This window comes from Marinibacterium profundimaris (assembly GCF_002210095.1).
In the GTDB taxonomy this organism is placed as follows: Bacteria; Pseudomonadota; Alphaproteobacteria; order Rhodobacterales; family Rhodobacteraceae; genus Marinibacterium; species Marinibacterium profundimaris.
On the sequence record NZ_AQQR01000005.1, the window covers coordinates 285,790 to 342,155 of the forward strand.

General features: G+C 67.5%; 53 protein-coding genes (2 of these 53 only partly in view). 37 read left to right on the forward strand and 16 right to left on the reverse strand.

Annotated elements, in window-relative coordinates; all coding sequences use genetic code 11:
• Together ATO3_RS14955 and ATO3_RS14960 are read left to right on the forward strand one after the other, a co-directional pair.
• A protein-coding gene (locus ATO3_RS14955) for an HlyD family secretion protein (protein ID WP_088650673.1) crosses the window boundary here: on the forward strand, positions 1-1,116 show its 3' portion. Its footprint begins 129 nt before the window's first position; 1,116 of the gene's 1,245 nt are visible here — the last part of the coding sequence; the start codon falls outside the window, past its left edge; the stop codon is at positions 1,114-1,116.
• Between the two features lie 104 nt (positions 1,117-1,220).
• On the forward strand, positions 1,221-1,625 hold the full coding sequence (locus ATO3_RS14960; protein ID WP_088650735.1) for a GFA family protein: 405 nt from the start codon (positions 1,221-1,223) through the stop codon (positions 1,623-1,625).
• A 34-nt stretch (positions 1,626-1,659) separates the two neighbouring features.
• Here ATO3_RS14960 and ATO3_RS14965 read toward each other — a convergent pair whose 3' ends face one another.
• A complete protein-coding gene (locus tag ATO3_RS14965; RefSeq protein WP_088650674.1) occupies positions 1,660-2,592 on the reverse strand; it encodes an NAD(P)-dependent oxidoreductase in 933 nt (310 codons plus the stop codon).
• Positions 2,593-2,817: 225 nt separating this feature from the next.
• On the opposite strand from ATO3_RS14965, the gene ATO3_RS14970 reads away from it, so the two are divergent.
• From ATO3_RS14970 to trpS, 3 genes are all read left to right on the forward strand, one after another.
• Complete coding sequence (locus tag ATO3_RS14970) at positions 2,818-4,053, forward strand: acyl-CoA dehydrogenase family protein (protein WP_088650675.1); 1,236 nt, start codon at positions 2,818-2,820, stop codon at positions 4,051-4,053.
• A 285-nt stretch (positions 4,054-4,338) separates the two neighbouring features.
• Positions 4,339-5,181 (forward strand): c-type cytochrome, encoded by an 843-nt coding sequence (locus ATO3_RS14975; protein ID WP_143747285.1) that lies wholly within the window; start codon positions 4,339-4,341, stop codon positions 5,179-5,181.
• A 301-nt stretch (positions 5,182-5,482) separates the two neighbouring features.
• On the forward strand, positions 5,483-6,535 hold the full coding sequence (trpS, locus tag ATO3_RS14980) for a tryptophan--tRNA ligase (protein ID WP_088650676.1): 1,053 nt from the start codon (positions 5,483-5,485) through the stop codon (positions 6,533-6,535).
• An 88-nt stretch (positions 6,536-6,623) separates the two neighbouring features.
• Here the strand turns inward: trpS and truA are convergent, their stop codons facing one another.
• Entirely contained in the window at positions 6,624-7,409 is a 786-nt protein-coding gene (gene truA, locus ATO3_RS14985; protein ID WP_088650737.1) for a tRNA pseudouridine(38-40) synthase TruA, read from the reverse strand.
• A gap of 139 nt (positions 7,410-7,548) precedes the next feature.
• Between truA and ATO3_RS14990 the strand changes: the two genes are divergently transcribed.
• The 7 genes from ATO3_RS14990 to ileS all read left to right on the forward strand — a co-directional run bounded on the left by ATO3_RS14990 (position 7,549) and on the right by ileS (position 15,481).
• The gene (locus tag ATO3_RS14990; protein ID WP_088650677.1) at positions 7,549-8,964 is read left to right on the forward strand and encodes a YcjX family GTP-binding protein; all 1,416 of its coding nucleotides are present in this window, start codon (positions 7,549-7,551) and stop codon (positions 8,962-8,964) included.
• Positions 8,961-9,467 (forward strand): GNAT family N-acetyltransferase, encoded by a 507-nt coding sequence (locus ATO3_RS14995; protein ID WP_198963285.1) that lies wholly within the window; start codon positions 8,961-8,963, stop codon positions 9,465-9,467. The genes ATO3_RS14990 and ATO3_RS14995 overlap by 4 nt, the downstream gene beginning before the upstream one ends.
• Entirely contained in the window at positions 9,464-10,483 is a 1,020-nt protein-coding gene (locus ATO3_RS15000) for a YcjF family protein (RefSeq protein WP_088650678.1), read from the forward strand. Before ATO3_RS14995 ends, ATO3_RS15000 begins: the two co-directional genes overlap by 4 nt.
• 76 nt (positions 10,484-10,559) lie before the next feature.
• On the forward strand, positions 10,560-10,853 hold the full coding sequence (locus tag ATO3_RS15005; protein ID WP_088650679.1) for a class I SAM-dependent methyltransferase: 294 nt from the start codon (positions 10,560-10,562) through the stop codon (positions 10,851-10,853).
• On the forward strand, positions 10,772-11,374 hold the full coding sequence (locus tag ATO3_RS15010) for a class I SAM-dependent methyltransferase (RefSeq protein WP_269845413.1): 603 nt from the start codon (positions 10,772-10,774) through the stop codon (positions 11,372-11,374). The genes ATO3_RS15005 and ATO3_RS15010 overlap by 82 nt, the downstream gene beginning before the upstream one ends.
• A gap of 188 nt (positions 11,375-11,562) precedes the next feature.
• Positions 11,563-12,273, forward strand: a complete 711-nt coding sequence (locus ATO3_RS15015; RefSeq protein ID WP_088650681.1) for a VIT1/CCC1 transporter family protein — start codon at positions 11,563-11,565, stop codon at positions 12,271-12,273.
• Between the two features lie 244 nt (positions 12,274-12,517).
• Positions 12,518-15,481 carry an isoleucine--tRNA ligase gene (gene ileS / locus ATO3_RS15020; protein ID WP_088650682.1) on the forward strand — a complete coding sequence of 988 codons (2,964 nt, stop codon included), beginning with the start codon at positions 12,518-12,520 and terminating at the stop codon, positions 15,479-15,481.
• Positions 15,482-15,623: 142 nt separating this feature from the next.
• Here the strand turns inward: ileS and ATO3_RS15025 are convergent, their stop codons facing one another.
• Positions 15,624-17,396 carry an SLC13 family permease gene (locus ATO3_RS15025; RefSeq protein ID WP_088650683.1) on the reverse strand — a complete coding sequence of 591 codons (1,773 nt, stop codon included), beginning with the start codon at positions 17,394-17,396 and terminating at the stop codon, positions 15,624-15,626.
• Positions 17,397-17,629: 233 nt separating this feature from the next.
• Here ATO3_RS15025 and ATO3_RS15030 point away from each other — a divergent pair, with 233 nt between their 5' ends.
• Positions 17,630-19,504, forward strand: coding sequence for an amidohydrolase (locus ATO3_RS15030; protein WP_088650684.1), 1,875 nt, complete (start codon positions 17,630-17,632; stop codon positions 19,502-19,504).
• 371 nt (positions 19,505-19,875) lie between these two features.
• Positions 19,876-20,616 carry a YebC/PmpR family DNA-binding transcriptional regulator gene (locus ATO3_RS15035; protein WP_088650685.1) on the forward strand — a complete coding sequence of 247 codons (741 nt, stop codon included), beginning with the start codon at positions 19,876-19,878 and terminating at the stop codon, positions 20,614-20,616.
• A 136-nt stretch (positions 20,617-20,752) separates the two neighbouring features.
• On the opposite strand, the gene ATO3_RS15040 is transcribed toward ATO3_RS15035, so the two are convergent.
• Positions 20,753-21,010 carry a hypothetical protein gene (locus ATO3_RS15040; RefSeq protein WP_088650686.1) on the reverse strand — a complete coding sequence of 86 codons (258 nt, stop codon included), beginning with the start codon at positions 21,008-21,010 and terminating at the stop codon, positions 20,753-20,755.
• Positions 21,011-21,254: 244 nt separating this feature from the next.
• On the opposite strand from ATO3_RS15040, the gene ATO3_RS15045 reads away from it, so the two are divergent.
• Positions 21,255-21,854: a LysE/ArgO family amino acid transporter gene (locus ATO3_RS15045; protein WP_088650687.1), complete on the forward strand. Its 600-nt coding sequence runs from the start codon at positions 21,255-21,257 to the stop codon at positions 21,852-21,854.
• Positions 21,855-21,894: 40 nt separating this feature from the next.
• Positions 21,895-22,800, forward strand: a complete 906-nt coding sequence (locus ATO3_RS15050) for a DMT family transporter (protein WP_088650688.1) — start codon at positions 21,895-21,897, stop codon at positions 22,798-22,800.
• Positions 22,801-23,230: 430 nt separating this feature from the next.
• On the opposite strand, the gene choV is transcribed toward ATO3_RS15050, so the two are convergent.
• From choV to ATO3_RS15070, 4 genes are read right to left on the reverse strand one after another with little or no spacing between them, the layout of a single operon-like run.
• Positions 23,231-24,256 (reverse strand): choline ABC transporter ATP-binding protein, encoded by a 1,026-nt coding sequence (gene choV / locus ATO3_RS15055; protein ID WP_198963286.1) that lies wholly within the window; start codon positions 24,254-24,256, stop codon positions 23,231-23,233.
• Positions 24,256-25,089 carry a choline ABC transporter permease subunit gene (gene choW / locus ATO3_RS15060; RefSeq protein ID WP_088650690.1) on the reverse strand — a complete coding sequence of 278 codons (834 nt, stop codon included), beginning with the start codon at positions 25,087-25,089 and terminating at the stop codon, positions 24,256-24,258. The genes choV and choW overlap by 1 nt, the downstream gene beginning before the upstream one ends.
• Positions 25,086-25,748 carry a DUF6946 family protein gene (locus ATO3_RS15065; RefSeq protein ID WP_088650691.1) on the reverse strand — a complete coding sequence of 221 codons (663 nt, stop codon included), beginning with the start codon at positions 25,746-25,748 and terminating at the stop codon, positions 25,086-25,088. The genes choW and ATO3_RS15065 overlap by 4 nt, the downstream gene beginning before the upstream one ends.
• A gap of 6 nt (positions 25,749-25,754) precedes the next feature.
• Positions 25,755-26,675 (reverse strand): choline ABC transporter substrate-binding protein, encoded by a 921-nt coding sequence (locus tag ATO3_RS15070; protein ID WP_088650692.1) that lies wholly within the window; start codon positions 26,673-26,675, stop codon positions 25,755-25,757.
• Positions 26,676-26,820: 145 nt separating this feature from the next.
• Here ATO3_RS15070 and betI point away from each other — a divergent pair, with 145 nt between their 5' ends.
• The 4 genes from betI (at position 26,821) to ATO3_RS15090 (ending at position 30,944) form a co-directional block, all read left to right on the forward strand.
• Positions 26,821-27,393 (forward strand): choline-binding transcriptional repressor BetI, encoded by a 573-nt coding sequence (gene betI, locus ATO3_RS15075; protein ID WP_088650693.1) that lies wholly within the window; start codon positions 26,821-26,823, stop codon positions 27,391-27,393.
• Complete coding sequence (betC, locus tag ATO3_RS15080; protein WP_088650694.1) at positions 27,390-28,901, forward strand: choline-sulfatase; 1,512 nt, start codon at positions 27,390-27,392, stop codon at positions 28,899-28,901. The genes betI and betC overlap by 4 nt, the downstream gene beginning before the upstream one ends.
• An 84-nt stretch (positions 28,902-28,985) precedes the next feature.
• Positions 28,986-30,635, forward strand: coding sequence for a choline dehydrogenase (gene betA, locus ATO3_RS15085; RefSeq protein ID WP_088650695.1), 1,650 nt, complete (start codon positions 28,986-28,988; stop codon positions 30,633-30,635).
• Positions 30,636-30,701: 66 nt separating this feature from the next.
• A complete protein-coding gene (locus ATO3_RS15090) occupies positions 30,702-30,944 on the forward strand; it encodes a YdcH family protein (protein ID WP_088650696.1) in 243 nt (80 codons plus the stop codon).
• A gap of 60 nt (positions 30,945-31,004) precedes the next feature.
• On the opposite strand, the gene ATO3_RS15095 is transcribed toward ATO3_RS15090, so the two are convergent.
• Positions 31,005-32,405 (reverse strand): helix-turn-helix domain-containing protein, encoded by a 1,401-nt coding sequence (locus ATO3_RS15095; protein ID WP_088650697.1) that lies wholly within the window; start codon positions 32,403-32,405, stop codon positions 31,005-31,007.
• Between the two features lie 155 nt (positions 32,406-32,560).
• Positions 32,561-33,781 (reverse strand): multidrug effflux MFS transporter, encoded by a 1,221-nt coding sequence (locus tag ATO3_RS15100; protein WP_088650698.1) that lies wholly within the window; start codon positions 33,779-33,781, stop codon positions 32,561-32,563.
• A 208-nt stretch (positions 33,782-33,989) separates the two neighbouring features.
• On the opposite strand from ATO3_RS15100, the gene ATO3_RS15105 reads away from it, so the two are divergent.
• The 8 genes from ATO3_RS15105 to ATO3_RS15140 all read left to right on the forward strand — a co-directional run bounded on the left by ATO3_RS15105 (position 33,990) and on the right by ATO3_RS15140 (position 40,737).
• A complete protein-coding gene (locus tag ATO3_RS15105; RefSeq protein WP_088650699.1) occupies positions 33,990-35,522 on the forward strand; it encodes an acyl-CoA carboxylase subunit beta in 1,533 nt (510 codons plus the stop codon).
• 145 nt (positions 35,523-35,667) lie between these two features.
• Positions 35,668-36,069, forward strand: coding sequence for a RidA family protein (locus ATO3_RS15110; protein WP_088650700.1), 402 nt, complete (start codon positions 35,668-35,670; stop codon positions 36,067-36,069).
• The gene (locus tag ATO3_RS29220; protein WP_233152162.1) at positions 36,062-36,793 is read left to right on the forward strand and encodes a DUF6497 family protein; all 732 of its coding nucleotides are present in this window, start codon (positions 36,062-36,064) and stop codon (positions 36,791-36,793) included. The genes ATO3_RS15110 and ATO3_RS29220 overlap by 8 nt, the downstream gene beginning before the upstream one ends.
• Before the next feature lie 217 nt (positions 36,794-37,010).
• The gene (locus ATO3_RS29025) at positions 37,011-37,154 is read left to right on the forward strand and encodes a hypothetical protein (protein ID WP_198963287.1); all 144 of its coding nucleotides are present in this window, start codon (positions 37,011-37,013) and stop codon (positions 37,152-37,154) included.
• A 108-nt stretch (positions 37,155-37,262) separates the two neighbouring features.
• Positions 37,263-37,622: a hypothetical protein gene (locus ATO3_RS15125; RefSeq protein ID WP_088650701.1), complete on the forward strand. Its 360-nt coding sequence runs from the start codon at positions 37,263-37,265 to the stop codon at positions 37,620-37,622.
• 118 nt (positions 37,623-37,740) lie between these two features.
• Positions 37,741-37,947, forward strand: coding sequence for a hypothetical protein (locus tag ATO3_RS15130; RefSeq protein ID WP_088650702.1), 207 nt, complete (start codon positions 37,741-37,743; stop codon positions 37,945-37,947).
• Between the two features lie 108 nt (positions 37,948-38,055).
• A complete protein-coding gene (locus tag ATO3_RS15135; protein ID WP_088650703.1) occupies positions 38,056-40,077 on the forward strand; it encodes an acetyl-CoA carboxylase biotin carboxylase subunit in 2,022 nt (673 codons plus the stop codon).
• A gap of 147 nt (positions 40,078-40,224) precedes the next feature.
• Entirely contained in the window at positions 40,225-40,737 is a 513-nt protein-coding gene (locus ATO3_RS15140; RefSeq protein WP_088650704.1) for a hypothetical protein, read from the forward strand.
• 34 nt (positions 40,738-40,771) lie between these two features.
• On the opposite strand, the gene ATO3_RS15145 is transcribed toward ATO3_RS15140, so the two are convergent.
• Positions 40,772-41,260 carry a DUF4174 domain-containing protein gene (locus tag ATO3_RS15145; protein ID WP_088650705.1) on the reverse strand — a complete coding sequence of 163 codons (489 nt, stop codon included), beginning with the start codon at positions 41,258-41,260 and terminating at the stop codon, positions 40,772-40,774.
• 99 nt (positions 41,261-41,359) lie between these two features.
• Here ATO3_RS15145 and ATO3_RS15150 point away from each other — a divergent pair, with 99 nt between their 5' ends.
• From ATO3_RS15150 to ATO3_RS15175, 6 genes are all read left to right on the forward strand, one after another.
• Positions 41,360-42,391, forward strand: coding sequence for a hypothetical protein (locus ATO3_RS15150; RefSeq protein WP_233152163.1), 1,032 nt, complete (start codon positions 41,360-41,362; stop codon positions 42,389-42,391).
• Complete coding sequence (scpA, locus tag ATO3_RS15155; RefSeq protein ID WP_088650706.1) at positions 42,348-44,480, forward strand: methylmalonyl-CoA mutase; 2,133 nt, start codon at positions 42,348-42,350, stop codon at positions 44,478-44,480. Before ATO3_RS15150 ends, scpA begins: the two co-directional genes overlap by 44 nt.
• A gap of 105 nt (positions 44,481-44,585) precedes the next feature.
• Complete coding sequence (locus ATO3_RS15160; RefSeq protein ID WP_088650707.1) at positions 44,586-45,194, forward strand: VOC family protein; 609 nt, start codon at positions 44,586-44,588, stop codon at positions 45,192-45,194.
• Entirely contained in the window at positions 45,191-45,670 is a 480-nt protein-coding gene (locus ATO3_RS15165) for a GNAT family N-acetyltransferase (RefSeq protein ID WP_088650708.1), read from the forward strand. Before ATO3_RS15160 ends, ATO3_RS15165 begins: the two co-directional genes overlap by 4 nt.
• Before the next feature lie 40 nt (positions 45,671-45,710).
• Positions 45,711-46,391 carry a molecular chaperone DjiA gene (locus ATO3_RS15170; RefSeq protein ID WP_088650709.1) on the forward strand — a complete coding sequence of 227 codons (681 nt, stop codon included), beginning with the start codon at positions 45,711-45,713 and terminating at the stop codon, positions 46,389-46,391.
• A gap of 54 nt (positions 46,392-46,445) precedes the next feature.
• The gene (locus ATO3_RS15175; protein WP_088650710.1) at positions 46,446-46,838 is read left to right on the forward strand and encodes a hypothetical protein; all 393 of its coding nucleotides are present in this window, start codon (positions 46,446-46,448) and stop codon (positions 46,836-46,838) included.
• A 128-nt stretch (positions 46,839-46,966) separates the two neighbouring features.
• On the opposite strand, the gene ATO3_RS15180 is transcribed toward ATO3_RS15175, so the two are convergent.
• The 4 genes from ATO3_RS15180 to ATO3_RS15195 form a co-directional block, all read right to left on the reverse strand.
• On the reverse strand, positions 46,967-48,502 hold the full coding sequence (locus ATO3_RS15180) for a Ppx/GppA family phosphatase (protein WP_088650711.1): 1,536 nt from the start codon (positions 48,500-48,502) through the stop codon (positions 46,967-46,969).
• An 80-nt stretch (positions 48,503-48,582) separates the two neighbouring features.
• Complete coding sequence (locus tag ATO3_RS15185; protein WP_088650712.1) at positions 48,583-50,757, reverse strand: RNA degradosome polyphosphate kinase; 2,175 nt, start codon at positions 50,755-50,757, stop codon at positions 48,583-48,585.
• Between the two features lie 31 nt (positions 50,758-50,788).
• The gene (locus tag ATO3_RS15190; RefSeq protein ID WP_332888702.1) at positions 50,789-51,487 is read right to left on the reverse strand and encodes a P-loop NTPase family protein; all 699 of its coding nucleotides are present in this window, start codon (positions 51,485-51,487) and stop codon (positions 50,789-50,791) included.
• Complete coding sequence (locus ATO3_RS15195; protein WP_088650713.1) at positions 51,480-52,547, reverse strand: AI-2E family transporter; 1,068 nt, start codon at positions 52,545-52,547, stop codon at positions 51,480-51,482. The genes ATO3_RS15190 and ATO3_RS15195 overlap by 8 nt, the downstream gene beginning before the upstream one ends.
• Positions 52,548-52,716: 169 nt before the next feature.
• On the opposite strand from ATO3_RS15195, the gene proS reads away from it, so the two are divergent.
• Positions 52,717-54,075 (forward strand): proline--tRNA ligase, encoded by a 1,359-nt coding sequence (gene proS, locus ATO3_RS15200; RefSeq protein WP_088650714.1) that lies wholly within the window; start codon positions 52,717-52,719, stop codon positions 54,073-54,075.
• 73 nt (positions 54,076-54,148) lie between these two features.
• On the opposite strand, the gene ATO3_RS15205 is transcribed toward proS, so the two are convergent.
• Positions 54,149-54,499 carry a hypothetical protein gene (locus ATO3_RS15205; RefSeq protein WP_143747286.1) on the reverse strand — a complete coding sequence of 117 codons (351 nt, stop codon included), beginning with the start codon at positions 54,497-54,499 and terminating at the stop codon, positions 54,149-54,151.
• 232 nt (positions 54,500-54,731) lie between these two features.
• Here ATO3_RS15205 and ATO3_RS15210 point away from each other — a divergent pair, with 232 nt between their 5' ends.
• Together ATO3_RS15210 and ATO3_RS15215 are read left to right on the forward strand one after the other, a co-directional pair.
• Positions 54,732-56,018, forward strand: coding sequence for a lipoprotein-releasing ABC transporter permease subunit (locus ATO3_RS15210; RefSeq protein ID WP_088650742.1), 1,287 nt, complete (start codon positions 54,732-54,734; stop codon positions 56,016-56,018).
• Positions 56,011-56,366, forward strand: the 5' portion of a protein-coding gene (locus tag ATO3_RS15215) for an ABC transporter ATP-binding protein (RefSeq protein ID WP_088650716.1). The gene runs 319 nt beyond the window's last position; the window shows 356 of its 675 coding nt (coding positions 1-356); its start codon is at positions 56,011-56,013; the stop codon falls past the right edge of the window. The genes ATO3_RS15210 and ATO3_RS15215 overlap by 8 nt, the downstream gene beginning before the upstream one ends.

A 56,366-nucleotide genomic window follows, 5' to 3' on the forward strand; every position in this document is an offset into this window, starting at 1 on the left:
ATCACCGCCTGTGCGATCATGACGATCTCGCTGATCACCGTGGTCTTCTTCTACCACCCGGCGGCCGAGGGGGCCACGGCGGCCTATCGTACCGTCACCATCCTGCCCGAGACGCCGGGCCGGGTGACCGAGGTCATGGTTGCCAACGGCGAGCATGTCGAGGCGGGGGATGTCCTGTTCCAGCTGGACAAGTCCCGGCAGGAGGCGGCGCTGGAGACCGCCCGCAGCCGGCTGGACGAGATCGACGCCGAGATCGTCATGGCGGCGGCCGACCTGCAGGCGGCCGAGGCGACGGTCAACCAGGCCGAGGCCGTTCTGACCGAGTACCAGACCGAACTGGCGCGCACCCAGCAGCTGATCGACCGGGGCTCCTCGGCGGTCAGCCAGCAGGACCTGGACCGCCAGCGCGCCCGGGCCGACGCCCAGGCCGCCGCGGTCGAGGCGGCGCGCAGCCAGGCGATGAGTGCGCGGTCGCGCGTCGAGACGCTGCTGCCGGCGCAACGGGCCAGTGCCGATGCCTCGGTCCGCCAGGCCGAGGTGGAGCTGGACCTGACCACGATCCGCGCCACCGCCGGGGGCACCATGTCGCAATTCGCGCTGCAGCCGGGGGATTACGTGAATTCCATCTTCCGGCCCGCCGGGCTGATCGTGCCGGACGGGCGCGGATCGGGGCGCCAGCGGATGCAGGCGGGCTTTGGCCAGCTGGCGGCGCCGGTGCTGAAGGTCGGCATGGTCGCCGAGGTGGCCTGTGCCTCGGTGCCGTTCACGATCATCCCGATGGTCATCGTCGACATCCAGGATGTCATCGCGGGCGGCGCCGTGCGTCCGACCGACCAGCTGATCGACATCGGCCAGTCCCAGCCGCCCGGGTCGGTTCTGGCGATCATGGAGCCGCTTTACGAGGGCGGGATGGACCGGGTGCTGCCGGGCTCCACCTGCGCGGTGAACGCCTATACCGACAACCACCACCGGCTGGAGCATGACGAGAGCCTGACCACGCTGCAGAAGGTGGGCCTGCACGTGGTGGATACGGTCGGGCTGGCGCATGCGTTCATCCTGCGGATCCAGGCGCTGCTGCTGCCGGTGCGGAGCCTTGTCCTGAGCGGCGGGCACTGAGGCTGGCGGTCTTCGGGGGCGCTGCCCCCGGACCCCCGGAGGTATTTGGGCCAAGAAGAAGCAGGGGCGTGGTGCGCCGTTGCCGGCCGGATGAGGAGATGCGGATGAGCGGGGAATTCGCGGGCGGATGCCTGTGCGGGGCGGTGCGGTTCCGGATCGACGGGGCGTTCGAGGGGTTCTTTCTTTGCCATTGCAGCCGCTGCCGGAGGGCGACCGGGTCGGCCCATGCGGCGAATCTGTTCTCGGGCACGGGGCAGATCACCTGGGAGAGCGGCGACACGCTGCGGCGTGCCTTCCGGCTGGACGGGACGCGGTTCGAGCGGTGTTTTTGCGCGACCTGCGGCGGGGCGCTGCCCGTGGTCCGGCCCGAAGGCGGGCTGGTGGTGCCGGCGGGCTGTCTTGAGGGGCCGGTGGGCCTGCGGCCCGGGGCGCATATCTGCTGGCAAAGCCGGGCGGACTGGGACGATGCCCTGGAAGAGTTGGCGCGGCTGGACGGGCTGCCAGGCTGAGCGCCCCCCGCCCGGGGGGGGGCGCTGGGGCCGATCAGTAGCCGCGGCTGCGATCGACCTCGTGCAGGAGCGGCTCGCCCGCGGCGAGGCGGCGGAAGTTTTCGGCCACGTCGTCGAGCGCATCGCCCAGGTGCCAGCCGGAGACATGGGGCGTGATCGTCACCCCGGGGTGGGACCACAGCGGGCTGTCGGCGGGCAGCGGTTCGGTCCGGGTCACGTCGAGCACGGCGCCGCCGAGGCCGGCGCCCAGCGCGGCCAGGAGGGCGTCTTCGTCGATCAGGTCGCCGCGTCCCGCGTTCAGCAGGACCGCGCCGGGCTTCATGTGGCTCAGCATGGCGGCGTCGAAGAGATCGCGGGTGCCTTCGGTCGAGGGCAGGATCGCCACGACGTAATCCTGTTCGCCCAGCAGAGCGGGCAGGGCGTCGGGACCGTGCAGGCAGGTGACGCCGTCGATGTCCTTGGGAGAAGAGCTCCAGCCGGTGGTGACGAAGCCGATGTCGCGCAGCAGCCGCGCGGTGGTGGCCCCGATATGGCCGAGGCCGAGCACGGCGGCGCGGGTCTTCCTGGTCTCGCGCGGGGCGACGGGCGCCCATTCGGCGCGGGACTGGGCGGCGGCGAACCGCAGCAGCTGGCGCTGGTCGCGCAGCATGTAGGTCAGCGCCCATTCGGCGATCTCGCGCGCCGGCTCCATCGGTTTCAGCCGCGCCACGCGGGCCTGCGGGGGCAACGCGGGGTGGTTGACAATGGTCTCGACGCCGGCGCCCAGCTTCTGGACCAGCGCAAGGTTCGGAAGCTGCGCGGGCAGGTCGGGATCCAGCGTGGAACAGGCGAGCATGGTGATCTCGGCCGGATCGCCGATCCCGGCCCGGGTGCGCACGTCGGAGCCCGGCAGCGCGTCGAGGATGACGTCGCGGACCTCGTCGTTGGTCATCCAGCCTTCGTGTCCGATGTCGATCAGCAGGGCCATTGCGCTCTCCTATTCAGCCGTTTGCGGGCGCAGCGGTAGCCGTCCGGGCCCGGGGGCGCAACCGCGTCCGGGCGCGTCCTGGCAGGCGACGCAACGATCTGTACCGTTCTGCGAAATTGAGTTCCGAAATCGGTGGACATTCTCGCGCGCCCTGTTCCATCCTGCCGCCAAGCCTGGTGCCGCATGACGGAGACCGGTGCATATCGTCTCTTGGGAGGAAGACGCATGAACATGAATTTCACGATGCGGCCGGAGAACGAGGCGCTTCTGGACAAGGTCCGGGAGATGATCCGCGACGAGATCATGCCGCTGGAGGAGGAGTATGCCCGCGAGGTCGCGACCGGCGACCGCTGGGCCTATACCGACCGGCAGACCGAGATCCTTGAAGGCCTGAAGGCCAGGGCGCGCGAGCGGGGGCTGTGGAATTTCTGGCTGACCGACAGCGACCGCGGCATCGGGCTGACCACGGTGGAATACGCGCTGTTCGCCGAGGAGATGGGCAAGACGCCGCTGGGGGCCGAGGTCTTCAACTGTTCGGCGCCGGACACCGGCAACATGGAGGTCTTCGAGCGCTACGGCAGCGAGAAGATGAAGGAAGAGTGGCTGAAGCCCTTGCTGGCGGGCGAGATCCGCTCCGCCTACCTGATGACGGAGCCGGACGTGGCCTCGTCCGATGCCACCAACGTGTCGATGTCCTGCGTGCGCGACGGCGACCATTACGTGCTGAACGGCGAGAAATGGTGGTCTTCGGGGGCGGGGGATCCGCGCTGCAAGGTTTATATCACCATGGTGAAGACCGGCGGCGAGGAGGCGCGCAGGCACGAGCGGCATTCGATGATCGTGGTGCCGGCGGGGACCGAGGGGATCGAGATCCTGCGCCCCATGCTGGTCTTCGGCCATGACGACGCGCCGCACGGGCACATGCATGTGCGGTTCACCGATGTGCGCGTGCCGGTCGAGAACATGCTGCTGGGCGAGGGGCGCGGTTTCGAGATCGCGCAGGGGCGGCTTGGCCCCGGGCGGATTCACCATTGCATGCGCGCGATCGGGCAGGCCGAGTCGGCGCTGCAGCAGCTGTGCCAGAGGGCGCTGCACCGCGAGGCCTTCGGCAAGAAGCTGGCGGAGCTGGGCGCGAATTACGACATCATCGCCGAATGCCGGATGGAGATCGAGATGGCGCGCCTGCTGTGCCTGAAGGCCGCCTGGTACATGGACCAGGGCGACAAGAAGGCCGCCGCGCCCTGGATCAGCCAGATCAAGGTGGTGGCGCCGCGCGTCGCGCTGAAGGTGATCGACGAGGCGATGCAGATCCATGGCGGCGCCGGGATCAGCCAGGAGACCCCGTTGGCGCATGCCTGGACCCATGTGCGCACGCTGCGTTTCGCCGACGGGCCGGATGCGGTGCACCGGCGGCAGATTGCGCGGGCCGAGTTGAAGAAATACACGCAGGAGAAGGTCTAGGGCCGGCCGGTGCCGGCCCGAGGCAGCCCGGCCGTCTTCCGCAAGGAGGCGGGCCGGGTCATCGGCAAAGACCCGGCGCGCGGGCGCTGGCCGGCCGATCAGGTCCACGTGGGGCCGGTCGCCGGACTGGTGGGCGTGGCGCTTCAGGCCATCGGGTTGCACGCGCCACGGTGAGGCCACCACGACGCGACAAAAAATTGTCCTTTCAGGGTATGATAAATTCCCCTTACGTAACGTCATTTCCATGCTAGCGTCCGCCCGATAGAAGAAAGGGAGGACGCGACCATGTCCGCATGGAAGCCACTGACGATACCTGCGGTGCTGGGACTGATGGCCGCACCGGCCTGGGCGGATGCACAGCTGGAGCGGGGGGAATACCTGGTGAACGGGATCATGGGCTGCGGCAATTGCCACACGCCGATGGGGCCGGAGGGGCCGGTGCCGGGAATGGAACTGGCCGGACGGCTGGTGGAGGACAACGACGCCTTCACCGCGATCGCGCCGAACATCACGCCGGCGGGCCGCGTCGCCGACTGGAGCGATGCCGAGCTGGCCCGCGCGATCCGCGAGGGCATCCGGCCCGACGGCTCTCTGATCGGACCGCCGATGCCCTATACCTTCTACCGTGGCCTGAGCGACAGCGACCTTGCCGCCGTCGTCGCCTTCCTGCGCACCGTGCCGGCGGTGGAGAACGATCCCGGGACCTCGACCTACAACATCCCGCTGCCCCCGGCCTATGGCCCGCCGGTCGAAAGCGTGCCGGACATCGTGCCGGCGGTGTCGGTCGAATACGGCGAATACCTGGCCGGGCCGCTGGCGCATTGCATGGAATGCCATACCCCGATGGGGCCGCAGGGGCCCATGGTGGGCACCGACCTGGGCCGCGGCGGGTTCGAGTTCCACGGGCCCTGGGGCGTGTCCGTGGCGTCGAACCTGACCAGCCACGCGGACGGGCTGGCGGGCTATTCGGATGACGAGATCAGGACGATGATCGTCGAGGGCGTGCGGCCCGACGGCTCGCCGATGTCTCCTCCGATGCCCTATGGCTATCTCGCGCGGATGAGCGAGGACGATCTTTCGGCGATCCTGCTCTACTTGCGCCAGCTGCCGCCGCTGCCGGATCGGTGACGTGGCGGGCGTTGCGCGGTGGCCCCGTCCCGGCCAACGTCCCACCCACCCACCCCGTCGGCCGGGACGGGGCCATGGCGGGCCGTGGTGCTTGACGCATCGCCGCAAGGCGCCTAACGGTTGCGTCATGCAACGCGTGACCCTCCTTGCCTGCCGCTGGTGGCAGCCCTTCTGACAGGGCGGCCAGGCGTTTCATATCGTTTCCACAGGCCGCCGCATCCGGGCGGCCTTTTTCATGCATCTCCATCAGGTACAGCCGGTCCGGTGTGGCGGTCTCCTTCCCCAAGAAAGAGACCCATAGATGACCCAACTGACCGAAGACCGCCCTCTGAAGGCCCAGGAACAGCCCGCCTCCGCGCGCCCGGTCGTCCTGACCGGCGACCGCACCACCGGGCCGCTGCATATCGGCCATTTCGCCGGCTCGCTGAAGAACCGCATCCGCATGCAGGAGGACCACGACCAGTTCCTGCTGCTGGCCGACACCCAGGCGCTGACCGACAATGCGCAGGATCCGGGCAAGGTGCGGCGCAACGTGGTGGAGGTGGCTCTGGATTACCTGGCCGTGGGCATAGACCCGGGGCGCAGCACGATCTGCCTGCAATCGCACCTGCCGGCGCTGGCCGAGCTGTCGATGCTGTACCTCAACTTCGTCACCGTCGCCCGGCTGGAGCGCAACCCGACGATCAAGGACGAGATCCGCGCGCGCGGCTTCGGGCGGGACATTCCGGCGGGGTTCCTGTGCTACCCCGCCGCGCAGGCCGCCGACATCACCGGCTTTCGCGCCACCGTCGTCCCGGTGGGCGAGGACCAGGCGCCGCTGATCGAGCAGACCAACGAGATCGTGCGCCGCATCAACGCCACCGCCGGGCGCGCCGTGCTGCCCGAGGCGTACGCGGTGATCCCCGAAGCCGGGCGCCTGCCGGGCGTGGACGGCCGCGCGAAGATGTCGAAATCGGGGGGCAACGCGATCGCGCTTTCGGCCTCGCCCGACCAGATCCGCGCCGCCGTGCGCGCCATGTACACCGATCCGGGCCACCTGCGGGCCGAGGACCCGGGGCGGGTCGAGGGCAACGTGGTCTTCACCTATCTCGACGCCTTCGACGAGGACCGCGCGGCGCTGGAGGAGTTGAAGGCGCAGTACCGAAGGGGCGGGCTGGGTGACGGCAAGCTGAAGGCGCGGCTGGAGGAGATCCTGCAGGAGCTGATCGCCCCGATCCGCAGGCGCCGGGCGGAATTCGCGACGGATCCGGCGCATGTGATCGACATCATCCGCCAGGGCACCGACCGGGCAAGGGCGATCACCGAGGCGACGCGGCGCGAGGTGGTCGAGGCGCTGGGCCTGTTCACGTTGTGAGGGCCGGGCAGGGGGCTGTCCCGTGGCTTCGTGGGCCACGGGCGGCTTGTCCCGGCAGGCGGTCGCTGCCGCCGGTCCCGGCCCGCGCTCAGGCGGGCTCCGCCCCGCTGGCGAAGGGATCCTCGGGATAGCCCACGCCCGCCAGATACAGCCCCTGCGGCGGGCAGACCGGGCCGCAGGCGGCGCGGTCGCGGGCCTCCAGCGCGGCGGTGACATCGTCGGCGTCCCAGGCGCCGGCGCCGACGCGTTCCAGCGTGCCGACGAAGCTGCGCACCTGGTTGTGCAGGAACGACCGGGCGCGCACGTCGAAATGGATCTCGGGGCCCCATGGTCCCTCGGTGCCGGTCACGTCCAGCCGGTCGAGGGTCTTCACCGGGCTGTCGGCCTGGCAGATCGTCGAGCGGAAGGTGGTGAAATCATGCCGCCCCAAAAGCCGCGCGGCGCCCTCCTGCATGCGCGCCACGTCCAGCCGCTGCTTGACCTGCCAGACCAGCCCGGCCAGGTGCGCAGGCGGCGCGCGGCGCTGCAGGATGCGGAAGTGATAGCGCCGCTCCAGCGCCGAAAAGCGCGCATGCCAGTCGTCGGCGACCCGCGCGCAATCGAGGATCGCGACAGGCTGCGGGCGCAGGTGATAATTCAGCGCCTCCGACAGCCGGAACGGATCCCAGTCGCGGTCCATGTCGCAATGGGCGACCTGGGCCAGCGCGTGCACCCCGGCATCGGTCCGGCCCGCGGCGGCGATCTTGTGCTCGCGCGGCTCCAGCCGGGCCAGCGCCGTTTCGATCGCGGCCTGGACCGAGGGCTGCTCTTTCTGGCGCTGCCAGCCGGCGAAGGGGGCGCCGTGATATTCGACTTTGAGGGCGTAACGGGGCATGGATGCGCAGGTACCGCGCCGCGCGGTTTCGGGCAAGCCTCTGGCAACAGGGGCGCCTGGGCCCTATCTTGCCCCAGGCAACAACGAGAATGCCGGCGCGCAGGTGCCCGGCTCACACGAAGGCATACCGGGGGTCTCTTTGGTCATCACGCAACTGGCCGACCACCTCACCCGCAGGGTCGAGGCGGTCGGAAACTCGATCAACGAGACGCTCTTCGAGCCCGTCGTCCGCCTGGGCGTGACCGGGCTGACGCGCGCGGGCAAGACGGTCTTCATCACCTCGCTGGTGGCCAACATGCTGGACCGGGGGCGGATGACCGGGCTGGTGGCCGAGGCAGAGGGCCGGATTTCCGCCGCGTTCCTGCAGCCGCAGCCCGACGACACCGTGCCCCGCTTCGAATTCGAGGATCACCTGCACGCGCTGACCGGGCCCAGCCCGCACTGGCCCGACAGCACCCGCGCGGTCAGCGAGCTGCGGCTGTCGCTCAGGGTCCGTCCCTCGGGCCTTCTGGGCGGGCTTCAGGGGCCCAGGACGGTGCATCTGGACATCATCGACTACCCCGGCGAATGGCTGCTGGACCTCGGGCTGATGGACAAGAGCTTTGCCGAATGGTCGGCCGAGACGCTGGACCGGCTGGAGGGCCGCAGCCAGGGCGCCGCCTACCTGAGCCTGGTGCGCGAGACCGACGTGACCGCGCAGCTGGACGAGCCCGTGGCCCGGCGGCTGGCCGATACCTTCACCGCCTATCTCACCCAGGCGCGAGCCGATGGCTACCACGATTGCACCCCGGGGCGCTTCCTGCTGCCCGGCGATCTTGCCGGCTCGCCCGCGCTGACCTTCGCACCGCTGCCGGCCGAGCCCGGCGCCGGGCGCCGGTCGCTCCTGCGCGAGATGGAGCGGCGGTTCGAGGCCTACAAGTCCCGCGTGGTGCGGCCCTTCTTCCGCGATCACTTTGCCCGGATCGACCGGCAGGTGGTGCTGGTCGACGTGCTCGACGCGATCCACCAGGGGCCGCAGGCGGTCGAGGACATGCGCCGCGCCATGTCCGACATCCTCGGCGCCTTCCGCCCGGGACGGAATGCCTTTCTCAGCCAGCTTTTGCGCGGCAAGCGGGTCGAACGGATCCTGTTCGCAGCGACCAAGGCCGATCACCTGCACCATCAGCAGCACCCGGCCTTTGCCGCCATCATGGAAGCGCTGACCCGCGATGCCCGCGATCGCGCGCGCTTTGCCGGGGCCGTGACGCATTCCATGGCGCTGGCGTCCCTGCGCGCCACCACCGAAGAGATGCGCGCCCATGCCGGCTCCGATCTGCCCTGCGTGCGCGGCATCCTCAAGGACACCGGCAAGGCCGCCGCCTTCTACCCCGGCGCGCTGCCCTCGGACCCGTCCGTCCTGCTGGGCCCGGCGCGGGACGGCGCCGACAGCTGGCTGGGCGCGGATTACGGCATGATGGCCTTCGCGCCCGCGCCGCTGACCCTGAAACCCGGGGACGGCCCGCCGCATATCCGGCTTGACCGGGCGGCCCAGTTCCTGTTCGGAGACCGGCTGTGAGCATCGTGCTGCGCCCTGCCAACCCGCTCGATGCCGGCGCGGTCGGAGATATCCTGCACCGGTTCGAGACGGAGACCCCCTGGATGCCCAAGCAGCACAGCGCGGCCGAGGCGCTGTCCTTCTGCGCGATGATGATCGACCGGGGTTGGGTCACGGTGGCTGAAACTGTGGCCGAACCTGTGGCCGAAACGGTGGACGACCCCGCAGGCGCGGCGCCGGACGCGGGCCGCCCCATTGCCGGCTTCCTCGCCCGCGACGGCGATGAGGTGCATGCGCTTTACATCCGCCCCGAGGAGACGGGGCAGGGGATCGGCCGGTTGCTGCTGCGCGACGCCATGGAGCGCAGCGCGCGGCTCTGGCTCTGGACCTTCCAGGCCAATCTCGGGGCGCAGAAATTCTATCTTCGGGAAGGCTTTGCCGAGATCCGGCGCACCGACGGCGCCGACAACGACGAAAACCTGCCCGATATCCAGTACGCATGGCCAGCGGAGGCGGCGGCATGAGCAAGGGACCCGTTCTGTTCGACCTTGATGACGACCGGAGCCCGGGGCCGGACCCGGCGCCCTCGGTCGCCGATGCGCCGCCGGTGCCCGACCTGACAGAGCCCCTGCCGGGCGCCGGGCGCTCGGCCATGGAGACTGCCGTGCGTGCCGCCGGGCGGCCGACCTCGCGGCTGGCCAGGTGGTTCTGGGGGCTGGCCGCGGCGATCCTGGGCTTCGTGATCTCGGTCGCGGCCTGGCAATTCGCCGCCTCGCTGGTGGCCAGCGTGCCGATCCTGGGCTGGATCGCCACCGCGCTGCTGGTCGCCTTCGTGCTGGTGGCGCTTGTGATGGGGATCCGCGAGATGGCGGCCTTCGGCCGGCTGACCCGCGTCGATCACATCAAGCGCGACGCCGACGCGGCCCTGGCTGATGCCGATCTCGAGGCCGCGCGCGCGGTGATCCGGCAGCTGGATTCGCTGTACAAGGGGCGCGAGGACACCCGCTGGGGCCGTGAGCGGCTGGCAGAGCGCGTGGGCGACCAGTTCGACGCCGTCGCGGTCTTTGCCCTGGCCGAGGACACGCTGCTGGCGCCGCTGGACGTGGCCGCCGCGCGCGAGGTCGAGGCCGCCGCGCGCCAGGTCGCCACGGTGACCGCGCTGGTGCCGCTGGCGCTGGCCGACGTGGCCACGGCCTTTGCCTCCAGCCTGCGGATGATCCGGCGGGTGGCCGAGATCTACGGCGGGCGCTCGGGCTTCTTCGGGGGCTGGCGGCTGACGCGGGCGGTGTTTTCGCACCTGGTCGCGACCGGCGCCGTGGCCGCGGGCGAGGACCTGCTGGAGCCGGTGCTGGGCGGGTCGGTCCTGTCGAAACTGTCCCGCCGCTTCGGCGAAGGGCTGGTCAACGGCGCGCTGAGCGCGCGTGTCGGCGTGGCCGCGATGGAGGTCTGCCGCCCGCTGCCGTTCTCGCCCCGGCACAAGCCCTCGGTCCGGCGGATCATCAAGAACGCGCTGTCGGGGTTGCTGGGACGGCGAAGCTGACCCGATTTCGGCGCGGCCATTAACGTCCGGCTCATGGTCTTGGTGCTAGGGTCCGCCGAAACCGGACGAGGACCGCATGACAGACGAATCCGATGTTACCCGCCACTATTCCAGCGGAACGCTTCTGTCGCGTATCCTGGACGGGCTTGAACAGGCCGGGGCCCTTACCTGCACCGATCCGGACGCGATGGCGCAGATCGACGAGTTTCACGTCGGTGGCCGGAAAGCGACGGAACAGGTGCTGGACCGGCTGGCGCTGAAATCGGGGCAACGCGGTCTGGACCTGGGCTGTGGCCTGGGCGGGCCGGCGCGCTACGCGGCCCGCAGCAGCGGTGCGACGGTTGTCGGGGTCGATATTACCTCGGATTAGTTACCACGGGGCAGAAACTCACGCGGATGGCGGGACTGTCGGAGCGGGTGAAGCACGTGCACGCCAGCATCCTGGACCTGCCGATCAAGGACCGCGTCTTCGATGCGGCCTGGATGATCCATGTCGGCATGAACATCGCCGACAAGCACCGCATCGCCAGGGAGGTGGCGCAGGTGCTCAAACCCGGCGCGCTCTTCGGCATCTACGACATCATGCGCATGTCGGACCAGGACATCACCTATCCCATGCCCTGGGCCAGCAGCCCGCGGCAAAGCGCGGTGGTCGGCCCCGACCGCTACCGCTTCGCGCTCAAGGATGCGGGGTTCGAGATCGTGTCGGAAACCAACCTCGCCGAGTTCGCGCTGGAGTGCCACAAGGCGTCGGCCGGCGCCGAGCTCTCGCCGCTGGGTCTGCATCTGGTGATGGGCGACAATGCGGTCCAGAAGATCGACAATATGATCGAGAACATTCGCGCCCGACGCATCGCGCCCTACATGATGATCGCCCGGCTGGCGGAGTGATCCGCCACGCCTGGACGCCGTGCGGCCCCGGGTGAGATCGTCTGTTAAATGCGATTGTCCGAAAAGACAGAACGGCGCGATGGTCCGGCGTGATGGTCCGGCTCACCTGCCGGCCGATCCTTGATCTGGCGCAAATTCCCCGCTCTGCGGGTATGGTTAGGCTACGCGCATCGCGACAGGAGCCAGCCATGCAGGACCACGGGCACAGCCAGCAGGAAATCCGCGACCGGATCGCCAACCCGCCGGGGCGGGGGATGGTGCGGGACATGATCTACGGCGGCATCGACGGGGCGGTCACCACCTTTGCCATCGTCGCCGGTGTCGCCGGCGCCGGTCTGTCGCCCTTCGTCATCGTGGCCCTGGGGCTGGCCAACGTGCTGGCCGACGGCTTTTCCATGGCCGCCAGCAATTTCTCGGGCACCAAGGCCGAGCTTGACAACATCCGCCGCCTGCGCGCCGTCGAACAGCGCCACATCGACCTGTATCCCGACGGCGAACGCCTGGAGGTGCGCGAGATCCTGGCGAACAAGGGGCTGTCGGGCCAGGTGCTGGACGCGGCGACCGATGCGATCTGTTCGCGCCGCGACAGCTGGATTTCCCTCATGATGGAGGGCGAATACGGGCTGAGCGAGGTCGATCCGCACCCGATGCGGGCCGCGCTGTCGACCTTCGTCGCCTTCCTGCTGGCCGGCATGGTGCCGCTGTTGCCGTTCCTCCTGGGGCTTGCGGACGCCTTCGCGATCTCCACCGTCATGACCCTTGCCGTCTTCTTCACCATCGGCGCGCTCAAGAGCCGCTGGTCGCTGGCGCCCTGGTGGCGCTCGGGGCTGGAAACCTTCGCCATCGGCAGCGCCGCCGCCGCGCTGGCCTATGTCGTCGGCACGATGTTCCACGCCTGACGCGCGCGGCCGGTGCAAAGGGTGGGGCAGGCACAGTGCACCTGCCCGGATTGGTCATCTTTACCCCGCCGGTCGGGGCGCCTATAAGGCCGCCCATGACCTTTGCGAGCGTCATCGTCATTCGAATTACGGTCCCGGCCCTCTGATCCACCGAGGTGCCGGGCAAAGGTGCTGAACTTGCCGCACCGAACCATCCCCAACGAATTTGATCGACACGCCAAGACACCTGCGAGGACGCCAACAGATGTGCGCCGAGACCCCGACCACCACCCCGACCGAGACGCCCGATTACAAGGACACGCTCAACCTTCCCCGGACCGATTTCCCGATGCGCGCCGGCCTGCCCAAGCGCGAACCCGACTGGCTGGCCCGCTGGGCCGACATCGGCGTCTACGACCGGCTGCGGGAAAAGCAGGGCCGCAAGCCCTTCACGCTGCATGACGGGCCGCCCTATGCCAACGGCCACCTGCACATCGGCCACGCGCTGAACAAGACCATCAAGGACATGATCGTCCGCTCGCACCAGATGATGGGCTTCGACAGCCGCTATGTCCCCGGCTGGGACTGCCACGGCCTGCCCATCGAATGGAAGATCGAAGAGCAGTACCGCAAGAAGGGCAAGAACAAGGACAACGTCCCGGTCATCGAGTTCCGCCAGGAATGCCGCCGTTTCGCCGAGGGCTGGATCGACATCCAGCGCGAGGAGTTCAAGCGGCTCGGCGTCACCGGCAACTGGCCCGATCCCTACCTGACGATGGATTTCCACGCCGAGCGCGTGATTGCCGAGGAATTCATGACATTCCTCATGACCGGCACGCTCTACCAGGGCTCCAAGCCGGTGATGTGGTCGCCCATCGAACAGACCGCCCTGGCCGAGGCCGAGGTCGAGTACCACGACAAGGAAAGCTTCACCATCTGGGTGAAGTTCAAGGTCATCCCGCCGCATGAAGGCACCGGCACCGCCGAGGATCCCTCGCACAAGCTGCAGGGCGCGCAGGTGGTGATCTGGACGACCACGCCCTGGACCATCCCGTCGAACAAGGCCGTGGTCTATGGCGAGCCGATCTCCTACGGGCTTTACAAGGTCACCGGCCGGCCCGAGGAATGCTGGGCCAATATCGGCGACCGCTACATCCTGGCCGACGACCGCGCGGCGGATGTCTTCAGCCGCGCGCGGCTTGAGCCGTCGATGTGGGAGCGCGTCGATGACGTGTCGCAATCCGAGCTGGCCGAGGTCAAGCTGCTGCACCCGCTGGCCGGCGCTGAGGGCGGCAACGGCGAATGGGACGCGCCCCGCGATTTCCGCGCCGCCGATTTCGTCACCGACACCGAGGGCACCGGTTTCGTCCATTGCGCGCCGAGCCACGGGATGGAGGAATACGAACTCTACCGCGATCTCGGCATGCTGGAGCAGGTCGTCACCTACAACGTGCTGGACGACGGCTCTTTCCGCGCGGATCTGCCGTTCTTCGGCGGCAAGTACATCCTCAGCCGCAAGGGCGGCGAAGGCGACGCCAACAAGGCGGTGATCGACAAGCTGGCCGAGGTCGGCGGTTTGCTGGCGCGCGGCAAGATCAAGCACTCCTACCCGCATTCCTGGCGCTCCAAGGCGCCGGTGATCTACCGCAACACGCCGCAATGGTTCGCCAGCGTCGACCACCCCGTGGGCGACGGCCAGGACACCTATGGCACCACGATCCGCGAACGCGCGCTGCGTTCGATCGACGAGCTGGTCGCCTGGACGCCCAAGACAGGGCGCAACCGGCTCTATTCGATGATCGAAAGCCGCCCCGACTGGGTGCTCTCTCGCCAGCGCGCCTGGGGCGTGCCGCTGACCTGCTTCACCCGCAAGGGCAAGCTGCCGACCGATCCTGACTTCCTGCTGCGCGACCCGGCGGTGAACGCGCGCATCCTCGAGGCCTTCGAGGCAGAGGGCGCCGATGCCTGGTATGCCGAGGGCGCCAAGGAACGCTTCCTGGGCAACGATTACAACGCCGACGACTGGGACCAGGTCTTCGACATTCTCGACGTGTGGTTCGATTCAGGGTCCACCCATGCCTTCGTCCTGCGCGACCGTCCCGACGGGACCGAGGACGGCATCGCCGATGTCTACATGGAAGGCACCGACCAGCACCGCGGCTGGTTCCATTCCTCGCTGCTGCAGGCCTGCGGCACCAAGGGGCGCGCGCCCTATCGCAACGTGGTAACGCATGGGTTCACTCTGGACGAGAAGGGCATGAAGATGTCCAAGTCCATCGGCAATACCATCGTGCCGGACGAGGTTATCAAGCAATACGGCGCCGATATCCTGCGGCTCTGGGTGGCGCAGACCGATTACACCGCCGATCAGCGCATCGGGCCCGAGATCCTGAAGGGGACGGCGGACAGCTACCGCCGCCTGCGCAACACCATGCGCTTCATGCTGGGGTCGTTGTCGGACCTGAAGGACAGCGACCGGGTCGACGACCCCGCGCAGATGCCCCCGCTGGAACGCTGGGTGCTCAGCCGTCTGGCCGATCTGGACGAACAGGTGCGCGCGGGCTACGCGGCGTTCGACTTCCAGTCTGTGCTGAGCGCGGTGTTCAACTTCGCCACCGTGGATCTGTCGGCCTTCTACTTCGACGTGCGCAAGGACGTGCTCTATTGCGACGGCGACACGCAGCGGCGCCGGGCGGCGCGGACGGTGCTGGATCACCTCTATCACCGGCTGACCACCTGGCTGGCGCCGATCCTGGTCTTCACCATGGAAGAGGTCTGGCTCGAACGCTACCCGGGCGACGACAGCTCCGTCCACCTGGTCGATTTCCCCGAAACGCCCGAGGCCTGGCGCAACGCCGCGCTGGACGAGCATGTCGCCAAGGTGCGCCGCGTGCGCCGCGTCGTGACCTCGGCGCTGGAGATCCAGCGCCGCGACAAGGTGATCGGCTCCAGCCTCGAAGCGGCGCCGGTGGTCCATGTCGAAGATGCCGAGACGCGCGAGCTGCTGCACATGATCGACATGGACGATCTCTGCATCACCTCGGGCATCAGCCTGTCGTCCGATCCGGCCCCGGCCGAGGCCTTCCGCCTGCCCGAGATCGAGGGCATCGGCGTGGTCTTCGAGAAGGCCGAAGGCGTCAAGTGCCAGCGCTGCTGGAAGATCCTGCCCGATGTCGGCCAGCATGCCCACCCGGGCGTCTGCGGCCGCTGCGATACCGCGCTGAGCTGAAGGATTGCGCCGGCCCGTCAGGGCCGGCCACCGATGCCACGCCCCGCAGGGGCGCCACCGATACCCCGCCCCGCAGGGGCGCCTCCAATATCACGGCCCGCAGGGCCGCCTCCGCCGGCCCGCAAGGGCCGGCGTTTTCACATCAGAACGGCCAGAACACCAGGATCGCCGGGACCGAGGCCGCCACGATCAGGATCTCCAGAGGCAGCCCCATCCGCCAGTAATCGCCAAAGCGATAGCCCCCGGGGCCCAGGATCAGCGTGTTGTTCTTGTGCCCGATCGGCGTCAGGAACGCCGCCGAGGCCGCCACCGCCACCGCCATCAGGAACGGATCGGGCGAGACATCGAGCGATTGCGCCATCTGGATCCCCACCGGGGCGGCCACGATCGTCGTCGCCGTGTTGTTCAGCACGTCCGACAGCGTCATCGTCACCACCATCAGCACCGCCAGGATCGCCCAGGCCGGCATCCCGTCGGTCAGCCCCACCAGGGCCCCCGCGATCAGCTCGGTCCCGCCCGAACTTTCCAGCGCCGTGCCCAGCGGGATCATCGAGCCCAGCAGCACGACGACGGGCCATTCCACGTGGGTATAGACCTCGGCCACCGGCACGATCCGGGTCAGCACGAAGGCCACCACCACGACCCCCAGCGCGATCGGAAGGTCGATCAGCCCGACGCTCGCCGCCAGGACACCGGCGGCGAAAAGGCCGATGGCCAGCCAGGTCTTGTCGTTCTCCGTCACCGCCAGGCCGCGCGTCGCCAGCGGCAGACAGCCCAGCCATTCGGTCACGTGGGATCCGGTCTCGCGCGGGCACAGCAGCAGCAGGATGTCGCCCGGCCGCACATCCGCCTGCCGCACCCGCCGCGTGATCCGCGCGCCCTGGCGCGAGATCCCCAGCAGCACAGTGTTGTAGCGCCAGTTCAGCCCCAGCCCCTGGGCCGACCGCCCCGCGATCCGCGCGCCCTCGGGCACCACGACCTCGATCACCTCCAGCCCGTCGCCGGCCGCCTTCAGCCGCTCTTCGCGGGCGTCATCGGTGAACGCCAGGTCCAGCGCGGCCCGGAACTCGTCCAGCGCCTCGGGCAGGGCCTCCAGCACCAGCGTGTCTCCGGCCTCCAGCCGGCTGCGCCGCGCCCGGCCATACAGCCGCTTGCCGCCCCGCATCAGGCCCAGAAGCGCCACGTCGGTCTTCTGCGCCACCTCCTCCAGCTCGTCCAGCCGCTTGCCGATCTGCTTGCTCTCCTCCGGCACCGTCAGCTCGGCGATATAGGGCGACAGCTGTTCCTCGGCGCTGGTCCCGTTCTCGCGCGCGGGAATCAGGCGCCAGCCGATCAGCGCGACAAAGGCCAGCCCGGACAGGGCCGCCACGCCGCCGACGGGGGCGAAATCGAACATGCTGTAACTCTCGCCCAGCGTCTGCTGCCGGATCGAGGCGATGATGATGTTGGGCGGCGTGCCGATCAGCGTGACCATGCCGCCCAGGATCGTGGCAAAGCTCAGCGGCATCAGCGTCAGCGCCGGGTTGCGCCCCGCCTTGCGCGCGGTCTGGATATCCACCGGCATCAGCAGCGCCAGGGCCGCGACGTTGTTCATGAAGGCCGACAGCACCGCGCCGATCCCGCCCATGATCGCGATATGCCCCGCCAGCCGGCGCGAGCTGTCCACCAGCGTGCGCGTGATCAGGTAGACCGCGCCCGACCGCACCAGCCCGGCCGAGACGATCAGCACCAGCGCGACCACCAGCGTCGCGGGATGGCCGAAGCCGGCAAAGGCCTCCTCCTCGGGCACGACGCCCAGCACCACGCCCGCCATCAGGGCGGCGAAGGCGACAAGGTCATAGCGGAACCGCCCCCAGAGCAGCAGCGCGAAGACGGCCACGAAAAGCACGAAGATGATGATCTGGTCCTGGGTCATGGGGGCTCCGGTGGCATGAGGTCGGACGCCATCAGATAGGACGCCGGACCTCAGGACAAGTGGCCGCAGCCCGCGCCGGGGCAGGGGCATCGCCCAAGCCCGCCCGGCGGCCGTGCAGGGGACTGCGGCCTGGTCTCACGACCGCGTGAGGGCAGGGGGTTTGGCGTGTGTTGCCTGGATGCAGGTATCGTATAAGCTTAGAAAGATCCGTCGGAAACAGAAGGATCTACGTCATGACAGCCTGGTCCTGCCGCGCAGCGCTTCTTTGTGGCACCCTCATCCTGGGCGGCTCCGCCGCCGCGCAGGAGATCGCCGACAGCATCTACATGGGCGGCCCGATCCTGACGATCGACGACACCAACCCGGGGGCCGAGGCCGTCGCGGTGAAGGATGGGCTGATCCTTGCCGTGGGCGATCTGTCCGACATCACCCCCCACCAGGGCGACGCGACGGAGGTCATCGACCTGCGCGGCCGCGCGCTGCTGCCGGGCTTTGTCGACAGCCATGGCCACGTGGTCTTTGGCGGGCTGCAGGCGCTGTCGGCCAACCTGCTGGCGCCGCCTGACGGCACGGTCACCGACATCGCCAGCCTGCAGGACACCCTGCGCGGCTGGGCCGGGGACAACGCCGCGGCGGTGGACCAGATGCAGATGATCATCGGCTTCGGCTACGACAACGCCCAGCTGGCCGAGCTGCGCCATCCGACGCGGCAGGATCTCGACGCGGTCTCGACCGAGGTTCCGGTGATCATCGTGCACCAGTCGGGCCACCTGGGCGTGGCCAATTCGAAGCTGCTGGAGATGGCCGGGGTCGACAGCGACACGCCGGACCCGGCGGGTGGCGTGATCCAGCGCGCCGCGGACGGCACGCCGAACGGGGTGCTCGAGGAATATGCCTTCTTCAACACGCTTGTGCCGCTGCTGGGCGATTTCGGGTCCGAGGGGCTGGATGCCTTCGCGCGCGCGGGGGCCGGGATGTGGGCCAGCTTCGGCTATACGACGGCGCAGGACGGCCGGTCCTCGGGCGGGATCGTCGAGGCGCTGAAGCGGATCGACGCGGCGGGCAACCTGCCGATCGACGTGATTGCCTACCCGGATGTGCTGGAAGCGCCGGACTACATCGAGGCCAATGTCTCGACCGATTACACCGGCCATGTGCGCGTGGGCGGCTGCAAGCTGACCATCGACGGCTCGCCCCAGGGCTTCACCGCCCTGCGCGACCGGCCCTATTACGAGCCGGTGGGCGATTACCCGGCCGGCTACGCGGGCTATGCCGCCATCGACATGCAGCAGACCCAGGACGCGGTGAACTGGTGCTACGAACGCGGCATCCAGGTTATTACCCATGCCAATGGCGAGGGCGCCTCGGACATGCTGATCGCCGCGCTGAAATCGGCGCAGGAGACCTATGGCGATCCGGGCAACCGCCCCGTGCTGATCCACGGCCAGTTCTTGCGCGAGGACCAGGTGGACAGCTTCCGCGACCTGGACGTCTTCATGTCGCTCTTCCCGATGCATACGTTCTACTGGGGCGACTGGCACCGCGATCACACGGTGGGGCCGGTGAATGCCGACAACATCTCGCCCACCGGCTGGGTGCGGACGCGGGGCATGATGTTCGGCTCGCACCATGACGCGCCGGTGGCTTTGCCCGACAGCATGCGGATCCTGGACGCGACGGTGACGCGGAGGACGCGGTCTGGCGACATCCTGGGGCCCGACCAGCGGGTCGACGTGATGACGGCGCTGAAGGCGATGACGATCTGGCCGGCCTGGCAGCAGTTCGAGGAGGACCGCAAGGGCAGCATCGAGGTCGGCAAGCTGGCCGATTTCGTGATCCTGTCGGATGATCCGACGGCGGTGGACCCCGAGACGCTGGACCAGCTGCAGGTGATGGCGACGATCAAGGACGGCGTTCGGATCTTTGAGGCGGCCGAGGGCGAGCAGAAGGGCGAGCTGCGCCGCCTGCCGCTGATGGACGACCCGGTGACGGCGCACCGCTTCATGCACGCCATGACCCGCGGCTTCGGTGTCGAACGCGCGCCGGGCTGCATGCTGTCCGAGGCCGCCTGCCGCGGCCTCTTCGGCGGCCTCTACACCCGCATGTGACAGGTCAGGCCCGGCCCGCGCTGCGCGCGCGGGCCGGGGGCTTCGGTAGCCTCGCTGCGCTCGGATATCCTTGCTGGCGGCGCTCGCTTCGCTCGCGCCGGGCCGGCGGGGGCCGCGCTTCGCGTGGCAGGACGGGCACAAGGACCGGGCCACGCGGCAGACTTGCCCCGCGAACCGGCCCGGCGAGGGCCATGCGAATTCTGAACGAATTCCTAATCCGCCGCTGTAACCCCTTGAAATCCCTCAACCGGCGTCGTGTCCCACGCGTGGGACATGGCTTGCATCCCGCGCTCCCCTTGCCCTTGCCCCGCCCCCTGGCCTATATCCGCCGACAGAATTCATCCCGAGACGTCCGCAGGGGAGAGACCCACATGGCCGGCCATTCAAAATGGGCCAACATCCAGCATCGGAAGGGGCGCCAGGACGCGGCCCGGTCGAAGCTGTTTTCGAAGCTGTCGAAAGAGATCACCGTCGCCGCGAAGATGGGCGACCCCGACCCCGAGAAGAACCCGCGCCTGCGCCTGGCGGTGAAGGAGGCCAAGTCGAACTCGGTCCCCAAGGACGTGATCGACCGCGCGATCAAGAAGGCGACCGGCGGCGACAGCGAGGATTACGAGGAAATCCGCTACGAGGGCTATGGCCCCAACGGCGTGGCGGTCATCGTCGAGGCGATGACCGACAACCGCAACCGCACCGCTTCGAACGTCCGGTCCACCTTCTCCAAGAACGGCGGCAACCTGGGCGAGACGGGCTCGGTGGGCTTCATGTTCGAACGCAAGGGCGAGGTGACCTACCCCGCTGACGCGGGCGACGCCGACGCGGTCTTCGAGGCGGCGATCGAGGCGGGCGCCGAGGACGTGGAAAGCTCGGAAGAGGGGCACGTGATCTGGTGCGCCGATACCGACCTGAACGACGTGGCGACCGCGCTTGAAAGCGCACTGGGCGAGAGCGAGAGCACCAAGCTGGTGTGGAAGCCCACCACCACGACGGAGATGGACCTCGACAACATGCAGAAGCTGATGAAGCTGATCGATGCGCTGGAAGACGACGATGACGTGCAGCGCGTGACGACGAACTTCGAAGCCTCGGACGAGGTCATGGAAGCGCTGTGATCCGGCGCTGAGACAGGAACCGGCGGCTCCCTTCGGGGGGCCATTTTCTTTTGCGGCAGGCTATGTGCCAGATGCGCGCCGCCCCCCGGAGACCCGGCGCGGCCGGGATCTCCGTTACAGGGAGGCGCGACAGGGATCAGCCGCTGACGTAGGGGGTGTCCTTGCGGGGCCGCCAGAAGACCTTCTGGTTGTGCAGCTTGCCCAGAAGCTCGTGCGTCTCGGTCAGCTCGGTCTGGATATCGTCCAGCTCGGCCGCGCGGGTCGCTTCGTCCATCTCCTGTGCCAGCAGGCGCAGGCGCTTCAGCGACAGGTCCTTCTTGGCCTGCTGCAGGGCGTTTTCGATCAGTTCCATGTCCTGCAGGCCGAGTTCGAAATTGCGGTTGTACTTGCCCAAGAATCCTCTCCCGGTGTGGAGTTTCCGATAGGAAATCCATGGGACAAATGGAGACATTTCGCAAGCGCGATTGGTTGCGACGTATCATATTCCCGCTGCGACATAAGCAACGCTTATCGTGCTGGCGCGGGATCGGGCAGGCGGGCCGCCAGCTTGACCGGGGCGGCGTCACGCGGCGAAGCGCCGGGATGGACGCCCCGGGGCGGCCTTGCTACGGGAGGGCGAACCTGACGGGATTGCGCACATGATGTCATCGGCCCTTGCCGGCTTTGCGCTGGGATTGTCGCTGATTCTGGCGATCGGCGCCCAGAACGCCTATGTGCTGCGCCAGGGGCTGCGGCGCGAGCACGTGTTCTGGGTCTGCCTGACCTGCGCGGTGTCGGATGCGGCCCTGATCCTGGCCGGCGTCACCGGGTTCGGCGCCCTGGCCGAGCGCTGGCCCTGGTTTGCCGAAGCGATGCGCTGGGGCGGGGTCGCCTTCCTGCTGGTCTACGGTCTGCGCAGTTTCCGCGCGGCGCTGGCGGGCGGAGAGACCCTGCGCGCCGAGGGGCAGGAGCCGGTGCGGTTGCGTGCGGTGGTGCTGACCATGCTGGCGCTGACCTGGCTGAACCCGCATGTCTACCTGGATACCGTGGTGCTGCTGGGCTCGGTCTCGGCACAATATCCCAGCGGGACGGGCTTTGCCCTGGGCGCGACGCTGGCCAGCTTCGTCTTCTTCTTCGCGCTGGGGTATGGCGCGCGGGCGCTGGCACCGGTCTTTGCGCGGCCCCGCGCCTGGCAATGGCTGGACGCGGGCGTGGGCCTGGTGATGTGGGCCATCGCCCTGAAACTCGTGCTGATGTAATCCACTTGCGCCGAGCATGTAATCTGGTGTTCATGGCCGCATGCCAAATCCTGCTCCGTCCCGCCCCCTTGCCGGTATCCTGTGGATGCTGGTCACCGGGCTTTGTTTCGTTGCCGTCACCGCGCTGGTGAAGGTGCTGGGCCCCCGCATTCCTGCGGTGGAATCGGCCTTTCTGCGCTATGTGATCGGCCTTGTCCTGCTGACCCCGCTGCTGTTGCGGCTGAAGATCCGCGAGCTTGGCTGGGAGATGCAGGGGCTGTTCGCGGTGCGGGGGATCCTGCACGCGGTCGGCGTGGGCTGCTGGTTCTTCGCGATGGCGCGGATCCCGATCGCCGAGGTGACGGCGCTGAACTACCTGTCGCCGGTCTATGTGACGATCGGGGCGGCGATCTTCCTGGGCGAGACGCTGGCGCTGCGCCGGATCCTGGCGGTTGTGGCGGCGCTGGTCGGGATGGTGATCATCCTGCGCCCGGGGTTCCGCGAAGTCGGGCCGGGGCAGATCGCGATGCTGTTCACCGGGCTCGTCTTCGGCATCTCCTACCTGATGACCAAGGTGCTGGCGGACCGGGCCGACGCGGCGATGGTGGTCGCGATGCTGTCGGTCTGGGTGGCGATCAGCCTGGCGCCGGTGGCTCTGATGCACTGGGTCTGGCCGACCTGGGCCGAGTTGGGGATCCTGCTGTGTGTCGCCTTTTTCGCGACGGCGGGGCATTTCACCATGACCCTGGCGATGAAGGCGGCCCCGGTGGCGGTGACGCAGCCGGTCACCTTCCTGCAGCTGATCTGGGCGACCCTGCTGGGCGTCGCCGTCTTTGCCGAGCCGGTGGATGGCTGGGTGATGGTCGGCGGCGGGGTGATCCTGGCCTCGGTCAGCTATATCGCCTGGCGGGAGGCGAAGCTGAAGCGGCGGAGCGTGACGCCGGCGGTGCCGGCAACGAAGGGGTAGGGTGCCCGTGCGCTTCACTGAGGTGATCCAAGCAGGTTTGCAGGGGGCTTGAGAGCACCCGGCCCATAGCGATAGCGGCCTGCTGCGTTGGACACCAGGATTATCCGAAACCGGAGCCGGGCCAGTGGCGGCCCGCGGGATGCCGCCGCACTGTCTGTGCGGGTGCGCTTTATGGTGCAATGACCCTCCTCGCGGGGAGGTCTCTCCAGGCTTCACCAAAGCGGCAGCCCGTGGGGGCGGGCCGCCGCTGGCCCGGCGCCTTCGGCTTGTTCCGGGCCGGGTTCGGAACGTCGGCCTTGCTCTTTCTCAGGGACCAGAGACGGCGTTTTCGGTGGTGGTTGCTGGACCAGGGGCCCGCGAGCCCAGATCGCGCAATAGAGCCTGGGCAGGGAGCGGCGCGCTCCCGTACCTGCGCACAGGACGCGACAGGCTACCCCCGGGGATCCAGCAGCTTCGCGAGGATCCCGTTGCGCGTGATCTGGCCCAGCAGCGCGCCGTTTTCCGTCACGCCCACGGGCGCAGTATGGCCCTGGGTCGCCTCCATCACCTCGCGGATCGTTGCCGTGGGGGGCACGCTGGTCTGCGGCACGGTATCCGCAGGCTCCATCACGTCGCGGGCCGACAGCACGCCCAAGGGGTTCATATGCGCCACGAATTCCGCCACGTAGTCGGTCGCGGGGTTCGAGAAGATGTCCTTCGGCGTGCCGTGCTGCACGATCCGCCCGCCCTCCATGATGGCGATCCGGTCGCCCAGCTTGAAGGCCTCGTCCAGGTCGTGGCTGACGAAGACGATTGTCCGGTTCAGCTTCTGTTGCAACTCGATCAACTCGTCCTGCAGCCGCGCGCGGATCAGCGGGTCGAGCGCCGAGAAGGGCTCGTCCATCAGCAGGATCGGCGCTTCGGTCGCGAAGGCGCGGGCGAGGCCAACGCGCTGCTGCATGCCGCCGGAGAGCTCTCCGACCTTGCGGTCGGCCCAGTCCGACAGGCCCACGAGCTCCAGCTGGTGGTCGACGCGCTTCGCCCGCTCGGCGCGGCGCAGCCCGGCCAGTTCGAGGCCCAGCCCGACGTTTTCGCGCACACTCCGCCAGGGCAGCAGGCCGAACTGCTGAAAGACCATCGCCACGCATTCCCGGCGCACCCGGCGCAGGTGCTCGGCGCTGGCCTGGGTGACATTGCAGGTCCAGTCGCCGTCGTTGATCGTGACCGAGCCGCGCACCACCGGGTTCAGCCCGTTGACCGCGCGCAGCAGCGTGGACTTGCCTGAGCCCGACAGCCCCATCAGCACCAGGATCTCGCCTTCCTCCACAGTGAGCGAGCAATCGTGGACGCCCAGCACCTGGCCAGTGGCTGACTGGATCTCGGACCGCTGCTGGCCCTCGTCCATCAGCGGCAGGGCGCGGTCGGGGTGATCGCCGAAGACGATCGAGACCTTGTCGAAGGAAACCGCGGTGCCCATCAGTCGCGCTCCATCCGCAGCATGCGGTCGAGCATGATGGCCACGACCACGATGATGAAGCCCGATTCAAAACCGAGCGCCGTGTTGACCTGGTTCAGCGCGCGCACCACCGGCACGCCCAGCCCGTCGGCGCCGACCAGCGCGGCGATCACCACCATGGACAGCGACAGCATGATGGTCTGGTTCAGCCCGGTCATGATCTGGGGCAGGGCATAGGGCAGTTCGACTTTCCACAGCGTCTGGCGCGGGGTGGCGCCAAAGGCCTGCGCGGCCTCCAGCAGCGCCTGCGGGGTCGAGGTCACGCCCAGGTGGGTCAGCCGGATCGGCGCGGGCAGCACGAAGATCACCGTGGCGATCAGGCCCGGCACCATGCCGATGCCGAAGAAGACGATGGCGGGGATGAGATACACGAAGGTCGGCAGGGTCTGCATCAGGTCCAGCACCGGGCGCATGGCCTTGTAAAGCCGCGGCCGGTGGGCGGCGGCGATGCCGATGGGCGTGCCCACGCCCATGCAGACGATGCAGGCGCACAGCACCAGCGTCAGGCTTTCCAGCGTCTCTTCCCAATAGCCCTGGTTGAGGATGAAGAGAAAGCCCAGCACGACGAACAGGACGGTCTGCCAGCGGCGCTGCAGCGCCCAGGTGAGGCCCGCGAAGATCGCGACGATGATCAGCGGGTGCGGGGTTTCCAGCGCCCAGAGGATGCCCTCGATCAGGTTGTCGAGCGCGTCCGAGAGCCCGTCAAAGAACCAGCCGCCCCGGTCCTGCAGGAAATCGAAAACCGCGCTGGCCCACTGGCCCACGGGGATCTTGTGCTCGGTCAGCCAGTTCATGCGGTGGCGTCCTCCAGAAAACGGCTGTCACCGATCGCCCAGGCCAGGCGTAGGCGCAGGCCTTCGGGCAACAGAAGATCCGTTGTTGCGTCGTTGGTGGCCCCGTCCGAGATCCACCGGATGAATGCGTTGAAATCCTCGGCCCAGGCCTTCGTCGGGCTGAAGGATTGCACGATCATTGCAGCCATCGGCCTGTGAAACCGGCGTGCCTCGACGATGGCGGCTGCGGTCCGGTGAAACAACTGGTAGCGCAGTTCGGGCGGGGGATCGGACCGGCCGAACCAACTGCAGATCGTTCCGATCCTCTCGCGCTTGTTCGCCGAGGGGGAGGGGCCCAGCCATTCGCCAAGGGTCGGGCCGAAGGGTTCGTTGACCTTCGCCTCGATGGCGACCGCCTGGTCCGTACCATCGGCACGGGTCAGGGCGAACACATCGCATTGAGACGGGTAGCCCTGGCCGGGCATGGGGACCTTGTGCTCCACAATGGCCAGTTGCAGCTCGACTTCGGTTCCCAGAGCAGAGGCGACTTCCGGAGGAAAACCGGCTTCCCAGGACTGCGCGGCGGCCATGGCGGAATAGCCCGCTCTCCACTGCCTGTCCGGATCAACCAGAAGATCCCGCCAATCGGCGGGACCCCCGGTTTTCCTGTAAACGGCCAACGCGCCTTACTCCAGCGCGGCCGTGACCGCTGCCATGGCGTCGCCGCCGTCCTTGGTGGTCACGCCGTCCAGCCAGCCTTCGAGCACGAAGGGGTTGGTCGCGAGCCAGGCCCGGGCGGCTTCCTGCGCATCTTCGCCGTCGTCAAGGATCGCGCCCATGATCTCGTTCTCCATGGCGAGCGAGAATTCGAGGTTTTCCAGCAGCTTGCCCACGTTGGGGCATTCCGAGACGTACCCGGCCCGTGTGTTGGTATAGACCGTGGCGCCGCCCAGGTTCGGGCCGAAGTAATCGTCGCCGCCGGTCAGGTAGGACATCTCGTAATTGGCGTTCATCGGATGCGGTTCCCAGCCCAGGAAGACGATCGGATCGCCGCGACGGTCGGCGCGGGCCACCTGCGCCAGCATCCCCTGTTCCGAGCTTTCCACCACCTCGAAGCCCGACAGGCCGAAGGCATCCGCCGCGATCATGTCCATGATGAGCCGGTTGCCGTCATTGCCCGGCTCGATGCCGTAGATCTCGCTGTCCAGCGCCTCGGCCTGGCCGGCGATATCGGCGAAATCCTTGATGCCCAGATCCGAGGCCGCCTTGTTGACCGCCAGCGTGTACTTGGCGCCCTCGAGGTTGGCGCGCACCGTGTCGACGGTGCCGGCGTCGCGGTAGGGGGCGATGTCGCCTTCCATGGTGGGCATCCAGTTGCCCAGGAACACGTCGATGTCGCCATCGGCCATCGATGTATAGGTCACCGGCACCGACAGCACCTTGATGTCGGTCTCGTACCCGAGGGCGTCCAGAACCACGGTCGTCGCCGCCGTGGTCGCGGTGATGTCGGTCCAGCCGACGTCCGAGAAGGTCACCGCATCGCAATCAGCCAGAGCGGGGGCCGCGGCCAGCACGGCCAGGGCCGAGATTGTCGTTTTCAGTCGCATACACAAGTCTCCCTGAAGTCTTCCTGTGGTCGTTGGTGTTCCCCGGTGAACCCGGGTGATTGACCGGAGGCTAGTCTTTTCTTGATTGACGAGTCAATAAACGCTTCCTACCCTCTGCCCGCACCGTACCCGAAAGGATCGCCGAATGCCCAAAGTTGGGATGGAACCCGTCCGACGCGACGCGCTGGTCCGGGCGACCATCGCCGAGATCGGGCAGGCGGGATCGCTGGATGTCACCGTAGCGCAGATCGCGCGGCGGGCGGGCATGTCTTCTGCGCTGGCGCATCATTATTTCGGCGGCAAGGCGCAGATCTTCCTGGCCGCGATGCGGCACATCCTGACCGAGTTCGGCGCCGAGGTGCGGCGCGAACTGATCGCGGCGCCCACCGACGCCAGGGCCGAGGCGATCATCGAGGCCAGCTTTGCGCCCGCCTCGTTCCGGAAGGAAAGCATCGGCGCCTGGATGACCTTCTACGTGCTGGCCCAGACCGAACCGCAGGCCCTGCGGCTCTGGCGGCTCTACCAGCGGCGGCTGCGGTCGAACCTGACCCACGCCCTGCGTCCCGTCTGCCGCGCGCCGGCGCAGGCCGCCGACACGCTTGCCGCGCTGATCGACGGTCTCTACATCCGCGCCGCCCTCAACGATCCCGAAGCGCCCGGCGAGGCGCGCGACCACGCCCTGCGCGTGCTCACCATGCTCAAGGACCAGCCCGCATGACCGCAAAGCCCAACCTCCTGATCCTGATGGTCGACCAGCTGAACGGCACGCTGTTTCCCGACGGGCCGGCCGACTGGCTGCATGCGCCCAACCTCAAGCGTCTCGCCGCGCGGTCGGTGCGCTTTGCCAATGCCTACACCGGCTCGCCCCTTTGCGCGCCCGGGCGGGCAAGCTTCATGTCCGGCCAGCTGCCGCGCCGCACCGGGGTCTACGACAATGCGGCCGAGTTCCGGTCCGATATCCCCACCTATGCGCATCACCTGCGCCGCGCGGGCTATTACACCTGCCTTTCGGGCAAGATGCATTTCGTCGGTCCCGACCAGCTGCACGGGTTCGAGGACCGGCTGACCACCGATATCTACCCGGCCGATTTCGGCTGGACCCCCGATTACCGCAAGCCGGGCGAACGGATCGACTGGTGGTATCACAACATGGGCTCGGTCACCGGCGCCGGCGTGGCCGAGATCACCAACCAGATGGAATACGATGACGAGGTCGCCTACATGGCCACCTCGAAGCTGTACGATCTGGCGCGCGGCAAGGACGAGAGGCCCTGGGCGCTGACCGTCAGCTTCACCCATCCGCATGATCCTTACGTGGCGCGGAAGAAATACTGGGATCTCTATGCGGATTGCGACCACCTGCTGCCCACGGTCGCCGATCCGGGTTATGACGCGCAGGATCCCCATTCCAAGCGCCTCTTCGACGCCAATGACTGGCGCAACTTCGACATCTCGCAAGAGGACATCCGCCGCTCGCGCCGGGCCTATTTCGCCAATATCTCCTATCTCGACGACAAGATCGGCGAGATCCTCCAGGTGCTGGAAGACACACGGCAGGAGGCCAATATCCTGTTCCTGTCCGACCACGGCGACATGCTGGGCGAGCGGGGGCTGTGGTTCAAGATGTCCTTCTACGAGGGGTCATCCCGCGTGCCGCTGATGATCTCGGCGCCGGGGCTGGAGCCTCAGCGGATCGACACGCCGGTGTCCACCATCGACATCACGCCGACACTGGGCGCGCTGGCGGGCGTCGACATGTCGGAAATCGCCCCCTGGACCGATGGCGAAAGCCTCGTGCCGCTGGCCCAGGGCACGCCGCGCAGCGCGCCCGTGGCGATCGAATATGCCGCCGAGGGCTCTTACACGCCGCTGGTCTGCCTGCGGCAGGGGCGGTGGAAATACACCCGCTGCACGCTTGATCCCGAACAGCTTTTCGACCTGGAGGCCGATCCGGGCGAGCTGACCAACCTCGCCGCCGACCCGGCCCATGCCGATACGCTGGAGGAGTTCCGCGCCATCGCCGATGCGCGCTGGGATCTGGCGGCCTACGATGCCGAGGTCCGCGCCAGCCAGGCGCGCCGCTGGGTGGTCTACGAGGCGCTGCGGCAGGGCGGCTATTACCCGTGGGATTACCAGCCGCTGCAGAAGGCGTCCGAGCGGTACATGCGCAATCACATGGATCTCAACATCCTGGAAGAGAGCCAGCGGTACCCCCGCGGCGAATGACACACCGGAATTTCAACGTCGTGCGACACGGTGGATCTGCCCGGACCGGGCTGCGGCCGCCCGATGACGAGGAAAGGGGCTGATATGGAAGCGGATTACGTGATCGTGGGGGCCGGCAGCGCGGGCTGCGCGCTGGCCTACCGGCTGTCCGAGGCCGGCGCCTCGGTCCTGGTGGTGGAACACGGCGGCTCGGACGCGGGGCCGTTCATCCAGATGCCGGGGGCGCTCAGCTACCCGATGAACATGGCGCGCTACGATTGGGGTTACCGCGCCGAGCCCGAGCCGAAGCTGGGCGGACGCGCCCTGGCCTGTCCGCGCGGCAAGGTGATCGGCGGGTCGTCGTCGATCAACGGGATGGTCTACGTGCGCGGCCATGCGAGGGATTACGATCACTGGTCCGCATCCGGCGCGCGCGGCTGGGGCCATGCCGATGTGCTGCCCTATTTCGAGCGCATGGAAAACTGGCACGACGGCGGCCATGGCGGCGATCCCGACTGGCGCGGCACCGACGGCCCGCTGCATGTCACCCGCGGCACCCGCGAGAACCCGCTGCATGCCGCCTTTGTCGAGGCCGGCGCCCAGGCCGGCTATCCCCTGACCGAGGATTACAACGGCCGCCAGCAGGAGGGCTTTGGCCCGATGGAGCAGACGGTCTGGAAGGGCCGGCGCTGGTCGGCGGCCAATGCCTATCTCAAGCCCGCGCTGAAACGGGACAATTGCGACATCATCCGCGCCATGGTGACCCGCGTGGTCATCGAGGACGGCCGCGCCACCGGCGTGGAACTTGCCGGCCGCGCCCCGGTGAAGGCCCGGCGCGAGGTGATCCTGGCGGCCTCTTCGATCAATTCGCCCAAGATCCTGATGCTGTCGGGCATCGGCCCGGCCACGCATCTGGCCGAGCTTGGCATTCCCGTCGTGGCCGACCGCCCCGGTGTGGGCGCCAACCTGCAGGACCACCTGGAGGTCTACGTGCAGATGGCGTCGAGCCAGCCGATCACGCTTTACCGTTACTGGAACCTGATGGGAAAGGCGCGGGTGGGCGCGCAATGGCTGTTCACCGGCAAGGGGCCTGGGGCGTCGAACCAGTTCGAAAGCTGCGCCTTCATCCGCTCGCGCGCGGGCGTGGATTATCCCGACATCCAGTACCATTTCCTGCCCATCGCCGTGCGCTACGACGGCCAGGCCGCGGCCGAGGGCCATGGCTTTCAGGCCCATGTGGGCCCGATGCGCTCGAAAAGCCGGGGCCGGGTCCGGCTGCGCTCGGGCGCGGCCGAGGATGCGCCGGTGATCCGCTTCAACTACATGGCGCATGACGAGGACTGGGCCGATTTCCGCGCCTGCATCCGCCTGACGCGCGAGATCTTCGGGCAGGAGGCCTTTGCCCCCTTCGTCAGCCACGAGATCCAGCCCGGCGCCGAGCTGCAGAGCGACGCCGAGATCGACGGCTTCATCCGCGATCATGCCGAAAGCGCCTATCACCCCTGCGGGACCTGCCGGATGGGGGCGGCCAGCGATCCGCGGTCCGTCGTGGATCCCGAAGGGCGCGTGATCGGGGTCGAGGGGCTGCGCGTGGCCGACAGTTCGATCTTTCCGCGCATCACCAACGGCAACCTGAACGGCCCGTCGATCATGGTGGGCGAGAAGATGTCCGACCACATCCTGGGCCGAGATCCGCTGCCGCGGTCGGACAAGCGGCCCTGGATCAATCCCGATTGGCGGACCGCGCAACGTTGATCAGGATCAAGGTGGCGCTTAGGTGAAGTGCATAGCGTGACGCAGAACTTCAGGAAGGAAGACGAGATGTCCCACACCCCGCACGAGCTGACCGAGGAATTCCCCGACATGGTCGAGAAAATGCACGCGCTGAAGACCAGCGATGCGCATTTCTCGAAGATGTACGAGGAGTACCATCAGCTGAACCGTGCCATCCACCGCGCCGAGACCAATGTCGAGCCGATGGAAGACCTGGCCGAGGGCGAGATGCGCAAGAAGCGCGCCGCGCTGAAGGACGAGATCTACGCCTATCTCAAGGAAAAGGCCTGATCTTCGGCCCGGGCGGGCAGCGCGCGCGACGCGGCTGACCCGGCCCGTTCCGCCCGTGCCTCAGCGCACGGTGTAGGGCAGCACCCCGCGCCGGTCGGCCTCGATGGTCAGCCGGCGTTCGAGCGGCGGGACCGACCTTTGATGGCAGGTCCGCCGTTCGCAGATCCGGCAGGAAATGCCGATCGGCTCGAAGGCCTGTGCATTGGAGATGTCCAGCCCTTCCGCATAGACGAGGGACCCCGCGTGGCGGACCTCGCATCCCAGTGAAATCGCGTAGCGCCTGACCGGTGCGCCGAAGGCGCCGCCGGGCTTCGACACGTCACAGGCGATGGAGATATAGCGCACCCCGTCCGGGGTTTCCGCCAGCTGGCGCAGGAAGCGGCCCGGGGTCTCAAAAGCCCGGTGCACGTTCCACAGCGGACAGGCGCCGCCGAAGCGGGCGAATTGCAGCCGCGTGGCGGAATGGCGTTTCGTGATCGTGCCGGCCTGGTCGACGCGGACGAAGAAGAACGGGATCCCCTTGGCGCCAGGGCGCTGCAGGGTCGAGAGCCGGTGGCAGATCTGTTCGATCGAGGCGCCGAACCGGCGCGACAGGCGTTCCAGGTCGTGGCGGTCGCTTTGCGCCGCCTCCAGGAAGCGTCGGTAGGGCATCAGCGCGGCGCCGGCGAAGTAATTGGCCAGCCCGATCTTGGCGATGGCCCGGGCCTCTTCGCTTTGGAACCGGGCGAAATCCAGCGTGGCCTCCAGCAGCTTGTCCTGCCGCAGAAGAGCGAGTTGCAGCAGCACCTGGAACAGCCGGGTTTCCGGTGCGGCGCGGGACGAAAGCGCCAGCGTGCCGGTGTCGGGATCGAAGCGGCGCAGGTCCTCCATGTCGTCGAGCGTGACGGTGATGCCCATGCCGGTCAGCACCGCCTCGGCATGGGCGGCGATACCCCCCGAGGCTTCGCCCTGCGTGGCAAAGCTTTCGGCGGCGTGGTCCACCGCGTCGATGTAATTGTCGCAGTAATGGAAGAAGTCGCGCACCTCGTCCCAGGGCGAGGCCTGCACCCGGGCATCCTCGCGCCCCAGCGCCTCGTCCAGCGAGGCGAGGCGTTCATGGGTCTGGCGATAGGCGCGGTGCAGCTCGATCACCGCACGGGCCAGCGCCGGGGCGTTGGAGGCGGTCAGCCGCAGGTCGGCCAGCGGTGGCGAGATATCGGCCAGCACCGGATCGGCCAGGATCTCGCGCAGGTCCGAGACCAGGCGCTCGCTGTCGCCGGTCGAAAGCTCGGTCACGTCGATGCCGAACTCCTGCGCCAGCGCCAGCACGACAGAGGTGCTGACGGGGCGGTTGTTGTTCTCCATCTGGTTCAGATAGGGCAGCGAGACCCCGAGCTTGGCGGCGAAATCCTTCTGGGTCAGGGACATCCGCGTGCGGATCTCGCGCAGCTTGGCGCCGGCATAGAGTTTCTGGGTGGCCATGAGGCGTCTTTGCAAAATGTCGCTTTGTTGAGAGCTTAGGTTTGCAAAGATGGGGAGGCAAGAGGGGGGCGCTGCCCCCGTCCGCTGCGCGGACTCCCCCGGAGGTATTTGGGCCAAGAAGAACGGGGTGGTGTGCCCGGAGGCCTGGCCGGGGGTTATGCGCCGGCCAGCTCCAGCCGGCGTTCGCGGCGGATCACCAGGAAGATGGCCAGCACGCCCAGCAGAGAGGAGACCAGCATCAGCAGGAGCAGCGGGTAGGCGCCGGTTTCGTGCGTGAGGAGCGAGCCGGCGAGGGCGGAGAGCGCCGCGCCGCCACCGATCATCAGCGCGCCGCCGAGGCCCGAGGCGGTGCCGGCCAGGTGCGGGCGGACCGAAAGCATGCCGGCCGTGGCGTTGGGGATCGCCAGCCCGTTGCCCAGGCCGATGAAGGTCATGAAGCCGAAGAACAGCAGGGCGGTGCCGAAGCCCATGGCGAAGAGTGCCAGGCTGAGCGCCATGCCGGTCGCGCAGGTGAGGCAGCCCCAGAGCACCATCCGGTTGACCCCGATCACCTGGGCGTAGCGCCCGGTCAGGAAGTTGCCGAGGAAATAGCCGATCGCGGGGGCGCCGAAATACAGGCCGAGCGCCTGCGGGCTGAGGCTGAAGATCTCGGATCCCACGAAGGGCGCGCCGCCGAGGTAGCTGAAGAAGCTGCCCGAGCAGAGCGCGCAGGCCAGGGCGTAACCCCAGAAGCGCGGAGAGGTCAGCAGCTCGGGGTATTCGCGGATCTGGTCGCGGAAGGAGGTGCCGGTGTTTTGAGCGGATTCGCCCTGGTCGATCCAGCAGAGCCAGAGCACCAGTGCGCCGGAGATGAAGAGCAGCCAGAAGCTGCCGCGCCAGCCCATGACGGAATCGATCGCTCCGCCGATCGCGGGGCTGATCATCGGCGCCACCGCCATGCCCATGGTGACATAGCCGATCGTGCTGGCGGCCTTGTCCTGGGGATGGATGTCGCGAATGATCGCGCGGCTGAGCACGAGGCCGACGCTGACCACCGCCTGGCACATGCGGAAGATCAGGAAGACGGTCGCGTTCGGGGCAAAGATGCAGCCCAGCGTTGCCACGAGGAACAGGGCAAAGCCTGTCAGAACCACGGGGCGCCGGCCGAACCGGTCCGAGATCGGACCGATGAAGACTTGCAGCACCGCGTTGGCGCCAAGGTAGAGCGAAACCGACAGGCTCATGATCCGGTACTCCGTGTCGAAATACGCGGTCATGTTCGGAAGGCTGGGCAGGAAGATGTTCATCGTCAGGGCCGAGATCGAGCACATGATGATGAGCGTCGCGATATGCGGCGGGCTCCGGCGGTCGAGGAACCTGATGGATGCATCTGTCATGCAGTTGCAATAGTCCTGTAATGGCATCTTGTCTATCGCGAACAGATGTGGCGGTTCAGCGAGGGGGCCAGGTGCATGTCAGGCGAATTAGCGGATTTGCATTATGCAATCATCGATATGGTAATAGTTTGCAAATATTCCGTTTCCTTCTTTGGACGGAGGGTCGGTGCCTGTATGGTCCACCGGAAACCGGGAAGAGGGGCGAGAGATGAAGGATATTCTGGCAGAGCTTGAATCCCGCCGCGATGCGGCGCGGGCAGGTGGCGGAGAGCGCCGGATCGATGCGCAGCACGCCCGGGGCAAGCTGACCGCCCGCGAACGCATCGACCTGCTGGTCGACGAGGGCAGCTTTGAAGAATTCGACATGTTCAAGGCGCATCGCTGTACCGATTTCGGCATGGAGACCCAGCGCCCCTATGGCGATGGCGTGATCACCGGCTGGGGCACGATCAACGGCCGGCTGGTCTATGTCTTCAGCCAGGATTTCACCGTCTTCGGTGGCTCGTTGTCGGAAACCCATGCCGAGAAGATCTGCAAGATCATGGATATGGCCGTGCGCAACGGCGCGCCGGTGGTCGGGCTGAACGATTCCGGCGGCGCGCGGATCCAGGAGGGCGTGGCGTCGCTCGCTGGCTATGCCGAGGTGTTCCAGCGCAATATCGAAGCCTCGGGCGTGGTGCCGCAGATCTCCGTCATCATGGGGCCCTGCGCGGGTGGCGCGGTCTATTCGCCGGCGATGACGGATTTCATCTTCATGGTGAAGGACAGCTCCTACATGTTCGTCACCGGCCCCGACGTGGTGAAGACGGTGACCAACGAACAGGTCACGGCCGAAGAGCTTGGCGGCGCTTCGACTCATACCAAGAAGAGCTCGGTCGCCGACGCGGCCTTCGAGAACGACGTGGAGGCGCTGGCCGAAGTGCGGCGCCTGGTCGACATGCTGCCCGCCTCGAACCGGGAAAAGCCCCCGGTGCGGCCCTTCTTCGACAGCCCGAACCGGGAGGACATGTCGCTGGATACGCTGGTGCCGGAAAATCCGAACCAGCCCTACGACATGAAGGAACTGATCCTGAAGACGGCCGACGAGGGCGATTTCTACGAGATCCAGGAAGATTTCGCGAAGAACATCATCACCGGCTTCATCCGGCTGGAAGGGCAGACCGTGGGTGTCGTGGCCAACCAGCCGATGGTGCTGGCCGGCTGCCTCGATATTGATTCAAGCCGCAAGGCCGCGCGGTTCGTGCGGTTCTGCGATTGCTTCGAAATCCCGATCCTGACCTTCGTCGACGTGCCGGGCTTCCTGCCGGGCACCGCGCAGGAATACGGCGGGGTCATCAAGCACGGCGCCAAGCTGCTCTTTGCCTATGGCGAGGCGACGGTGCCCAAGGTGACGGTGATCACGCGCAAGGCCTATGGCGGCGCCTATGACGTGATGGCGTCCAAGCATCTGCGCGGCGACGTGAACTATGCCTGGCCCACGGCCGAGATCGCGGTGATGGGCGCCAAGGGCGCGACCGAGATCATCCATCGCGCCGACCTGGGCAATCCCGAAAAGATCGCGGCCCATGCCAAGGATTACGAAGACCGGTTCGCCAACCCCTTCGTGGCGGCGGAACGCGGCTTCATCGACGACGTGATCATGCCGCATGGCACGCGCCGCCGTGTGTGCCGGGCCTTTGCCGCGCTGCGCAACAAGCGCGTCGAGAAGCCCTGGAAGAAACACGACAACATTCCATTGTAAGGCAGGTCCCGTGGGAGGGGAGGGGGCTGATGGCCGAGCGAGAGACATTCGGATGCGCCCGCGTCCTGCCCCCAGAGGCGGCATGGGACAGACGGAAAGTCTCCGCTCGGCCTGAGGCCTGCAGCCGGAATGCGAGGATTGGGACATGAGTGAGCCGCTGTTTCACATGATCGCCGGAGGGCCGCGGCCCGTGGCGCCGTTTTCCCACGCGGTGGAGGCGGATGGCTGGGTGATGCTGACCGGGCAGATGCCGACGGATCCGGCCGCGCCGGATGCGCCGCTGCCCGAAGGGATCGCGGCGCAGACGCGGCGCGTGATGGAGAATCTCGAGGTCGTGCTGAAGGGGGTCGGGCTGGGGCTGGAGCACGTGGTGCAATGCCGCTGCTACCTGACGGAATTCGAGCGCGACTACGACGAGTTCAACGAGGTCTACAAGGGCTTCTTCCCCGAGGATCGGCGTCCGGCGCGGACCACCGTGGGGGTGACGGCGCTGGCCGTGGGGGCCCTGGTCGAGGTGGATTGCATGGCGAGGCGGCCCGATGCGTGATCAATGGCACGAGGTGAAGGAACCGGGGCGCTATACCCTCGCTCGGCGGTTGCCGGTACGGTTCGACGTGGCGGTCACCACCGCCATGCCGGCCTTGCGCAAGGACCGGCTGGCGCTGCAGGTGCGGCAGGACCTGTGGCGCGCCCTGCAGCGGGTACGCGGGTTTTCTCCGGTCGTGCGGGTGACCGAGACCGGGACGGGCTGCGAGGTGACGGCCGGCGGCCGGGTCGATGGCGGTACGGTCCCGCGCCAGCGGATGGAAGAGACCATCGCCGGGATCCTCGACGATCCGGCCCGGCGCGCCCGCTGGGCGCGGTTCGCCGCGCGCAAGGCCGGCGCCGTGGCGCTTGCGATGCTTGCTCTTCCGGCCTTGACGGCCGGCCTCGCGACGGCCGATCCGGTCCCGGTGGAGGTGCCGTCGGGCCAGCCCGTTTCGCTGGTCGGCGTGCTGCTGGATGACGGGCCGGGCGCGCTTTGGGCGCGGTTCCGCTTTGTCGCGCCCGAGATGACAGCCGACAGCGCCGAGGCCGCCGCCGGTGACATGGATCACCTCTGCAGCGCCGTGGCCGCACCCTACGTGTCCCATCACCGGATCGAGCCCGCGCGGATCGTGATTTCGCTGTCGGACCGCGATGTCGAATTCGGCAAGGCCGCGCCGGAGGCCACGCAGTTCTTCGAAGCCTATGCCTGGCGCGACGGCGATTGCGTCTGGGAGGCATTCTGATGCCTGTCCTGCAGCGCGTGACATCGTCGGCCGCTGCAATGCCGGGCGTTCCGGCATCGGCGCCGGTCGGCTCACCACCCGCACGAGGCACATGTATTTCCCCCCGCGACTGCGCTACAGTCCGGCGGGGCCGCGCCTGGGCGGCCCGTTGTCCCCGGGCCCGGCACCAGAGGCACAATCCCGCCGCGGCCCCGAAGAACGAGAGCAGGAGTTTTGCATGGCTAAATTCATCATGTTGCTGGCCCTTGCCGGCACCTTCGGCACGCTATCGGCCTGTGCCAACAACGAACCCGAAGAAGTCGTCATCATCGAACCCGAACCGATTTCGACCGAGCCGACCTACACCGGCAAGTACAAGTAACACGGCAGGCGGGCAGGCCGCTGGCCCTGTCCGCCCGGCCTCCGCATCCCGGGCACGTGCGGCCCGGACCCTGCGCCCTGCCTCAACCGAATCTCAGGAGAGGCAGACATGCTGAAGCATCGCGGCTTCCCCGGCCGCATGGCCGGCACCGATTTCCAGTTCACCGTGCGCCGCGCCAACCCCAGGGGCGTCACCAGGCTTGTCGCACGCGAACGCTACCGCGACCGCAAGCCGGCGGATAAACGCGCAGACGCGGCCTTCATGGCGGCGCTTTGGGCGCATTTCGGCACAGAGCCGTTCGAGCGCGGCAACCTCGACGCGGGCCGGCTCGCCTGGCTCTTCGGGCGCGAGGTGAAAGCCGCCGAGGACCCGTTCGACCCTGAAAGCTATGACGCCCTGCTGCAAATCGACGAGACGGTCGCGCGGGCGTCGTTTCCGGACGCTTTCGAGGATGAGCCATGGGGATGAGCGCGGCACCGGCAGGACCCCGCCGGTTGGCGGATCCTCGCGTATGGTCAAACCATGGGGCGGAACCCTATGTCCTGCGACGCGTTTACATCGCGAAGCTGACAGAAGGAAAAACCCCATGCCCATCAAACAGATTGTCGTCGCCTGCGGGCTTCTTGCCGGCCTTTCCGCCTGCGGCCAGACCACCGGTGAACAGGCCCTGCTGGGTGGCAGCGTCGGTGCAGTCGGTGGCGCCGTCGTCGGGGCCAACCCGCTGGCATCCGCAGCCGTCGGCGCCGGCGGCAACGTTCTTTACTGCGAGGTCAATCCCGGCCGCTGCAACTGATCCCGCGTCCCGTCAGGGGCGCACCGATTGTTTCCGCAACACCGCTTCGGCCGCATCCGGCCGGGGCGGTGTTTTGCGTTTGCTCCCCTCGAAGACGAAGGACCAGCCATGTTCAAGAAGATCCTGATCGCGAACCGGGGCGAGATCGCCTGCCGTGTCATCAAGACGGCCCGCAAGATGGGCATCCGGACGGTGGCGGTCTATTCCGACGCCGACAAGAACGCGCTGCATGTGGACATGGCGGACGAGGCGATCCACATCGGCCCGCCGCCCGCCAACCAGTCCTACATCGTGATCGACAAGATCATGCAGGCCATCAAGCACAGCGGCGCCGAGGCGGTGCATCCGGGATATGGCTTCCTGTCAGAGAACCCGAAATTCGCCGAGGCGCTTGAGGCCGCCGGCGTCGCCTTCATCGGCCCGCCGAAGGGCGCGATCGAGGCGATGGGCGACAAGATCACCTCGAAGAAGATCGCGCAGGAGGCCAACGTGTCGACCGTGCCGGGCTACATGGGTCTGATCGAGGATGCTGACGAGGCGGTGAAGATCTCGAAGGAGATCGGCTACCCGGTGATGATCAAGGCCAGCGCGGGCGGTGGCGGCAAGGGCATGCGCATCGCCTGGACCGACGAGGAGGCGCGCGAGGGCTTCCAGTCGTCCAAGAACGAGGCCGCCAACAGCTTTGGCGACGACCGGATCTTCATCGAGAAGTTCGTGACGCAACCGCGCCATATCGAGATCCAGGTGCTGGCCGACCAGCATGGCAACTGCATCTACCTGGGCGAGCGCGAATGCTCGATCCAGCGCCGCAACCAGAAGGTCATCGAAGAAGCGCCGAGCCCCTTCCTGGACGAGGCCACCCGCAAGGCCATGGGCGAGCAATCCTGCGCGCTGGCCAAGGCCGTGGGCTATGCGTCCGCCGGCACGGTGGAATTCATCGTCGACGGCGACCGGAATTTCTACTTCCTCGAGATGAACACCCGGCTTCAGGTGGAACACCCGGTGACAGAGCTGATCACCGGCGTCGACCTGGTCGAACAGATGATCCGCGTCGCCAATGGCGAGCCGCTGTCGATCACCCAGGACGACGTCAAATTGAACGGCTGGGCCATGGAAAGCCGGCTTTATGCCGAGGATCCCTACCGCAACTTCCTGCCCTCGATCGGCCGGCTGACCCGCTACCGTCCGCCGGCCGAGACCTCGGATTATCTGCCGGGTGTGGTGCCCTCCGCCCCGGTGATCCGCAACGACACCGGTGTTTATGAAGGCGGCGAAATCTCGATGTTCTATGACCCGATGATCGCCAAGCTCTGCACCTGGGGGCCGGACCGGCTTGCGGCGATCGAAGGGATGCGCGGAGCGCTGGATGCCTTCGAGGTCGAGGGGATCGGGCACAACCTGCCGTTCCTGAGCGCGGTGATGGCGCATCCGAAATTCGTGGCCGGTGACATGACCACCGCCTTCATCGCCGAGGAATATCCCGAAGGCTTCGACGGCGTGAACCTGCCCGAGGCGGCGTTGAAGAGGGTCGCTGCGGCGGCGGCGGCGATGAACCGCGTGTCCGAGATCCGGCGCTCCCGCGTGTCCGGCCGCATGGACAACCACGAACGGATGGTCGGGTCCGACTGGGTCGTGACCGCGCAGGACCACAGCTTTGCCGTAAGCATCGACGCCGATCACGACGGCGCCACGGTCAGCTTCGAGGATGGCACCGTGCACCGTGTCAGCAGCGACTGGACCCCGGGCGATTCGCTGGCCGAACTGACGGTGGACGGCGCGCTGCTGTCGCTGAAGGTCGACAACATCACCAGCGGTTTCCGCATCCGCACCGCAGGGGCCGACATGAAGGTCCATGTCCGCACCCCGCGCCAGGCCGAACTGGCCGCGCTGATGCCCGAGAAGCTGCCGCCCGATACCTCGAAGCTGCTGCTCTGCCCGATGCCCGGCCTGATCGTGAAGGTCGATGTCGAGGTCGGGCAGGAGGTCCAGGACGGGCAGTCGCTGTGTACCGTCGAGGCGATGAAGATGGAGAACATCCTGCGGGCCGAGCGCCGGGGCGTGGTGTCGAAGATCAACGCCGCCCCGGGCGACAGCCTGGCGGTCGACGACGTGATCATGGAATTCGAGTGATCCGCGCGGCCGCTCATATCGGGGCCCGACGCGGTCCGGCGGGCGGCCCCGCGCACCGGACCGGGGCCGCGGTCCCGGATACGGTCTGTAAACCATTGGGCGCTAGGCTCCGGCGGGATTGGATCCCTTCGGAAAGGCGGGCGCGCGATGCGGCAACTGGGTCTGGCTCTGCTGGGTGTGGCGGGCATCATGCTGGCGGGCTGCAAGCTCGACCGGGAGGATCGCCTGCGGCAGGAACTGGGCAGCTGGCTGACGCTGCAGGACACGCTGGAATTCTCTTCGCGCGGGACCTGCACCGGTGCGGTCTTCCGGCTGGAGACCACGGCGATCAGCGACCGGATCACCAAGGCGACTTCGATCGAGACGGCGGTGCATTACCTGCGCGCCGGCCGGATGGTGGTGTTCGAGATATTCGACACCAGCCCCACCGTGGTGTCCGAGCAGATCATGACCGCCAGCCTGGAACAGGGGCTGGGGCTTTTGTCGAACGGGCTCGGCCCGGCAAAGCGCTGCCTGTCGGATCGGGCCGGCCTGGCCTTCTACAACGCGATCATGTCGCCCGAGGCGGTGATGATCTACGACCCGGACGGCAATTCCCTGACCTTGGTTCACACGCAATCCGAGGTGCCGCTGGCGATCTTCCTGCGCGGCAACGTCTAGGCGGGCGCAGGGCCCTTCTTCGCCCCGGGCGCCTCTATTCGCGGGCGGCGTCCTCTTCATGCCGCAGGGCGCGGCGGTCGCGGACCTCCTGCTGGCGCAGCGGGGTCTTGTCGATGGTCCGCGTGATCTCGCGCACGGAATACGGGAAGGGCTTGCGCAGTTTCACCGCGCCGTCCTTGCCCACAAGCACCATCTGGAACCCGCGCGGCCGCATCCGGGTGCGGATCGGCCCGGCCGCGTCGGGATCGACATCGGTGATGATGACGACGTCGCGGTCGGCCAGCATCTCGATCTCGGATTCCAGCATCGTCAGCTGCTGCTGGAACCGTGGATCGGCGGGCGTGTCGGCAAAGACGAGGATCGGCCGCGCCAGCCACAGGAATCCGTCGAGATCCATGTCGCCGGCCTCCACGATGCTGCCGGGCACAAGAGCCTCGTTCGGGTCATCTGCGGCCTGGGCGAAGGAGGCGGAGAAAGGGGCGGCGAGGGTCGCTGCGAGAGCGAGTGCGATGATGCGGGTCATGTCTTTGAATATAGACGCCTCGCCGCCGGAAACGACAAGTCGCGATGCCGCGAGGCGGGAAAATTTTAAATTTAAGGTGCTGATGAGGGGGATGGCGCGATGATGGCGGCCTCCCCCGAATTCCGGCCGGCCGGGGCGGCCATAGCAGCCTGGAGCCGCCGCCTGATGGACGTGATCCTGCATATCGGAGCGCATCGCACCGCCACCACCACGTTTCAGCACTTCCTGAGCGACCTCTCAGCGCCGCTGGCGGCCGACGGAATCGCCGCCTGGGGGCCAAGCCGGACACGCAACGGGCTGTTTCATGGTATTCATGGCGGCCGGGCCCGGGCCGGGCACGACGTCCCCGCGCCGTTTGCCCGCGCGCGCGGGCGCATTGCGCTCAACCTGGCCCGTCTGCGCGACAGGGGCCGCCGGGCGCTGATCGTCAGCGACGCTAGCCTGCCGGGATCCCTGCGCGACACGCTGACGCGCGGGGCGCTTTATCCCGGGGTGGGGGCGCGGCTGTCGCGGGTGCATGCCGCCTTCGACGGGCAGATCGACCAGGTCGTGCTGACGATCCGCAGTCTCGATCTTTACTGGAGCTCGGCCCTGGGCCACGCCGTATCGCGCGGGCAGCCGGTGCCGGATGCCGATGCGCTGGACCGGCTGGTCACCATGCCGCGCAGCTGGCGCGACGTGATTGCCGACGTTGCCTGCGCCATGCCTGGCGCCCGCATCCGTGTCCTGCCCTTTGAACGGCTTGGCGGCCGGCCCGATGCGCTGCTGTCCGAAATACTGGGCCGGCCCTTTGCCCCGGACGCGGCCGACCGGCGGCTGAACGCCACGCCGAAGCTGCCCGCGCTGCGCAAGCGCGCTGGCGCGGGCGCGCCCTTGCCGGGGGGCGATGACCGCTGGCAGCCCTTTGACGCGGCCCAGGCCGCCGCCCTGCGCGAAACCTATCGGGACGATCTGTTCTGGCTGGCCGCCGGGGCCGATGGCCTGGCAGAGCCGATGGCCTATGCGCCCGACCCGACACCGCACCCAATGCCCCATTCCAAGGCGGGACAAACACCGCCCCAGACCGACACGACAAGAGGAAGCACCGATGACATCCAGCAAAGACGAATGGCGCCGCCTCGCCGAGAGTGAGCTGCGCAACCGCTCTGTCGAGGACCTGACGTGGCAGACGCTCGAAGGCATCGACGTCGCGCCGATCTACACCGAGGAGGACCTCTCCGGCGTCGATCACCTGGGCACGATCCCCGGCCAGGCACCGTTCCTGCGCGGGGTGAAGGCGACAATGTATGCCGGCCGCCCCTGGACGATCCGTCAATATGCCGGGTTCTCCACGGCCGAGGAATCGAACGCCTTCTACCGCAAGGCCCTGGCGGCCGGGCAACAGGGTGTCTCGGTCGCCTTCGACCTTGCCACCCACCGCGGCTATGACAGCGACCACCCCCGTGTGCCGGGCGACGTGGGCAAGGCCGGCGTGGCGATCGACAGCGTGGAAGACATGAAGATCCTGTTCGACGGCATCCCGCTGGACAAGGTGTCGGTCTCGATGACCATGAACGGCGCGGTGATCCCGGTGCTGGCGAACTTCATCGTCGCCGGCGAAGAGCAGGGGCACGACAAATCCGTGCTGTCGGGCACCATCCAGAACGACATCCTGAAGGAGTTCATGGTCCGCAACACCTATATCTATCCGCCCGAGCCCTCGATGCGGATCATCGCGGATATCATCGAATACACCTCGGCCGAGATGCCGCGCTTCAACTCGATCTCGATCTCCGGCTACCACATGCAGGAGGCCGGCGCGAACCTGGTGCAGGAGCTGGCCTTCACCCTGGCCGACGGGCGCGAATACGTGCGTGCCGCCATCGACCGGGGCATGGATGTCGACAAGTTCGCCGGGCGCCTGTCGTTCTTCTTCTGCATCGGCATGAACTTCTTCATGGAGGCCGCCAAGCTGCGCGCCGCGCGTCTGCTGTGGCACCGCATCATGTCCGAGTTCGAGCCGAAGAACCCCAAGTCGATGATGCTGCGCACCCATTGCCAGACCTCGGGCGTGTCGCTGGCCGAACAGGACCCCTACAACAACGTGGTCCGCACGGCCTACGAGGCGATGTCGGCCGTCCTCGGCGGGACCCAGTCGCTCCACACGAACTCCTTCGACGAAGCCATTGCCCTGCCGACGGAATTCTCGGCCCGGATCGCGCGGAACACGCAGCTGATCCTGCAGGAGGAAACCGGCGTGACCAACGTGGTCGATCCGCTGGCGGGCTCCTACTACGTCGAGAAGCTGACCGCGGACCTGGCCGATGCGGCCTGGAAGCTGATCGAGGAGGTCGAGGAGATGGGCGGCATGACCAAGGCCGTCGCCTCCGGCATGCCGAAGCTGAGGATCGAGGAGGCGGCGGCGCAGCGGCAGGCCAAGATCGACCGTGGCGAGGATGTCGTCGTCGGCGTCAACAAGTACCGCAAAGAGAAGGAAGACCCGATCGACATCCTCGATGTCGACAACGTCAAGGTGCGCGCCTCCCAGGTGGCGCGGCTGGAGAAGATGCGGGCGGAGAGGGACGAAGACGCCTGCCAGGCCGCGCTGGCCGAACTGGAACGGCGCGCGAAGGACGGCGGAAACCTTTTGGAAGCGGCGGTCGAGGCAGCACGCGCCCGGGCCTCCGTCGGAGAGATCAGCATGGCGATGGAGAAGGAATTCGGCCGGCACCGGGCCGAGGTGAAGACGCTCGCGGGGGTCTACGGCGCCGCCTACGAGGGCGACGAGGGCTTTGCCGCGATCCAGAAATCGGTCGAGCAATTCGCCGAGGACGAAGGCCGGCGTCCCCGGATGCTGGTGGTCAAGATGGGCCAGGACGGGCATGACCGGGGCGCCAAGGTGATCGCCACGGCCTTTGCCGACATCGGCTTCGACGTGGACGTGGGCCCTCTGTTCCAGACCCCGGACGAGGCGGCGCAGGACGCCATCGACAACGACGTGCACGTGATCGGGATCTCGTCCCAGGCCGCCGGGCACAAGACGCTCGCGCCGCAGCTGGTCGAGGCGCTGAAGACCCATGGCGCCGAGGACATCATCGTGATCTGCGGCGGCGTGATCCCGCAGCAGGATTACCAGTTCCTGCAGGACCACGGCGTGAAGGCGATCTTCGGCCCCGGGACCAACATCCCCGAGGCGGCCCAGGACATCCTGCGCCTGATCCGCGAGGCCCGCGCGGCCTGAGCGTGCCGCATTCCTGATCACCGGGCCGGCGGGGCAGGGCGCCCCGGCGGTCCCTCGCGACGGGGCAGGAGACACCGGCCCCGCGATCGGATAGGCAGGAAAGCCATGGAACTCGATCACATCGTCGTCGCCGGCCAGACACTGGAAGAGGCCACCGCCCATGCCGAGGCCGCCCTTGGCGTGCCCTTCGGCCCGGGCGGCAGGCACGCGGCTTTCGGCACCCACAACCGGCTGCTGGGGATGGATGACGGGCTTTACCTGGAAACCATCGCCATCGACCCGGATGCGCCGGCAGCGGGCCGGCCGCGCTGGTTCGACCTTGATGCCTTCACGGGCGCCCCGCGCCTGTCGAACTGGGTCTGCCGGTCGGACATGCTGGACGACGAACTGGCCCATCTGCCCGGCGCAGGCACGCCGATCGCCGTCGAACGGGGCGATCTGCGCTGGCGCATGGCGGTGCCCGCCACCGGCCGGCTGCCCTTCGACAACCTTTGCCCGGCGCTGATCGGGTGGCAGGGCGATCTGCATCCGTCCTCCATGCTCCCCGCCTCGGGCTGCCGGCTGAAGCGTCTGGTGGTCAGCCATCCCGAGGCCGCCGATCTTTCCTCCCTGCTGGACGACCGCCTGTCGGACCCGCGCGTGGTCTTCGACACCGGCCCCGCCGGCCTGCGCGCCGAGATCGAGACGCCGAACGGGCTGCGGATCCTCGCATGATCCTGCGGCAGGCGCGGGCAGGGGATGCGCCCGACATCGCGCGCATCGCCAACCACGTCATCGCCGAGACGCTGGTCACCTTCACCACGATCCTGCGCCGCCCCGGCGACATCGCCACCGACATCGCCACCCGCGCGCCCGCCTACCTGGTGCTGGAAGCGGAGGGCCGGGCCGAGGGATTCGCCACCTATGGCCCCTTTCGCGGCGGTCCGGGCTATGTCGCCACGGTCGAACATTCGATCCAGCTGTCGCCGGCGATCCAGGGCCGGGGCGGCGGCCGCCTGCTTCTCTCGGCTCTCATCGACATCGCGCGCGAACGGGGTGTGCATGTCATGATCGGCGGCGTCAGCAGCGCCAATCCCGGCGGCATCGCCTTTCACCGGGCCATGGGATTTGACGAGACCGGCCGCCTGCGCGAGGTGGGACGCAAGCAGGGCCAATGGCTTGACCTGGTTCTGATGCAAAAATTGCTGTGAACGCGCTGACACCGCCGCAGCGACGGGATAGGGATAGCACATGTCGATCTGGACCCGCATCACTGCCGCTATATCGGCCCTCGCCCAGGGTGAAGGGCTGGCCGAGGTGTTCGACAGGCTGCGCACGCCGCCGGAACGCTCGGTCGCCTTCACCATCGCGGTGATCGCGCTTGGCGCCAAGATGGCCAAGGCCGACGGACAGGTCACACGCGCCGAGGTCACCGCTTTCCGCGAGGTGTTTCAGATCGCGCCCGAGGACGAGGCCAACGCCGCGAAGGTCTTCAACCTCGCGCGCATGGATGTCGCCGGTTACGATGTCTATGCCGAACGCATCCACAACATGTTCCAGCACGACCCGACGACGCTCTGGGACCTGATGGAGGGGCTGTTTCACATCGCCGTGGCGGACGGCGTCTATCACCCGGACGAGGAACTCTTCCTCGAGGATGTGTCGCGCATCTTCGGCCTGCCGCGCCATGAATTCCGCGCCATGCGCGCGCGCTACGTGCCCGATGCCGCGCCCGATCCCTACACGGTGCTGGGGGTCACCCCGGACATGGATGTGGCCGAGATACGCCGCGTGTGGCGCCGGCTGGTGCGCGAAACCCATCCCGACGCGATGCTGGCCCGCGGTCTGCCCGAAGAGGCGATCAAGCTGGCGGAAAAGCGCCTGATCAAGATCAACCGCGCCTGGGAAGAGATCAACACCGCCCCCGCCTGAATGTGAACGCTCAGGGGGTTTCCGCCTGCGCCGCGACGGCGTACCATCCCGGACATGAAACGGATTCTTATCCTTCTCGCGGTTCCGGCCACCCTGGCCCTGGCCGCCCCCGCCATGGCGCAGGATGACGATGGTGCTCCGCGCGACGGCATAGACCGCTTCTTCGACGGTCTGCGCGACGGCATGGACGGCGCGCTCGGCACGCTCGAAAACTGGACCGAGGAAGTCGGTCCCGCCATGCGCTCCTTCATGGAGGAAATGGGCCCCGCCCTGGCCGAGATGATGGACGAGGTAAAGGACTGGTCCCGTTACGAGGCGCCCGAGATGCTGCCGAACGGCGACATCATCATCCGGCGCAAGCCCGAGGTCGCGCCCGACGGCCCCGACACGCCCGGCGACCCTGTCACGCCGCCCGAGAGCGAAGAGGACGACCCGATCGAAATCTGATCGGGTCCAGCCCCCCGCGCCGCCCTCTCGGTGGCGCGCGTCCCCCTGCTTCATCTTTGCAAAAATACCTCACTGAGAGGCCGGCCATCCCACGGTGGCCTCTCCGGTCGCCGCGCCCTGGACGCCGGTCAGCCGACCTTCACCACGCCCTTGCCCCCAAGCGACGAGGCCAGGGACTGGAACCGCGATTCCGCGACCTCTCCGAACAGGATCTGGGCGTCTTCCGACAGCCGCAGCTGCAGCACCTTCTTGCGCGGATCCCAGTGCAGCGCGGCCGTGTCCTCGCCCCGTTTCAGCCAGAGCATCGCGCCGAAGCGCATCGCCTTGCCGAGGATTTCGGCCTGGTCCACCTGTTTCGGCGTCAGCAGCGAGAACAGCGTCGACACCCGCGAACCAGACCGCTTGTTGGTGTAGCGGTGCAGCAGCGACAGCGCGAGGAACACCCGTTCCGCGTGGTCCAGCCCGCCGAGGTTGGCGCGCGTGGCATAATCGAAACAGCTTTCGGCCCGGTAGTCGGGATGCGCGCGCCAGCTGACGTCATGCAGCAGGCAGGCCGCCTTGATCAGCCGCAGCCGCTGTGGCGAGGCGTCGGGAAAGAGCGGCAGAACGAAGCGATAGAGCACGCGGCCATAGCCCGGACTGCGCGCATCCTTGGTTTCGGCGAAATGGCAGGCCTCGATCAGCGGGTCGCGGTCCCGTACGCCGTGTGGCATCTGTTCGTACAGCAGTCCCTCGCGTATGCCGTAGCTGGACACCGCGATATCGGTGGGACGAAATTTGCGCACCAGCCGGGTCAGCACCTCGATGGCGTAGGGCACCAGCTCCATCCGGTTGGACGACACCTTGGCCTCCGAGCGCAGCGTCTCGGGATCGCTTTCGGCGATCAGCCGCGCGGTCTTGGTCACGTCCGACGGCGTCATCGTGTATTCGTGCAGAACGCGAAGCGGATAGTCCCGCCGCGCCATGTCGATCTTGGCGATCGCCCGCCAGGAGCCGCCGACCAGGAATAGCCGCTGCCGGCCCTCGCCGAACTGGGTGTGCAGCGCCTCGACGGTATTCTTGATATGGGCTTGCCGCCCGCGCGTGCCGCCCTTGACCAGCTGCAGCTTCAGCGGGCCGAGGTTGGATGTCGTGCAGCGCCCGACCTCGCCGCCGCGCAGCTCGGCCAGCTCCATCGAGGATCCGCCGATGTCGCAGACCAGCCCGCTGGCATCCGGCCAGCCCAGCAGCACACCCTGGGCCGAAAACCGCGCCTCTTCCTCGCCGGGGATGACGTGGATATGCAGGCCGGTCTCGCGCAGAACCTGGTCACAGAACTCCGGCCCGTCCTCGGCGTCGCGCACGGCGGCGGTGGCCACGGCCGTCAGCGGCGGCATGTCCATCGATTCGGCCAGCTTCTGGAACCGGGCCAGCGCCTTCAGCGCGCGTTCGCGGCCCTTGGGATTCAGCTTGCCGGTGTCCGACAGGCCAGAGCCCAGGCCGCACATGACCTTTTCGTTGAAGAAATAGGCCGGCGAGCGCGCCGCGCCGTCAAAGATCACCAGGCGGACGGAGTTCGATCCGACATCCACGACACCGACCCGCGACAGCGATTCCGCGCAAGGGTCGTCAAACAAGGGTCGTCCGAAGGGTTCCCAATCGGCCATCGGCTGGTTCACCTGCATAGTCTGGGTGACCTTCGCATCTGCTTGGTAGTCCGACGCCAAGGCTGCACCAAATATTGTGGCCGGTCAATCGTGTCCGGTCAATCTTCGGCATGGGTGAGGCTGGGCACATCCTTGGCCCCGGCTGACCCACGCCCCGAAAGTGAGGGGTTCTCCATGAAGAAGCGGTGACAGTTGAAGGCGAATTCGCCCTCCGATACGGCGGCGCGCCGGTGGCTTCCGTCGGGGTTCATGATCCAGCTTTGCGCCACGTCCGCAAGGTTGGCGGCCATGATCTGGCTGACAATCTGTGCCTTCACGGTGTCGTTGTGGATTTCCACCAGCGTCTCGATCCTGCGGTTCAGGTTGCGGCCCATCCAGTCGGCGGAAGAGATATAGACCCGCGCCTGTTTCGACGGCAGCCCGCCGCCATTGCCGTAGCACACGATCCGCGAGTGTTCGAGGAAGCGGCCGACGATGGATTTCACCCGGATGTTGTCGCTGAGCCCCTTGATGCCCGGCCGGATCCCGTTGATCCCCCGGATCACCAGGTCGATCTTCACGCCCCCCTGCGAGCCGCGATAGAGCGCCTCGATCACCTCGGGATCGATGAGAGAGTTCATCTTGGCCCAGATCTGTGCCGGTCGGCCGGCTTTCGCGTGTTCGATTTCGGCGTCGATGCCGGCGATCAGGGTCTTCTTCAGGGTCGAGGGCGAGATCGACAGGTTCTCAAGCTTTTCGGGGAAGGCGTAGCCCGAGAGGTAGTTGAACACCTTGGTCGCGTCGCGCCCCAGCGCGGCATCGCAGGTGAAGAAGCTGAGGTCGGTGTAAATGCGCGCGGTGATCGGGTGGTAATTGCCGGTGCCGTAATGGGTGTAGGTCACCAGCTGATCGCCCTCGCGGCGCACCACGGTGGAAATCTTGGCATGGGTCTTCAGGTCGATGAAGCCATAGACCACATGCGCGCCCGCGCGTTCCAGCCGGCGGGACTGGCGGATGTTGGCGGCCTCGTCGAAGCGGGCCTTCAGCTCCACCAGCGCGGTGACCGACTTGCCGTCCTCGGCCGCCTCGCACAGCGCCTCGACGATCGGGCTGTCGCGCGAGGTGCGGTAAAGCGTCTGCTTGATCGCCACCACGTCCGGGTCGGCGGCGGCCTGTTTCAGGAACCGCACCACCATGTCGAAGGTCTCGTAGGGGTGGTGCAGCAGCATGTCCTTGCGCCGGATCGCGGCGAACATGTCGCCGTCGTGGTCCTGCACCCGTTCCGGCACACGCGGCGTGAAGGTCGGCCAGAGCAGATCGGAGCGCGCGGAAATCACCAGTTCGGACAGGTCGGCCACGCCGATCATGCCGTCGACCTCGATCACCTCGTCGGCCTGCACGTGCAGCTCGCGCATGACGACCTTCTTCAGCTCTTCCGGCGCGCCGGCGGTCAGCGTCAGCCGCACGACCTCTCCCCGGCGGCGGCGCTTCAGCGCGACCTCGAATTCGCGCACCAGGTCCTCGGCCTCTTCCTCGACCTCCAGATCGCTGTCGCGCAGCACGCGGAAGGCGAAATGCGCCTGAACCCTGTAGCCGGGGAACAGCCGATCGATGAAGACCAGCAGAAGCTCCTCCAGCGGCAGGAAGCGGTGCGCGCCGCTGTCGGAGGGGAGCGAGACGAAGCGGTCGATCTGGTGCGGGATCGGCAGCAGCGCCTGCAGCGCGCGCTTGTCGCGGGTGCGCTCCAGCTGCAGCGCCAGCGAGAAGCCGGTGTTGGGAATGAAGGGGAAGGGATGCGCCGGGTCGATCGCCAGCGGCGAGAGCACCGGGAAGACCTGGTTGAGGAAGACGCCTTCGAGATGGGCGATATCCGCATCGCTCAGCGCGTGACGGTCGAGGATCGAGATCCGCTCGGCCTCCATCAGCGCCTTGAGATCCGACAGCACCGTCTGCTGCCGCGCCATCAGGTTGCGCGCATCGTCGTCGATCAGCACCAGCTGCTCGGCCGGGGACAGCCCGTCCTGGCCGGGCGTGGTGTTGCCCGCCTGGGCCAGCTCGCGCAGGCCGGCGACACGGACGGTGTAGAATTCATCCAGGTTGTTGGCCGAGATCGACAGGAACCGCAGGCGTTCCAGCAGCGGCACGCGCGTGTTCTCGGCCTCCTCCAGCACGCGCCAGTTGAACCCCAGCCAGCTGAGCTCGCGGTTGAAGAAGCGGCCCGGGCCGGTCAGGTCGAGGTCCGGCATCTCGACCGGGGCGGGCATCGGGGAGTTGAGAAAATCGGCGTCGGACATCCTGGCTCTCGGTTCGGAAGGGGCCATGGGCTTAATGGGGGCTGGCGCGGCTGCCAAGCACCTCGGTGGTCAGCGCGCGGGTCACGTCCCGCCCGGCCTCCAGCGCGGCGCGGTCCAGCCGGTCGACCAGGTCGGTGGCGGCGGCGAAGGACCGTTCCATGTGGCGGACGGCGTAGGGGATCACGTCCGGCTTCGGGGACAATTGCCGGTCGGCGAAGAGTTTCATCATCACCGCGGCCAGCAGCGCGTCATCCGGCGCCTCGAGCGCGGCATGGGCGGCGGCGGCGATGCGGCTTTTCAGGTCGGGCAGGTGCAGGCCCCAGGTCTGCGGCGCGGCGCGCCCGGTCAGCAGCAGGGGCAGGCCGCGCTCGGCCAGCATATTGTGCAGGTGAAACAGCGCGCGCTCGCGCACCGGGTCCCCGGCAATGGCCGGCACGTCCTCGATCGCCATGGCGGTCTGCGCCAGGTCGGGCACGATATCCTCGTCCAGCGCGGCGGCGGGAAGGATGCGGGCGCCGTATTCCGCGTATTCCGTGGCCCAGACATGGGCCAGGTGCGTCTTGCCGGCGCCGGGCAGGCCCGAGATCGCCAGCTTGCGCCCCGGCAGGTCGAGCGTGCGGTCGATCAGGTCGATGGCCAGCGCGTTGGACGGCGCCACGAAGAAATCGTCGCGCCCGAGTGCCGGGCGCACCGGCAGATCGAAACTCAACTGGCGCGGCAGGTCAGTCATCGCGGGGGGCGGGCAATCCGGTGTAAAGCTTGCTGTGTTTGTACTGGTCTATGCCGAAGCGTACCAGAACACCGATGGCGGCGGCCAGCGGCACCGCCACCAGCAGCCCGATGAACCCGAAGAGCGTGCCGAACACCGACAGGGCAAGCAGCAGCCACACGGGGTGCAGCCCGACGGAACTGCCCACCAGGTTGGGCGTGAGGAAGTTGCCCTCGACGAACTGGCCCAACTGGAAAATCGCGGCAACGATGGCGATCATCCACCATTCGCCCCAGAACTGGAACAGCGCCAGCCCCACGGCCAGCGCCCCGCCCAGCAGCGCGCCGAGGTAGGGGATGAAGGTCAGCGCCCCGGCGATGAAGCCCACGACCAGCCCGAAATCCAGCCCCACGATCATCAGCGCGATGGCGTAATACGAGCCCAGGATCGAACAGACCATCACCATCCCGCGCACGAAACCGGCCATCGTCCGGTCGATATCCGAGGCAAGCTTGCGGATCGTGCCGACATGGTCGCGCGGCAGCAGCTCGTCGATGCGGGCCACCATGTTGTCCCAGTCCAGCAGCAGGTAGACGGCCACCACGGGCGTGATGACGGCCAGCACCACAAGGTTGATCACCGTCATCGCCGAGCTGACAGCGGTGTTGACCAGCTCCAGCGCGCGGCTCTTGGCGGCCTCGCCGATCTGGTTCAGCGTCTGGCGCAGCTGGCTTTCCTCGTTGAGGATGGACGGGAATTTTTCCTGCAGAAACCCCTGCAGGTCGCGGAAAAGCTGAGGCACCAGGTTGGCCAGATCGACGGCCTGGCGGATCAGCGTCGGCAGCACTGCTAGCGAAATGATTGCGAAGATCGCGATGGCGCCCACCGTGATCACCGCCACCGACGCGCCGCGCGACAGGCCCCAGCGTTCCAGCTTGTCGGCCACGGGATCCAGGAAATAGGCAATCGCACCGCCGATCACGAAGGGGACAAGGACGTCCCCCAGCAGCCATAGCAGCGCAACGAGGACCACCGCGGCGACCCCCCAGTATCTGAGCTGAACATTCACTGGCAGCGCCATGTGGCCCCCGGGGCTGTGTCGATCCGTTCGTTGGTCCCTGATTGGCCCAGCCGTGGCGCGCTTGCAAGGCCCAAGGCCGCCTCGATGGCGGGGGCGAACGGACAATTGCCTGCACCAAGGCTTTGCCTTAGACGGTCCAGGTCAAACGTTTCAGCAAAAGGCCCGTTCCATGCGCCTCTCCCGCTACTTTCTGCCCGTCCTGAAAGAGACGCCGTCCGAGGCGCAGATCGCCAGCCACCGGCTGATGCTGCGGGCCGGCATGATCAAGCAGGCCAGCGCGGGCATCTATTCCTGGCTTCCGCTGGGCTTCAAGGTGCTGCGCAAGCTGGAAAACATCGTCCACGAAGAGCAGGTGCGCGCCGGCCATATCCCGATGCTGATGCCGACGCTGCAATCGGCCGAACTGTGGAAGGAATCGGGCCGCTACGACGCCTACGGGCCGGAAATGCTGCGCATCCGCGACCGCCACGACCGCGACATGCTGTATGGACCGACGAACGAGGAGATGATCACCGACATCTTCCGCTCCTACGTGTCGTCCTACCGCGACCTGCCGCTGACGCTGTATCACATCCAGTGGAAGTTCCGCGACGAGGTCCGCCCGCGGTTCGGCGTGATGCGCGGCCGCGAATTCTTCATGAAGGACGGCTACAACTTCGACCTCACGAAGGAAGACGCGCTGCATGCCTACAACCGCCACCTGGTCAGCTACCTGCGCACCTATGAGCGCATGGGGCTTCAGGCGATCCCGATGCGCGCCGACTCGGGCCCGATCGGCGGCGACGACACCCATGAATTCCTGGTGCTCGCCGAAACGGGTGAGTCGGAGGTCTTCTACGACAGCGCGGTGACCGACATCCGCCTGGGCGCGCGCGACATCGATTACGACAGCGTCGACCAGTGCCAGGCGGTGATGGAGGAGTTCACCTCGCTCTACGCCCGCACGGACGAGACGCATGACGAGGCCAGGTTCAACGAGATCCCCGAAGAGCGCCGCCGCTCGGCCCGGGGCATCGAGGTCGGCCAGATCTTCTATTTCGGCACCAAGTATTCCGAGGCGATGGGCGCCACGGTGCAGGGGCCGGACGGCAAATCGGTGCCCGTGCACATGGGCTCGCACGGGATCGGCGTCAGCCGTCTGATCGGCGCCATCATCGAGGCCAACCATGACGACAAGGGCATCATCTGGCCCGAGGGCGTGACGCCGTTCCACGTGGGCATCGTGAACCTCAAGCAGGGCGACCCGGACACCGATGCCGCCTGCGAGGCGCTTTATGCCGCGATCACTGCCCAGGGGCTGGAGCCGCTCTATGACGACCGCAACGAACGCGCCGGCGGCAAGTTCGCGACGATGGACCTGGTGGGGCTGCCGTGGAGGATCACCGTCGGCCCGCGCGGGCTCAAGACCGGTGTGGTGGAACTGACCTCTCGCCGTACTGGCGAAAGCGAGGAGCTGAACCCCGAAGAGGCCGTTCGCAAGCTGGCCGCGATCTACGAGCCGTACAAGCCCGCTTTGGCCATTGCCTGACTGTCATGTCGATCCTGGCGTCCGGGCCGCATGGTCCGGGCGGGCAGGGGATCTGCCGGTCCGTGCCTTGGGCTCAGACCTTCAGGATGCCGTGGTTCGGGCGTCCGGGCACCGGACGGACGGCCGGGCGGCCCAGGCGGGCGGCAAGGTCGCGCATGCTGGCGCCAAGGTGGCGCATGGTGCAGATGTCGGTTCCGCTGCCGGCTTCGGTCAGCCACAGACGGCCGTCGCGGAACGCCAGCGAATATCCGCGCCGCGACAGCGCCTCGATCAGCGCGGGCCAGCCGGAGGCCTGTTCGACAACCGGGCCGATCCAGCTGCGCATCAGCATGGAGGTTTCGCAATCGATTTCAGGAGCATCCGGATCGGATGGGAATTTTCCGCTTCCGGCACGTGCGGCCCTGAGCGCATCTATATGGTTCATGGAGTCAAACCTCTGGTCTCGGTGTAATTGCGTGGCAGTAGAAACGATCATGGTATTGAATTAAGGAAATGATGCGGTGCCGATCGGGCCATGTCGATGATCTTCCTCACACTTGTAGCTATTGTTGATTAAAATGCGACAGTGGCGGATTTGTTCCTGCGATTACCGGAGGACTTGACCGCGATGTATGGACACCACACCGTCCGCCAAAAAGACCGAGCAGGAGACGCAAATGGCCGGATCCCCGATGCCGTTTTCCGGATTTGAATGGATGATCGCCCGCCGATACCTGCGGGCCCAGCGGGCCGAGGGCGGCGTGGCGGTGATGACCTGGATCAGCCTGATCGGGATCACGCTGGCCGTCTTCGCGCTGATCGCGACGCTGGCCGTGCGCTCGGGCTTTCGGACCGAATTCGTCGGCACGATCCTGGGCGCCAATGCCCATGTCACCGTCTACCAGGGCGCGCAGGCGACCGAGACGGGGCAGCTGGACCGGACGATTTCGGATTACGACGCCATGGCCGCGCGGCTGGCCGAAGTGCCCGGCGTGCTGCGCGCCTCGCCGCTGGTGAAGGCGCAGGTGCTTGCGGCCAACCGGGGCCGGAATGCGGGGGTCGAGGTCTTCGGCATCGCCCCCGAGGCGCTGGCCGGAATGCCCGGCATCATCAACGATGAAACCGGGGTCGGCGATCCTGCGCGGCTGGGCGAGGGGATTGCCCTGGGTTCCGGCGTCGCGCGCGAACTCGGCGCGGCGGTGGGCGACAGGGTGCGGCTGATCTCGCCCGACGGGGTGAAGACGCCGATGGGCGTCTCGCCCCGCGCCAATGCCTACGAGGTCGTCTATATCTTCAGCGCCGGGCGCTACGATATCGACCGCACGCGCGTCTACATGCCCCTGTCCGAGGCGCAGATATTCTTCAATCGCGAAGGATTGGCGGATGAAATTGAAGTGATGGTCGAAGTGCCCGAGCGGGTCGACCGCCTCGGTCCGCAGCTGCTGGAGGCCGCAGGCCCCCGCGCGCTGATCTGGACATGGCGGGATGCGTCGGGCGGTTTTCTGCGCGCGCTCGAGGTCGAGGACAACGTGATGTTCATCATCCTGTCGATCCTCGTTCTGATCGCCGCGATGAACATCGTCTCGGGGCTGATCATGCTGGTGAAGAACAAGGGCCGTGACATCGGCATCCTGCGCACCATCGGGCTGAGCCAGGGCTCGATCCTGCGGATCTTCTTCATCTGCGGCGCGCTGACGGGAATGATCGGCACCTTCGCCGGCGTGATCCTGGGCTGCCTTTTCGCGATCTACATCGATCCGATCTTCTCCTTCGTGAATTTTCTCATGGGCGGCGGCGTCTGGGATCCGGCGATCCGGGGCATCTATGCCCTGCCGGCGGAACTGCGCGGCGTCGACGTGGCCAAGGCGGTCGGCCTGTCGCTGGGCCTGTCCTTTGTCGTGACAATCTTTCCGGCGCGCCGCGCCGCGCGCCTGAACCCGGTGGAGGCCCTGCGCTATGAATGAGGTGCTGCATCTCTCCGGTCTGAAAAAGACCTACAAGAAGGGGCTTCCGGGCGAGATCCGCGTGCTGGACGGGCTCGACATTGCCGTCTCTTCCGGGGAGTCCGTGGCGTTGGTGGCGCCATCCGGCGCGGGCAAGTCAACGCTTCTGCACATCGCCGGCCTGCTCGACAAACCGGACGAGGGCGTGGTCGAGATCGCGGGGCAGACGGCGTCCGGCCTTGACGACGCCGGCCGCACGGCACTGCGCCGGCGCGACATCGGCTTTGTCTACCAGTTCCACCACCTGCTGCCGGAGTTCTCGGCGCTGGAGAACATCGTCCTGCCGCAGCTGGCCAACGGCACCTCTGA

Coding starts and splice junctions, on each gene's coding strand:
- ATO3_RS14960 (WP_088650735.1), top strand. CDS start 1,221: ATGAGCGGGGAATTCGCGGGCGGATGCCTGTGCGGGGCGGTGCGGTTC.
- ATO3_RS14965 (WP_088650674.1), bottom strand. CDS start 2,592: ATGGCCCTGCTGATCGACATCGGACACGAAGGCTGGATGACCAACGAC.
- ATO3_RS14970 (WP_088650675.1), top strand. CDS start 2,818: ATGAACATGAATTTCACGATGCGGCCGGAGAACGAGGCGCTTCTGGAC.
- ATO3_RS14975 (WP_143747285.1), top strand. CDS start 4,339: ATGTCCGCATGGAAGCCACTGACGATACCTGCGGTGCTGGGACTGATG.
- trpS (WP_088650676.1), top strand. CDS start 5,483: ATGACCCAACTGACCGAAGACCGCCCTCTGAAGGCCCAGGAACAGCCC.
- truA (WP_088650737.1), bottom strand. CDS start 7,409: ATGCCCCGTTACGCCCTCAAAGTCGAATATCACGGCGCCCCCTTCGCC.
- ATO3_RS15000 (WP_088650678.1), top strand. CDS start 9,464: ATGAGCAAGGGACCCGTTCTGTTCGACCTTGATGACGACCGGAGCCCG.
- ATO3_RS15005 (WP_088650679.1), top strand. CDS start 10,560: ATGACAGACGAATCCGATGTTACCCGCCACTATTCCAGCGGAACGCTT.
- ATO3_RS15015 (WP_088650681.1), top strand. CDS start 11,563: ATGCAGGACCACGGGCACAGCCAGCAGGAAATCCGCGACCGGATCGCC.
- ileS (WP_088650682.1), top strand. CDS start 12,518: ATGTGCGCCGAGACCCCGACCACCACCCCGACCGAGACGCCCGATTAC.
- ATO3_RS15025 (WP_088650683.1), bottom strand. CDS start 17,396: ATGACCCAGGACCAGATCATCATCTTCGTGCTTTTCGTGGCCGTCTTC.
- ATO3_RS15030 (WP_088650684.1), top strand. CDS start 17,630: ATGACAGCCTGGTCCTGCCGCGCAGCGCTTCTTTGTGGCACCCTCATC.
- ATO3_RS15035 (WP_088650685.1), top strand. CDS start 19,876: ATGGCCGGCCATTCAAAATGGGCCAACATCCAGCATCGGAAGGGGCGC.
- ATO3_RS15045 (WP_088650687.1), top strand. CDS start 21,255: ATGATGTCATCGGCCCTTGCCGGCTTTGCGCTGGGATTGTCGCTGATT.
- ATO3_RS15050 (WP_088650688.1), top strand. CDS start 21,895: ATGCCAAATCCTGCTCCGTCCCGCCCCCTTGCCGGTATCCTGTGGATG.
- choV (WP_198963286.1), bottom strand. CDS start 24,256: ATGGGCACCGCGGTTTCCTTCGACAAGGTCTCGATCGTCTTCGGCGAT.
- choW (WP_088650690.1), bottom strand. CDS start 25,089: ATGAACTGGCTGACCGAGCACAAGATCCCCGTGGGCCAGTGGGCCAGC.
- ATO3_RS15070 (WP_088650692.1), bottom strand. CDS start 26,675: ATGCGACTGAAAACGACAATCTCGGCCCTGGCCGTGCTGGCCGCGGCC.
- betI (WP_088650693.1), top strand. CDS start 26,821: ATGCCCAAAGTTGGGATGGAACCCGTCCGACGCGACGCGCTGGTCCGG.
- betC (WP_088650694.1), top strand. CDS start 27,390: ATGACCGCAAAGCCCAACCTCCTGATCCTGATGGTCGACCAGCTGAAC.
- betA (WP_088650695.1), top strand. CDS start 28,986: ATGGAAGCGGATTACGTGATCGTGGGGGCCGGCAGCGCGGGCTGCGCG.
- ATO3_RS15090 (WP_088650696.1), top strand. CDS start 30,702: ATGTCCCACACCCCGCACGAGCTGACCGAGGAATTCCCCGACATGGTC.
- ATO3_RS15095 (WP_088650697.1), bottom strand. CDS start 32,405: ATGGCCACCCAGAAACTCTATGCCGGCGCCAAGCTGCGCGAGATCCGC.
- ATO3_RS15100 (WP_088650698.1), bottom strand. CDS start 33,781: ATGACAGATGCATCCATCAGGTTCCTCGACCGCCGGAGCCCGCCGCAT.
- ATO3_RS15105 (WP_088650699.1), top strand. CDS start 33,990: ATGAAGGATATTCTGGCAGAGCTTGAATCCCGCCGCGATGCGGCGCGG.
- ATO3_RS15110 (WP_088650700.1), top strand. CDS start 35,668: ATGAGTGAGCCGCTGTTTCACATGATCGCCGGAGGGCCGCGGCCCGTG.
- ATO3_RS29220 (WP_233152162.1), top strand. CDS start 36,062: ATGCGTGATCAATGGCACGAGGTGAAGGAACCGGGGCGCTATACCCTC.
- ATO3_RS29025 (WP_198963287.1), top strand. CDS start 37,011: ATGGCTAAATTCATCATGTTGCTGGCCCTTGCCGGCACCTTCGGCACG.
- ATO3_RS15125 (WP_088650701.1), top strand. CDS start 37,263: ATGCTGAAGCATCGCGGCTTCCCCGGCCGCATGGCCGGCACCGATTTC.
- ATO3_RS15130 (WP_088650702.1), top strand. CDS start 37,741: ATGCCCATCAAACAGATTGTCGTCGCCTGCGGGCTTCTTGCCGGCCTT.
- ATO3_RS15135 (WP_088650703.1), top strand. CDS start 38,056: ATGTTCAAGAAGATCCTGATCGCGAACCGGGGCGAGATCGCCTGCCGT.
- ATO3_RS15140 (WP_088650704.1), top strand. CDS start 40,225: ATGCGGCAACTGGGTCTGGCTCTGCTGGGTGTGGCGGGCATCATGCTG.
- ATO3_RS15145 (WP_088650705.1), bottom strand. CDS start 41,260: ATGACCCGCATCATCGCACTCGCTCTCGCAGCGACCCTCGCCGCCCCT.
- ATO3_RS15150 (WP_233152163.1), top strand. CDS start 41,360: ATGATGGCGGCCTCCCCCGAATTCCGGCCGGCCGGGGCGGCCATAGCA.
- scpA (WP_088650706.1), top strand. CDS start 42,348: ATGACATCCAGCAAAGACGAATGGCGCCGCCTCGCCGAGAGTGAGCTG.
- ATO3_RS15160 (WP_088650707.1), top strand. CDS start 44,586: ATGGAACTCGATCACATCGTCGTCGCCGGCCAGACACTGGAAGAGGCC.
- ATO3_RS15165 (WP_088650708.1), top strand. CDS start 45,191: ATGATCCTGCGGCAGGCGCGGGCAGGGGATGCGCCCGACATCGCGCGC.
- ATO3_RS15170 (WP_088650709.1), top strand. CDS start 45,711: ATGTCGATCTGGACCCGCATCACTGCCGCTATATCGGCCCTCGCCCAG.
- ATO3_RS15175 (WP_088650710.1), top strand. CDS start 46,446: ATGAAACGGATTCTTATCCTTCTCGCGGTTCCGGCCACCCTGGCCCTG.
- ATO3_RS15180 (WP_088650711.1), bottom strand. CDS start 48,502: ATGCAGGTGAACCAGCCGATGGCCGATTGGGAACCCTTCGGACGACCC.
- ATO3_RS15185 (WP_088650712.1), bottom strand. CDS start 50,757: ATGTCCGACGCCGATTTTCTCAACTCCCCGATGCCCGCCCCGGTCGAG.
- ATO3_RS15190 (WP_332888702.1), bottom strand. CDS start 51,487: ATGACTGACCTGCCGCGCCAGTTGAGTTTCGATCTGCCGGTGCGCCCG.
- ATO3_RS15195 (WP_088650713.1), bottom strand. CDS start 52,547: ATGGCGCTGCCAGTGAATGTTCAGCTCAGATACTGGGGGGTCGCCGCG.
- proS (WP_088650714.1), top strand. CDS start 52,717: ATGCGCCTCTCCCGCTACTTTCTGCCCGTCCTGAAAGAGACGCCGTCC.
- ATO3_RS15205 (WP_143747286.1), bottom strand. CDS start 54,499: ATGAACCATATAGATGCGCTCAGGGCCGCACGTGCCGGAAGCGGAAAA.
- ATO3_RS15210 (WP_088650742.1), top strand. CDS start 54,732: ATGGCCGGATCCCCGATGCCGTTTTCCGGATTTGAATGGATGATCGCC.